The 57,197-nt window shown below is 70.6% G+C and carries 49 protein-coding genes and 3 pseudogenes (2 of these 52 cut by a window edge); 28 read left to right on the forward strand and 24 right to left on the reverse strand.

The features are described 5' to 3' along the window. The 3 genes in view from ACIPC1_RS16470 to ACIPC1_RS16480 are tightly spaced (each overlapping or abutting the next) and all read left to right on the forward strand, a layout consistent with a single transcriptional unit that may run on beyond the window. Positions 1-3,047 carry the 3' portion of an FAD-binding and (Fe-S)-binding domain-containing protein gene (locus ACIPC1_RS16470; RefSeq protein WP_402517409.1) on the forward strand. It extends 31 nt beyond the left edge of the window, so 3,047 of the gene's 3,078 nt are visible here — the last part of the coding sequence; its start codon lies off the left edge, out of view; the stop codon is at positions 3,045-3,047. Beyond that, positions 3,044-4,888 carry a thiamine pyrophosphate-requiring protein gene (locus tag ACIPC1_RS16475; protein ID WP_402517411.1) on the forward strand — a complete coding sequence of 615 codons (1,845 nt, stop codon included), beginning with the start codon at positions 3,044-3,046 and terminating at the stop codon, positions 4,886-4,888. The genes ACIPC1_RS16470 and ACIPC1_RS16475 overlap by 4 nt, the downstream gene beginning before the upstream one ends. Continuing rightward, the gene (locus ACIPC1_RS16480) at positions 4,888-6,015 is read left to right on the forward strand and encodes an enolase C-terminal domain-like protein (RefSeq protein ID WP_402517414.1); all 1,128 of its coding nucleotides are present in this window, start codon (positions 4,888-4,890) and stop codon (positions 6,013-6,015) included. The genes ACIPC1_RS16475 and ACIPC1_RS16480 overlap by 1 nt, the downstream gene beginning before the upstream one ends. Before the next feature lie 79 nt (positions 6,016-6,094). On the opposite strand, the gene ACIPC1_RS16485 is transcribed toward ACIPC1_RS16480, so the two are convergent. The 3 genes and pseudogenes from ACIPC1_RS16485 to ACIPC1_RS16495 form a co-directional block, all read right to left on the reverse strand. Then, positions 6,095-6,640: a hypothetical protein gene (locus tag ACIPC1_RS16485; RefSeq protein ID WP_402517417.1), complete on the reverse strand. Its 546-nt coding sequence runs from the start codon at positions 6,638-6,640 to the stop codon at positions 6,095-6,097. After that, positions 6,573-6,839: pseudogene (locus ACIPC1_RS16490) on the reverse strand (hypothetical protein); the annotation flags it as partial. The pseudogene ACIPC1_RS16490 and the gene ACIPC1_RS16485, both read right to left, overlap by 68 nt. A gap of 86 nt (positions 6,840-6,925) precedes the next feature. Continuing rightward, positions 6,926-7,462 (reverse strand): cysteine hydrolase family protein, encoded by a 537-nt coding sequence (locus tag ACIPC1_RS16495; RefSeq protein WP_402517419.1) that lies wholly within the window; start codon positions 7,460-7,462, stop codon positions 6,926-6,928. A gap of 339 nt (positions 7,463-7,801) precedes the next feature. On the opposite strand from ACIPC1_RS16495, the gene ACIPC1_RS16500 reads away from it, so the two are divergent. Beyond that, entirely contained in the window at positions 7,802-8,629 is an 828-nt protein-coding gene (locus tag ACIPC1_RS16500) for a Rieske 2Fe-2S domain-containing protein (RefSeq protein ID WP_402517421.1), read from the forward strand. A 256-nt stretch (positions 8,630-8,885) separates the two neighbouring features. Here ACIPC1_RS16500 and ACIPC1_RS16505 read toward each other — a convergent pair whose 3' ends face one another. Together ACIPC1_RS16505 and ACIPC1_RS16510 are read right to left on the reverse strand one after the other, a co-directional pair. After that, positions 8,886-10,907, reverse strand: coding sequence for a CocE/NonD family hydrolase (locus ACIPC1_RS16505; protein ID WP_402517422.1), 2,022 nt, complete (start codon positions 10,905-10,907; stop codon positions 8,886-8,888). A gap of 7 nt (positions 10,908-10,914) precedes the next feature. Continuing rightward, a complete protein-coding gene (locus ACIPC1_RS16510; protein WP_402517425.1) occupies positions 10,915-12,213 on the reverse strand; it encodes an acetyl-CoA carboxylase biotin carboxylase subunit family protein in 1,299 nt (432 codons plus the stop codon). A gap of 247 nt (positions 12,214-12,460) precedes the next feature. On the opposite strand from ACIPC1_RS16510, the gene ACIPC1_RS16515 reads away from it, so the two are divergent. Genes ACIPC1_RS16515 through ACIPC1_RS16530 form a run of 4 tightly spaced genes read left to right on the forward strand, consistent with a single transcriptional unit; the run spans position 12,461 to position 15,598 of the window. Further along, a complete protein-coding gene (locus ACIPC1_RS16515) occupies positions 12,461-13,465 on the forward strand; it encodes an acyl-CoA dehydrogenase (RefSeq protein ID WP_402517427.1) in 1,005 nt (334 codons plus the stop codon). Beyond that, positions 13,462-14,241: a PIG-L deacetylase family protein gene (locus ACIPC1_RS16520; protein WP_402517428.1), complete on the forward strand. Its 780-nt coding sequence runs from the start codon at positions 13,462-13,464 to the stop codon at positions 14,239-14,241. The genes ACIPC1_RS16515 and ACIPC1_RS16520 overlap by 4 nt, the downstream gene beginning before the upstream one ends. Beyond that, on the forward strand, positions 14,238-14,852 hold the full coding sequence (locus ACIPC1_RS16525; protein WP_402517430.1) for an SAM-dependent methyltransferase: 615 nt from the start codon (positions 14,238-14,240) through the stop codon (positions 14,850-14,852). Before ACIPC1_RS16520 ends, ACIPC1_RS16525 begins: the two co-directional genes overlap by 4 nt. Then, the gene (locus ACIPC1_RS16530; protein ID WP_402517432.1) at positions 14,849-15,598 is read left to right on the forward strand and encodes a glycosyltransferase; all 750 of its coding nucleotides are present in this window, start codon (positions 14,849-14,851) and stop codon (positions 15,596-15,598) included. The genes ACIPC1_RS16525 and ACIPC1_RS16530 overlap by 4 nt, the downstream gene beginning before the upstream one ends. Before the next feature lie 58 nt (positions 15,599-15,656). On the opposite strand, the gene ACIPC1_RS16535 is transcribed toward ACIPC1_RS16530, so the two are convergent. Together ACIPC1_RS16535 and ACIPC1_RS16540 are read right to left on the reverse strand one after the other, a co-directional pair. Then, a complete protein-coding gene (locus ACIPC1_RS16535) occupies positions 15,657-16,190 on the reverse strand; it encodes a bacterioferritin (RefSeq protein ID WP_402517434.1) in 534 nt (177 codons plus the stop codon). Between the two features lie 287 nt (positions 16,191-16,477). Continuing rightward, positions 16,478-17,392 carry an alpha/beta fold hydrolase gene (locus tag ACIPC1_RS16540; RefSeq protein ID WP_402517435.1) on the reverse strand — a complete coding sequence of 305 codons (915 nt, stop codon included), beginning with the start codon at positions 17,390-17,392 and terminating at the stop codon, positions 16,478-16,480. Positions 17,393-17,478: 86 nt separating this feature from the next. On the opposite strand from ACIPC1_RS16540, the pseudogene ACIPC1_RS16545 reads away from it, so the two are divergent. Continuing rightward, positions 17,479-17,760, forward strand: a pseudogene (locus ACIPC1_RS16545) (LysR family transcriptional regulator); the annotation flags it as partial. 437 nt (positions 17,761-18,197) lie between these two features. On the opposite strand, the gene ACIPC1_RS16550 reads toward ACIPC1_RS16545, so the two are convergent. The 3 genes from ACIPC1_RS16550 to ACIPC1_RS16560 all read right to left on the reverse strand — a co-directional run bounded on the left by ACIPC1_RS16550 (position 18,198) and on the right by ACIPC1_RS16560 (position 23,808). Continuing rightward, on the reverse strand, positions 18,198-20,459 hold the full coding sequence (locus ACIPC1_RS16550; protein WP_402517437.1) for a glycoside hydrolase family 3 N-terminal domain-containing protein: 2,262 nt from the start codon (positions 20,457-20,459) through the stop codon (positions 18,198-18,200). A 635-nt stretch (positions 20,460-21,094) separates the two neighbouring features. After that, positions 21,095-22,054 (reverse strand): hypothetical protein, encoded by a 960-nt coding sequence (locus ACIPC1_RS16555; protein WP_402517439.1) that lies wholly within the window; start codon positions 22,052-22,054, stop codon positions 21,095-21,097. A gap of 530 nt (positions 22,055-22,584) precedes the next feature. After that, entirely contained in the window at positions 22,585-23,808 is a 1,224-nt protein-coding gene (locus ACIPC1_RS16560; protein WP_402517441.1) for a hypothetical protein, read from the reverse strand. 318 nt (positions 23,809-24,126) lie between these two features. Between ACIPC1_RS16560 and ACIPC1_RS16565 the strand changes: the two genes are divergently transcribed. Both ACIPC1_RS16565 and ACIPC1_RS16570 read left to right on the forward strand, forming a co-directional pair. Beyond that, positions 24,127-24,249 carry a hypothetical protein gene (locus tag ACIPC1_RS16565; RefSeq protein WP_402517442.1) on the forward strand — a complete coding sequence of 41 codons (123 nt, stop codon included), beginning with the start codon at positions 24,127-24,129 and terminating at the stop codon, positions 24,247-24,249. Positions 24,250-24,570: 321 nt separating this feature from the next. Beyond that, positions 24,571-28,089: a BTAD domain-containing putative transcriptional regulator gene (locus ACIPC1_RS16570; protein ID WP_402517444.1), complete on the forward strand. Its 3,519-nt coding sequence runs from the start codon at positions 24,571-24,573 to the stop codon at positions 28,087-28,089. A 67-nt stretch (positions 28,090-28,156) separates the two neighbouring features. Here ACIPC1_RS16570 and ACIPC1_RS16575 read toward each other — a convergent pair whose 3' ends face one another. The 4 genes from ACIPC1_RS16575 to ACIPC1_RS16590 form a co-directional block, all read right to left on the reverse strand. Next, a complete protein-coding gene (locus tag ACIPC1_RS16575; protein ID WP_402517446.1) occupies positions 28,157-29,854 on the reverse strand; it encodes a bifunctional 3'-5' exonuclease/DNA polymerase in 1,698 nt (565 codons plus the stop codon). An 86-nt stretch (positions 29,855-29,940) separates the two neighbouring features. Further along, positions 29,941-30,684, reverse strand: a complete 744-nt coding sequence (locus ACIPC1_RS16580; protein ID WP_402517448.1) for a Clp protease N-terminal domain-containing protein — start codon at positions 30,682-30,684, stop codon at positions 29,941-29,943. Between the two features lie 432 nt (positions 30,685-31,116). Continuing rightward, a complete protein-coding gene (locus ACIPC1_RS16585) occupies positions 31,117-33,246 on the reverse strand; it encodes an FtsX-like permease family protein (RefSeq protein WP_402517449.1) in 2,130 nt (709 codons plus the stop codon). Next, positions 33,240-33,518 (reverse strand): hypothetical protein, encoded by a 279-nt coding sequence (locus ACIPC1_RS16590; RefSeq protein WP_402517451.1) that lies wholly within the window; start codon positions 33,516-33,518, stop codon positions 33,240-33,242. Before ACIPC1_RS16590 ends, ACIPC1_RS16585 begins: the two co-directional genes overlap by 7 nt. A gap of 81 nt (positions 33,519-33,599) precedes the next feature. On the opposite strand from ACIPC1_RS16590, the gene ACIPC1_RS16595 reads away from it, so the two are divergent. After that, positions 33,600-34,712 carry a DUF2786 domain-containing protein gene (locus ACIPC1_RS16595; protein ID WP_402517453.1) on the forward strand — a complete coding sequence of 371 codons (1,113 nt, stop codon included), beginning with the start codon at positions 33,600-33,602 and terminating at the stop codon, positions 34,710-34,712. Positions 34,713-34,721: 9 nt separating this feature from the next. On the opposite strand, the gene ACIPC1_RS16600 is transcribed toward ACIPC1_RS16595, so the two are convergent. From ACIPC1_RS16600 to rpmB, 4 genes are all read right to left on the reverse strand, one after another. Beyond that, on the reverse strand, positions 34,722-35,273 hold the full coding sequence (locus ACIPC1_RS16600; protein ID WP_402517455.1) for a DUF4232 domain-containing protein: 552 nt from the start codon (positions 35,271-35,273) through the stop codon (positions 34,722-34,724). Positions 35,274-35,806: 533 nt separating this feature from the next. Next, positions 35,807-36,343 carry a hypothetical protein gene (locus ACIPC1_RS16605; RefSeq protein ID WP_402517457.1) on the reverse strand — a complete coding sequence of 179 codons (537 nt, stop codon included), beginning with the start codon at positions 36,341-36,343 and terminating at the stop codon, positions 35,807-35,809. A gap of 66 nt (positions 36,344-36,409) precedes the next feature. Beyond that, a complete protein-coding gene (rpsN, locus tag ACIPC1_RS16610; protein ID WP_402517459.1) occupies positions 36,410-36,715 on the reverse strand; it encodes a 30S ribosomal protein S14 in 306 nt (101 codons plus the stop codon). After that, complete coding sequence (gene rpmB / locus ACIPC1_RS16615; protein WP_402517460.1) at positions 36,715-36,951, reverse strand: 50S ribosomal protein L28; 237 nt, start codon at positions 36,949-36,951, stop codon at positions 36,715-36,717. The genes rpsN and rpmB overlap by 1 nt, the downstream gene beginning before the upstream one ends. A gap of 62 nt (positions 36,952-37,013) precedes the next feature. On the opposite strand from rpmB, the gene rpmG reads away from it, so the two are divergent. From rpmG to ACIPC1_RS16640, 5 genes are all read left to right on the forward strand, one after another. Further along, the gene (rpmG, locus tag ACIPC1_RS16620; RefSeq protein WP_266457123.1) at positions 37,014-37,178 is read left to right on the forward strand and encodes a 50S ribosomal protein L33; all 165 of its coding nucleotides are present in this window, start codon (positions 37,014-37,016) and stop codon (positions 37,176-37,178) included. A 5-nt stretch (positions 37,179-37,183) separates the two neighbouring features. Further along, a complete protein-coding gene (locus tag ACIPC1_RS16625) occupies positions 37,184-37,447 on the forward strand; it encodes a type B 50S ribosomal protein L31 (RefSeq protein WP_402517462.1) in 264 nt (87 codons plus the stop codon). Further along, positions 37,447-38,796, forward strand: coding sequence for a GTP-binding protein (locus ACIPC1_RS16630; RefSeq protein WP_402517465.1), 1,350 nt, complete (start codon positions 37,447-37,449; stop codon positions 38,794-38,796). Before ACIPC1_RS16625 ends, ACIPC1_RS16630 begins: the two co-directional genes overlap by 1 nt. Positions 38,797-38,806: 10 nt before the next feature. Then, entirely contained in the window at positions 38,807-39,040 is a 234-nt protein-coding gene (gene rpsR / locus ACIPC1_RS16635) for a 30S ribosomal protein S18 (protein WP_384389591.1), read from the forward strand. Between the two features lie 384 nt (positions 39,041-39,424). Further along, the gene (locus ACIPC1_RS16640) at positions 39,425-39,697 is read left to right on the forward strand and encodes a DUF397 domain-containing protein (protein WP_384389588.1); all 273 of its coding nucleotides are present in this window, start codon (positions 39,425-39,427) and stop codon (positions 39,695-39,697) included. A gap of 78 nt (positions 39,698-39,775) precedes the next feature. On the opposite strand, the gene ACIPC1_RS16645 is transcribed toward ACIPC1_RS16640, so the two are convergent. After that, the gene (locus ACIPC1_RS16645) at positions 39,776-40,291 is read right to left on the reverse strand and encodes an ATP-binding protein (RefSeq protein WP_402517468.1); all 516 of its coding nucleotides are present in this window, start codon (positions 40,289-40,291) and stop codon (positions 39,776-39,778) included. Positions 40,292-40,628: 337 nt separating this feature from the next. On the opposite strand from ACIPC1_RS16645, the gene ACIPC1_RS16650 reads away from it, so the two are divergent. The 7 genes from ACIPC1_RS16650 (at position 40,629) to ACIPC1_RS16680 (ending at position 47,763) form a co-directional block, all read left to right on the forward strand. After that, the gene (locus ACIPC1_RS16650; RefSeq protein ID WP_402517661.1) at positions 40,629-41,453 is read left to right on the forward strand and encodes a helix-turn-helix domain-containing protein; all 825 of its coding nucleotides are present in this window, start codon (positions 40,629-40,631) and stop codon (positions 41,451-41,453) included. 168 nt (positions 41,454-41,621) lie between these two features. Next, positions 41,622-43,082, forward strand: a complete 1,461-nt coding sequence (locus ACIPC1_RS16655) for an aldehyde dehydrogenase family protein (protein ID WP_402517471.1) — start codon at positions 41,622-41,624, stop codon at positions 43,080-43,082. Positions 43,083-43,217: 135 nt separating this feature from the next. After that, a complete protein-coding gene (locus ACIPC1_RS16660; protein ID WP_402517473.1) occupies positions 43,218-43,763 on the forward strand; it encodes a DinB family protein in 546 nt (181 codons plus the stop codon). Positions 43,764-43,826: 63 nt separating this feature from the next. Next, complete coding sequence (locus ACIPC1_RS16665) at positions 43,827-44,468, forward strand: PadR family transcriptional regulator (protein WP_384389577.1); 642 nt, start codon at positions 43,827-43,829, stop codon at positions 44,466-44,468. A gap of 116 nt (positions 44,469-44,584) precedes the next feature. After that, on the forward strand, positions 44,585-45,553 hold the full coding sequence (locus ACIPC1_RS16670) for an ATP-binding cassette domain-containing protein (protein ID WP_402517475.1): 969 nt from the start codon (positions 44,585-44,587) through the stop codon (positions 45,551-45,553). Continuing rightward, positions 45,550-46,353 (forward strand): ABC transporter permease, encoded by an 804-nt coding sequence (locus ACIPC1_RS16675; protein ID WP_402517477.1) that lies wholly within the window; start codon positions 45,550-45,552, stop codon positions 46,351-46,353. The genes ACIPC1_RS16670 and ACIPC1_RS16675 overlap by 4 nt, the downstream gene beginning before the upstream one ends. A 327-nt stretch (positions 46,354-46,680) precedes the next feature. Next, positions 46,681-47,763, forward strand: coding sequence for a WD40/YVTN/BNR-like repeat-containing protein (locus tag ACIPC1_RS16680; RefSeq protein WP_402517480.1), 1,083 nt, complete (start codon positions 46,681-46,683; stop codon positions 47,761-47,763). Positions 47,764-47,786: 23 nt separating this feature from the next. Here the strand turns inward: ACIPC1_RS16680 and ACIPC1_RS16685 are convergent, their stop codons facing one another. Next, a complete protein-coding gene (locus ACIPC1_RS16685; RefSeq protein WP_402517482.1) occupies positions 47,787-49,193 on the reverse strand; it encodes a glutamate decarboxylase in 1,407 nt (468 codons plus the stop codon). Between the two features lie 286 nt (positions 49,194-49,479). Then, positions 49,480-49,665, reverse strand: a pseudogene (locus ACIPC1_RS16690) (ion channel protein); the annotation flags it as partial. 195 nt (positions 49,666-49,860) lie between these two features. Here ACIPC1_RS16690 and ACIPC1_RS16695 point away from each other — a divergent pair. After that, positions 49,861-50,628, forward strand: coding sequence for a MerR family transcriptional regulator (locus tag ACIPC1_RS16695; protein WP_402517485.1), 768 nt, complete (start codon positions 49,861-49,863; stop codon positions 50,626-50,628). An 83-nt stretch (positions 50,629-50,711) separates the two neighbouring features. On the opposite strand, the gene ACIPC1_RS16700 is transcribed toward ACIPC1_RS16695, so the two are convergent. After that, positions 50,712-51,080, reverse strand: a complete 369-nt coding sequence (locus ACIPC1_RS16700) for a YbjQ family protein (protein ID WP_402517488.1) — start codon at positions 51,078-51,080, stop codon at positions 50,712-50,714. Between the two features lie 158 nt (positions 51,081-51,238). Between ACIPC1_RS16700 and ACIPC1_RS16705 the strand changes: the two genes are divergently transcribed. After that, positions 51,239-52,039 (forward strand): DedA family protein, encoded by an 801-nt coding sequence (locus ACIPC1_RS16705; RefSeq protein ID WP_402517490.1) that lies wholly within the window; start codon positions 51,239-51,241, stop codon positions 52,037-52,039. A 44-nt stretch (positions 52,040-52,083) separates the two neighbouring features. On the opposite strand, the gene ACIPC1_RS16710 is transcribed toward ACIPC1_RS16705, so the two are convergent. Continuing rightward, on the reverse strand, positions 52,084-53,724 hold the full coding sequence (locus ACIPC1_RS16710; protein WP_402517491.1) for a threonine/serine exporter ThrE family protein: 1,641 nt from the start codon (positions 53,722-53,724) through the stop codon (positions 52,084-52,086). A gap of 193 nt (positions 53,725-53,917) precedes the next feature. Further along, positions 53,918-54,409: an inorganic diphosphatase gene (locus ACIPC1_RS16715; RefSeq protein ID WP_168529311.1), complete on the reverse strand. Its 492-nt coding sequence runs from the start codon at positions 54,407-54,409 to the stop codon at positions 53,918-53,920. A 79-nt stretch (positions 54,410-54,488) separates the two neighbouring features. Here ACIPC1_RS16715 and dacB point away from each other — a divergent pair, with 79 nt between their 5' ends. After that, positions 54,489-56,051, forward strand: a complete 1,563-nt coding sequence (gene dacB, locus ACIPC1_RS16720) for a D-alanyl-D-alanine carboxypeptidase/D-alanyl-D-alanine-endopeptidase (protein ID WP_402517494.1) — start codon at positions 54,489-54,491, stop codon at positions 56,049-56,051. 283 nt (positions 56,052-56,334) lie between these two features. Then, positions 56,335-57,197: the 5' portion of a zinc-dependent metalloprotease gene (locus ACIPC1_RS16725; RefSeq protein ID WP_402517497.1), read on the forward strand. The gene runs 277 nt beyond the window's last position; only the first 863 of its 1,140 coding nucleotides appear in the window; it begins with the start codon at positions 56,335-56,337; its stop codon lies off the right edge, out of view.

Consider the following 57,197-nt stretch of genomic DNA (forward strand, 5'->3'; position numbering starts at 1 on the left):
TGCTGGACACGCGTGCCCTGGAGAAGGCGCTCCGCGCGCGGGCCGACGCCGAGGTGCGGTTCGACGCGGGCAGCCGGGGCGCCTATGCGACGGACGGCTCGAACTACCGGCAGGTGCCGATCGGGGTAGTGGTCCCGCGCACGATCGAGGCCGGCGCCGACGCGGTGGCGGTGTGCGCCGAATTCGGGGCGCCGGTGCTCTCCCGAGGGGGCGGGACGAGCCTGGGCGGCCAGTGCACCAACACCGCCGTGGTCATCGACTGGACGAAATACTGCAACAAGGTGCTGTCGATCGACGCCGCCCAGCGCACGTGCGTGGTGGAACCGGGCATCGTGCTGGACGAACTCAACCGCCAACTGTCCGACCACGGGCTCCAGTTCGGACCCAAACCGTCCACCCACAGCCACTGCTCCCTGGGCGGCATGATCGGCAACAACTCGTGCGGCGGATCAGCCCAGGCGTACGGCAAGACCGTGGACAACGTCCGGCGCCTGGAGATCCTGACCTACGACGGCACCAGGTGCTGGGTCGGTTCCACCTCCGACGACGAGTACGACGAGATCCTCGCCGACGGCGGGCGGCGGGCCGAGATCCATCAGGGGCTGCGGCAGATCATCGACCGCACCATGGCAGACGTACGGCGCGGGTTCCCCCGTATCCCGCGGAGGGTCTCCGGATACAACCTGGACTCGCTGCTGCCCGAGAACGGATTCGACGTCGCCCGGGCGCTCGTGGGCAGCGAGGGCACCCTCGTGACCGTGCTGCGCGCCGAACTGGACGTGGTGCCGCTCCCGCCGCACGAAGCCCTCCTCGTCCTCGGCTACGACGACATCTGCACCGCCGCCGACGACGTGCCACGGCTGCTGAAACACAGCAGCCCGACGCAACTGGAGGCCCTCGACGGGCGGATGGCCCAACTGATGCGCGAGGAAGGCGCCTATCTCGACTCGCTGCACGAGCTCCCGGAAGGCGAGAGCTGGCTCCTGGTCCAGTTCACCGGGGAAAGCCAGGACGAAGTCGACGAGCAGGGCCACCAGTTGATCCGGGCGCTCGGACGCGGCGAAGACGACCCGACGGTGGCGTTCTCCGAGGACCCGGCGCGCGAACGCCAGATGCTCAAGGCCCGCGAGGCCGGCCTCGGGGTCACCGCACGGCCGCCCGACGGCCGGGAGACCTGGGAGGGCTGGGAGGACTCGGCCGTTGCGCCCGAGGTGCTCGGCGACTATCTGCGCGACCTGAAGAGGCTCTTCGCCGCCTTCGGCTACGAACACCCCTCCCTGTACGGGCACTTCGGACAGGGCTGCGTACACACCCGTATCCCCTTCGAACTCACCACCGCCCAAGGCGTCGCGAACTTCCGGGAGTTCCTCTTCCGGGCCGCGGACCTGGTGGCCTCCTACGGAGGTTCGCTCTCCGGTGAGCACGGCGACGGGCAGGCACGCGGCGAGCTGCTGCCCCGGATGTTCGGGGAGGACGTGGTGGCCGCCTTCGGGCAGGTGAAAGCCCTGTTCGACCCGGACAACCGGATGAATCCCGGCAAGGTCGTCGACCCGTACCGCGTGGACGAGAACTTGCGCCTGGGACCCCTGTGGCGCCCGCACAGCCACGACACGCACTTCAGCTATCCGGACGACGACCACTCCTTCGACCGGGCGGTGCTGCGCTGCGTCGGTATCGGCAACTGCCGTACGCACGAGGGTGGCGTGATGTGTCCCTCCTACCGGGCGACCGGCGAGGAGGAACACTCCACCCGCGGGCGGGCCCGCCTGCTGTTCGAGATGCTCGACGGGCACACGGACTCCGCCATCACCGACGGCTGGCGCTCCACCGAGGTCCGCGACGCCCTGGACCTCTGCCTCGCCTGCAAGGGCTGCAAGTCCGACTGCCCCGTCGGCGTGGACATGGCGACTTACAAGGCCGAGTTCCTCTCCCACCACTACGAGGGACGGCTGCGCCCGGCGGCGCACTACTCCATGGGCTGGCTGCCGGTGTGGGCGCGGCTGTCCCGGCCGGTACCACGACTGGTCAACGCCGCGCTCGCCGCTCCAGGCATCGCCGGCCTGGGCAAGCGCCTGGCCGGCGTGGCCGCGGAGCGCGATGCGCCCGTCTTCGCCGAGGAGTCCTTCATTGAGTGGTGGCAGGCGCGGAGCAGCGCGGAACCCGATCCGGCGGACCCGCGCACCGTCCTGCTGTGGCCGGACACCTTCAGTACCTACTTCCACCCCAACGTCGCCAAGTCCGCGGTCCGGGTCCTGGAGTCCGCCGGATTCAATGTCGCCGTGCCGACCCGGGCCGTGTGCTGCGGTCTCACCTGGATCTCTACCGGCCAACTCACCACAGCCGAACGAGTGTTGCGCCGTACGCTCGACGTGCTGCGGCCCTGGCTGGAGGCCGGCACGCCCGTCGTGGGCCTCGAACCGTCCTGTACGGCCGTCTTCCGCGCCGACGCCCCCGAGTTGATGCCCGACGACCAGGACGTCCAACGACTGGCCGGGCAGTTTCGGACTTTCGCCGAGCAACTCCTCCACCACGTCCCGGAAGGCTGGCAGCCCCCGTCGCTCACCAGGTCGGCGACCGTGCAGACCCACTGCCACCAGCACGCGGTGACGAAGGACGACGCCGACCGCGAACTGATGCGGCGCGCCGGGATCGACGCCCGTGTTCTGGACGCCGGCTGCTGCGGCCTGGCCGGCAACTTCGGCTTCGAACGGGGCCATTACGGCCTGTCCATGGCGGTGGCGGAGCAAGGGGTGCTGCCCGCCGTGCGGGAGACCGCCCCCGGTGCGCTGGTCCTCGCGGACGGTTTCAGCTGCCGTACCCAGATCGAACAGGGCGGCGTCGGCCGACGCGCGCTGCACCTGGCCGAGGCCCTGGTACTCGCCATGGACGAACAGCACCTGCCCGCCGACCACCCCGAGAAGCTCGCGGACCGGCCCGAGGGTTCCGCCCGTGACGGTCGCCTGCTGGCCGCCGGCGCAGCAGCCGCTCTCCTCGGAGCGGTGGCGGCCGGGGCCTATCGGCTCCGCAATCGACAATCCGCGCGATGAAAGGAATCCCCGTGTCCATCAAGGTGTCCGACTACGTTCTCCAGCGGCTCCGCGAATGGGACGTCGACCACGTCTTCGCCTACGCCGGCGACGGCATCAACGGCCTCCTCGCCGCCTGGGGACGATCCGACAACAAGCCGAAGTTCGTCCAGTCGCGGCACGAGGAGATGTCCGCGTTCGAGGCCGTCGGATACGCGAAGTTCTCCGGCAAGGTCGGCGTCTGCGCCGCGACTTCGGGCCCCGGAGCGATCCACCTCCTCAACGGTCTCTACGACGCGAAGCTCGACCATGTTCCGGTCGTCGCGATCGTCGGACAGACCAACCGCAGTGCCATGGGCGGCTCCTATCAGCAGGAAGTCGACCTGCTGAGCCTGTACAAGGACGTCGCCTCCGAGTACTGCGAGATGGTGACCGTCCCTGAACAGCTGCCCAACGTCATCGACCGCGCCATGCGCACCGCGTACGCCAAGCGCACGGTGACCGCGGTCATCATCCCCGCCGACGTGCAGGAACTGGACTACTCGGCACCCACCCACGCCTTCAAGATGGTGCCGTCCAGCCTCGGCCTGACACACTCCGCGCCGGTCCCGGCCGAGGTGGACCTCGCGCGCGCCGTCGAGGTGCTGGACGCGGGCGAGAAGGTCGCGATCCTGATCGGGCAGGGCGCGCGCGGTGCACGGGCCGAGGTGGAGGAGATCGCCGACGCGCTCGGCGCCGGGGTGGCCAAGGCCCTGCTGGGCAAGGACGCCCTGTCGGACGATCTGCCGTACGTGACCGGTTCGATCGGCCTGCTCGGCACCCGTCCCTCCTACGAGCTGATGCAGGACTGCGACACCCTGCTCGTCATCGGCTCAAGCTTCCCGTACACGCAGTTTCTGCCGGAGTTCGGCCAGGCCCGCGCCGTGCAGATCGACATCGACCCCTTCATGGTCGGGCTGCGTTACCCCTTCGAGGTCAACCTCGTCGGTGACGCGCAGGAGACGCTCAGGGCCCTGCTGCCGCAGCTGAAGCGGAAGAAGCACGGCAAGTGGCGCGAGAAGATCGAGAAGGACACGGCTCGCTGGTGGGAGGTCATGGAGCGCCGTGCGGCCGTCGACGCGGACCCGATCAACCCGGAGTACGTCGTACACAGCCTGGACGCTCTCCTGCCGGACGACGTGATCCTGGCCGCTGACTCCGGCTCCGCGGCCAACTGGTATGCACGGCACCTGCGTATGCGCGGAAACATGCGCGGCTCGCTCTCCGGCACGCTCGCCACCATGGGTCCCGGCGTGCCGTACGTCATCGGCGCCAAGTTCGCCCACCCCGACCGGCCGGCTCTCGCGATCGTCGGCGACGGAGCCATGCAGATGAACGGCATGGCCGAACTCATCACCGCCGCGAAGTACTGGCCCGAGTGGCAGGACCCGCGGCTGATCATCGCCGTCCTCAACAACCAGGACCTCAACCAGGTCACCTGGGAGATGCGCGCCATGTCCGGCGCGCCGCAGTTCCTGCCCTCCCAGGCGCTCCCGGACGTGCCGTACGCCGACTTCGCCCGCTCGATCGGCCTCGGCGGGGTGCGGGTGGAGAAGCCGGGAGAGGTGGAGGACGCGTGGCAGCGGGCGCTCGGCGCCGACCGGCCGTTCGTCATCGACTTCCGGACCGACCCCGCCGTACCGCCGATCCCGCCGCACGCCAGTCTCGACCAGATCGAGGCCGCGGCCTCCGCCGTCGCCAAGGGCGACAGCGACCGGGTCGGCATGATCCGGCAGGGACTGAAGGCAAAGGTGCAGGAAATGCTCCCCGGGGGCAAGCAGCGCCAGGACAGGCCCGGTACCGAGGAGAGCCGGGAGAACTGATGGCCCCGCGCACCGCACGGGGAAGTGAACCGCTCGTCGAGGGGATCGAGACCGCCGTGTACACGGTTCCCACCGACGCACCTGAGGGCGACGGCACGCTGGCCTGGGACTCGACCGCCATGATCGTGGTCCAGGTCCGCGGGGGCGGCGCCACAGGACTCGGGTACACCTACGGCGCGGCGGCGACCGCCCATGTCGTCGAGCAGCAACTTGCCGATGTCGTGACCGGCCGGTGCGCCTGGGACGTCCCCGCCGCCAACGAGGCGATGAACAGGGCGGTCCGCAACGCCGGCCGGCCCGGACTGGTCGCCGGCGCCGTCTCGGCCGTCGACATCGCCCTGTGGGACCTGAAGGCCCGCCTGCTCGACCTGCCCCTGACACGGCTGTTGGGCGCGAGCCGCACCCAGGTGCCCGTGTACGGCAGCGGCGGCTTCACGACGTACGACGAGCACCAGCTGGATCGTCAACTGCGGTGGTGGGCCGAAGAACAGGACATTCCCCGGGTGAAGATCAAGATCGGGGAGTCCTGGGGCCGGGCCGAGCAGCGAGATCGCGAACGGATCACCCAGGCCCGCCGGAGCATCGGCGACGCGTCGCACCTCTACGTCGACGCCAACGGCGCATACACCCTCAAACAGGCGATCCGGATGGCCCGACACCTCGACACGCACGGTGTGACGTGGTTCGAGGAGCCCGTCTCCTCGGACGACTTGGCGGGGCTGGCACAGATCCGGGCAGCCGTCGCACCAGAGGTGACCGCCGGAGAGTACGGCTACACCCTCGCCTACTTCGGGCACATGCTCGGCGCCCGAGCGGTGGACTGTCTCCAGGCCGACGCCACCCGCTGCGGCGGAATCACCGTCTGGCTGCGCGCGGCAGCCCTCGCGGAAGCCGCCGGACTGGAACTCTCCGGCCACTGCGCCCCGCACGTTCACGCGCACGCGGCGGCCGCGATCCCCAACCTGCGCCATCTGGAGTGGTTCCACGATCACGTGCGCATCGAGGACCTCTTCTTCGATGGAACCCTCGCCCCGCAGGGCGGCAGCATCCGCCCGGGTGCCGACGGCGAACCCGGCCACGGTTTGACCCTCCGCGCCGAACAGGCGGAGAAGTACCGAACCGGATAGGCAGGAACAGCAACGGAACCAGGATGACCACGCCGGAAACCGCCGCCCACGACGCCTGCCCGCCGCAGGCGCCGCACGACTACGCCTTCCTCGCGGACGGCGAGCGCGGGCACTGGCCGGCCCGCGCGGAGAGACCTGCCGGCCGTGCGCACCCCGCCGGCACGGTGACGCGGTCTTTTCCACCCTCATCGCCGGAGTCGGCCTCCGCGCCGTCACACCGAGGGGCCGCCGCGTGCCCGGCGGACACGACGAAGAGGGCTCCCTGATCTGGCGCGGCCGCTGCGTCACAGTGGACGGGATCGTGGAGTGCCGGGAAGCACAGGCCTTTCCGGGAGAACGGGGCCGGCCCGTCCTGCTGCGGCGCGTGCGGGCGACGGAGGGACCGGCCCGGGTCCGGGTGGTCCTCCCCCCGCTTGGCGCGTACGGCACGCAGTCCCCGCGCGAGGCACGACGCGACGATCGCGGTGTGTGGACCGCGCGAGTGGGCGACCTGCACCTGCGCCGGCCTGGCGGCGGCGACGTCTCGCGCTCCGAAGTCGGCTCCACGGGAGCGCAGTTCACCCTCGACCTTGTGCTGGACGCGGGACAGCGGCACGACCTGGTGCGCGAACTCGGTGAGCGTCAAGTGTCGGCCGACGGTCTCTGCGCGCCGTCCGACCGATGGTCCCGCACCGAACGCGCGGCTTGCGGCCGACGGTCAGGGTTGGGGGGCCGTGGTCGCAGACCTGCACCTGCTCGTCGACCCGGGTGCCGCCCGCGTCGCGGATGCCGGTGCGCAGGGCCGGCCACGAGGTGAGCACCCGGCCGGAGCGGACGTTTGCCTCGCACGAGGGCGGGTTCACCGACCGGATCGCACCCGTGCCGGAGCCGACGACCGCCGACGGGTAGGCCCGGGACGAGGCGCCGGTGCTCAGAACCGAACGTCGTCCGCGGTCGAGATACGCGCTCCCATGTTGCGTTCCATCATCCGCAGGGCGGCCTCGGCCAGGTCCGGGTGGATGTGGGCCACCGCGTCGCGGGCCACCGTCACCCTCAGATGGCGGATGTGTGCGTCCAGGGCCGAGTACAGCACACACTGCTCGGTGACCTGCCCGCACAGCACGACGTGTTCGACACCCTGCTGGGCCAGCAGATAGCTGAGCGGAGTCTCGTAGAAGGCGGAGTGCCGTGCCTTGACGACGAAGAGCGAGGCGTCGTCGGGTGCGACGGACCGTACGAGGTCGGCGTGCGGTCCCTGTAGGGCGGTCTCCAGGATCTCGCCGTGATGGGACCGCCACTGCCCGAAGTTGTCGTTGACGTAGATCACCGGAATGTCGAGCCGGCGTGCGCGGTCGAGCAGTCTGGTCACGGCGGGCAGTGATGCCTCAACCGAAGGAATCAGCAGGACGGCGTCGTCATGGTCATAGGTGTTGATCATGTCAATGACGATGAGTGCGGTCTTTGCCATGCCTTCCACCCTGCACTGCCGACGGTTTCCCCGCGTCCTGTGGAGAGGCGGCGCGGAAAGTCGCCCGCGAACGTCCCGGCGGGGCGGGTGTGGTGATCAGCGGCCGACGGCCTTTTGCAGCTGGACAGTTCCGTCCCGATGTTCCCGGACCCCCGCGAAGGTGTGTGGGCCGTTGCGGGGAACCCGCCGGCTCCCGTACCCGAGATGTTCGGGTTTGCCGCGCGCAGACCGGGAGAATCGTCAGCCATGACAACTGGCCCGAGCTCCCCGACGCCGACCACCCGCGCGGCCGCCTTCGTGCCCCGTCTGTTGCGTTCCTGCCTCGGTGCGCTTGAGCGGGTGGAGAACGCCGAGGCCCTCGACCGTGTCGTGACGCCCCTGCAGAAGGCCGTGCGGGCCCTCCCACTCGGCTCGCTTCGCGATGTGCTCCATGGCCGCCAGCTCGGCCATCCGCTCCATCCGGCACTGGTGCAGGTGCCGATGGGCGCCTGGCTGTCGTCTGCCGTCCTGGATTTCGTGCCCGGCGCGGCCCGGCCGGCTCGTGTCCTCGTCGGCCTGGGCACGCTGACGGCGCTTCCCGCCGCGCTGGCCGGCTGGACGGATTGGGCAGAGCAGCATGAACAGCAGCTGCGCACCGGCCTTGTGCACGCCGCCGCCAACGCCGGAGCCGTTTCGCTGTTCGGCGCGTCGTTCGCCGTGCGCGGGCGACGCCCGATGGCCGGCCGGGTGCTTGGGCTCGGCGGTTTGGCCTGTGCGGGCGTCGGCGGGTTCGTCGGTGGCCATCTCGCCTACCGGCAAGCCGCGGGAGCCAACAAGACGGAGCCCGTTCCTCACTTGGTGGAGCCCGGCTGGCACCGGCTGGGCCCGGTGAGCGACCTGAAGCCCGGAAAGCCCGAGCGGCACCTGCTCGGCGAAGTGCCCCTGCTGGTGGTTCGCGATGAGGACGGTACGGTCAACGTGCTCGCCGACCGGTGCAGCCACCTGTCGGGACCGCTGTCCGAGGGCGACATCGCCGACGGCTGTGTGTCGTGCCCCTGGCACGGCAGTGTGTTCCGGCTGTCCGACGGCACCGTGGTGCGCGGTCCCGCGACCGCGCCGCAGCCATGCTTCGAAACCAGGACCGAACCGGACGGCATCCTCGCCGTCCGGCTGCCGGGCGCGGGCTGAGACGGCGGCCCCGGCGGGAGGCCGCCGTCCCTCGGCCGAGAGAGTTCCGCGGGCAGCCTGTCGTCCCTCGGCCGAGGCGGCTCCGCGGGCAGCCTGCCGTGCCTCCGCCGAGGCGGCTCCGCCGGCAGCCCGCCGTCGAAGCCCCCGCGTCGTCGGCTCGCCCTCTGGCGATGTCGGCCGCGTTGCCCGATCAGGCTCGGTGGCGCTGTTCCCTTGAGCGAGCCGCGTCGTGTCCGAGCGGCTGCCCGTGCACGGTCTACAGCGCGTCCCTGGGGATCGACTCGTTCCAGGTGCGGGAGGCGACGCGTTGACCGCCCTCGTAGGCGTCCAGGGTGGCGTTGACGTGGAATTCCTCGGCGTCGCAGGTCAACGTCGTGCTCGTACGGACCTGTACGTCCCAGTCCTTGCGCCGGAAACCCATGGTCCACGTCACCTCACCGGCCGGTGAGGTGAAGTCGTCGGCGACCGAGGTGTACCGCTCGTGGGCGCGGCAGCCGACGTCCAGGTCCATCGCGTCGAAGTGGACCGTGCCGCGGTCCTTGACGATGTTCAACGCCGCGCCGTAGTCGATCAGGTCGCGGGTGACCTCCCAGCGCTGCTCGGGCGGCGTCATTTGTGTCGTGGTGATGGGGGCCGTGCCCTCGGGAGCCTCGAAGGGGGCCGAGGTGTCCGGCTCGGCCGCCGGGCGGACCGGCAGGAGGAGGCGGCACGGCTGTTCGTGCACGGTCAGGAGCGTGGGCCGCGGAGGTGGCCAGGCCAACGGCCAGTACGACGTGGACAGGGAGAGCCTTATGCGGTGGCCCGGCGGGAAGGCCTGCGCCACGCCGTTCAGGTGGAGCGTGGCCCGATGGCGCCGGCCCGGTTCCAAGGGGGCGGGCTCGTCCGTGCTGTCCCGGCGGGTCAGGTTGAGGACGCCGTACGTGACCCGGGTGGCGCTGCCGTCCGGGGCCACGTCCGACAGACGGGCAGCCACCATGGCCACGGGCCGGTCAGCGCTGACCTCCAGTTCCACGCGCGGGGCCCCGAGGATCTCCAGCCGGTCCGTCAGCGGCTCGGTCTCGTAGACCAAGGAGCCGCCGTCCTCCTCACGCTGGTCATAGGGCAGGTCCGGCGGGGCGTTGTAGGAGGCCCACTTTCCGGCGAACTGGCCCACGGACAGCGGCGACCGTACCGTCTGGCTCCCCGCGTCGTAGGGGGCCTCGTTCTCGGCGGTGAGGTGCCGGGAGCGCAGCGCGTACGCGGTGTCGTGAACGTGCCGCGAGGGCCACGTGAGCTCGCCGACCCAGCGGCCGGGGCGATCCTCGTACGAGGTGGAGGGCGGCACGCTCTCCTGCATCCACGCCCGGAGCATCGGACCCTCCATCGCCCCGTTGTCCGCGCCCTTCAGCCAGTGGTCCCACCAGCGCACCACCTCTTGGAGATAGCCGATGGCGGGCCCGGGCTCGCCCAGGTGCGGGTACTTGTGGGACCAGGGGCCGATCAGCCCCTTGCGCGGCACGTCCAGGTGGGCGAGCAGGCGGGTCACCGCGTTGGAGTAGCCGTCGGCCCAGCCGCTGGAGGCAAGGACGGGGCAGCGTACGGCGGTGTAGTCCTCGCACACCGACGCGCGCCGCCAGTAGCTGTCGCGGCGCTGGTGGCGCAGCCAGTTCAGGACCCACGGTTCGACGGCGTCCAGACGCTCGTGCCACATCTCGCGCCAGCGGTCGCCGACGGCGGACGGGTCCGGCGGGCACGTGGCGTAGGCGAACATGGTGCCCGCTTCGGCGAGGTTGTCGGACAGCATCGCGCCACCCATGTAGTGCATGTCGTCGGCGTAGCGGTCGTCGGTGAACGAGGAGATGACGATGGCCCGCAGACTCGCGGGGTGCCGAGCGGCCACCTGCAGCGCCGCGAACGCGCCCCAGGAAATGCCCATCATCCCGGTCGTGCCGTCGCACCAGGGCTGCGCGGCCAGCCAGTCGAGTACCGCCTCGGCGTCGCTCTGCTCGATTTCCAGGTACTCGTCGGTGAGTACGCCCTCGGAGTCACCGGTACCGCGCAGGTCGACGCGGACACACGCGTAGCCGTGCCCGGCGATGTAGGGGTGGTGGACCGAGTCGCGGACCGAACTCAGATCGCCCTTGCGGTAGGGGATGTATTCCAGGATCGCCGGGACGGGGGAGTCGTCGCAGGACACCGGGCGCCAGATGCGTGCCGAGAGGTGGACGCCGTCCGGCATCGGGATCCTGACGTGGTCCTCCTGCTTGACGGTGTGGGGGAGGTTCTCGATGTATCGCATGCGTCTCTCAGGCCGTACGGTCGGTCGTGTGGTCGAAGGCGAGTCGTAGCGCGGCGACGCAGCGGTCGTACTTCTCGCGCAGTTCCTGCTCGTCGGCACCGCCGGTGAAGATGTGCGCCACCTCGTAGCTGTAACTGTCCTGCTGGTCGATCTCCGACAGGCGTTGTCCCTCGTCGGGCACGACGTCGATCCGGACGCCGGGTATCTCCTTCTCGACGCGGGCCAGTTCCTCGGGCGGCGGCACCTTGCGCACGACCCCGTCGGTGAACCAGCGGTAGTACCACTTGGCGGCCAGGGCGTACGGGCCCTGCCGGAACGGCACGGCCGGATCCTGGCCCAGGGCGAGGGCGAGCATGCAGTGGTGGTTGGGCACGCCGTCGACGTAGGCGAAGAGCTCCGCGTGCGCCTGGGAGTGGCGGGGGTTGATCTCCAGGATCGCGATCGCGTCGGTGGCCGGATCGTAGAAGAACTCGATGCTGAAGGTGGCCTGCCGCCAGCCGATGCGTCGCATGACCCGGCTCGACACCTCGCGCAGGCGCTGCTGCACCGGATCCGGCAGGGCCGAGGGGTACTGGTGGCGCAGGAAGCTGGTGGAATCCGGGTAGTTGATCGAGTCGAGAACGCCGTACACGGTGATCTCGCCTTCGTGCTCGTAACCCTCGACCGCGACCTGGACACCGTTGAGCGTCTCTTCGGCGAGGCAGACCTGGCCGCCGACCCCGGCCATCTCCTGCGGCAGGTCGAGCTGGTTCAGGATGAACTCGAAGGGGCGGCCGACGCGCTGGATGCCTTGGCCGATGTGCTCCACGGCCGTGTGGAACTCCTCCATGTCCCCTACCCCGTAGGCGAGTTCGGAGGAGTACGACAGCGCGGGCTTGAGCCACATCGGGAAGCGCACCCCCTCCGGCGGCTGCGGGTCGGCCGCGTCGAGATCCACCCGGCCGAAGCGCGGATGCTCGGTGGCGACCTCCTGCTGCACGAGACGGCTCCAGTACTTGTGTTCGCACTTGACCACCGACTCCAGACTGGTGGCACGCGTCCCGTATTCCTTTCCGAGCAGCGCGACGAGCGTGCTCACCGGGAAGTCCCAGTAGCCGACGATCGCGTCGATCGGTCCGTCGAAGCCGTCCAGTACGCGCCGGGCCCGGTCGATCAGGTCCGGTACGGCCACCTCGCCGTGCTGGAGTTGCTGGATGGTCAGGAGGCGATGGAAACGCAGCTCTTCGGCGCGGGGGACAGCCTGCAGGGTCCGCAGATTGGCCTCGTCGAGACCGACGACGAAAACGTTGCGGGGGCGCGGGCTCACGGGCGGCTCCTGAGGTCGGTGTGTGGAGCCGGGCGTGTACCCACAAGACGATGAGGCACACGACGAGTGGCGCAACGGCGTCACCTGTGCGTGCGGGACGCAGAGCGTGGTGACAGCAGCCCTGGGGACAAAGATGCGCGCGGAGACTGCCCGGGTGACGCTGGATACCGCGTGCGCGGAGTTTGCGGTGGCCGTCACGGGACACACGGGCGCGTGTTTGGATCTGTCGCAGCCGAAGGAGCCAGAGGTGATCACGTCTACCGATGTCGCCGATTCCGGCGTCTCGTCCGACGGTGCGGGGAGAACGTACGAGCTGTTCGCCGGTTTCGTCGAACGGGAGGCCCCCGCCGTACCTCTGCCGGGCCGGTCGACGAGCCGCAGATTTGCCGTTCTCGCAGCTCTGGGACGCCGTGACCTGTCGCTGGCGCGTCTGGCCGAGGGGCATCTGGACGCCGTTGCGATCCTCCACCAAGTCGAGGGCTCGCCGCCTGAGCAGGGGGGACGCTGGGGCGTGTGGGCGGCACGGCCGCCGAGCCCTGTCGTGAACGCAACGCGCACCGGGGAAGGATGGAGGCTGAGCGGCGTCAAGCCGTACTGCTCCGGAGCCCGCAGTTGTACCCACGCTCTCGTGACCGCGGAGGCGGACGACGGGTATCGCCTCTTCGCTGTGGCACTGGGCCACCCCGGCGTGGCGCCGGTGCCCGGGACATGGCCGGCGGTCGGCATGGCCGACAGCGACAGCCTGGACGTGTCCTTCACCGATGTGCCCGCCCGCGCCGTGGGCGAGCCCGGGGCCTATGTGGAGCGGCCCGGCTTTCTGCACGGCGGGGTGGGGGTGGCGGCATGCTGGCTCGGCGGCGCCCACGCGGTCGCCGCACCGCTGTACGAGCGCTCCGACGCGGGGCGCCTGAACGACCACGCGGCCGCCCACCTGGGCGCGGTGGACGTGCTGCTCAGCACCGCGGCCACGGTAGTGCGCCAGGCTGCCGAGGACATCGACGCCGATCCCCTCGACAAGCACACGCAGGCCCGGGTGCGTGGTCTGCGGGTCAGGGCATTGGTCGAGAAGGTGTGTACCGAGGTCCTCGGCCACACCGGGCGGGCCATGGGTGCCGGCCCGCTCTGCCATGACGAACGACATGCTCGCGCGGTAGCGGATCTGACCGTCTACATCCGGCAGCACCATGCCGAGGGCAACCTCGCGGAGCTGGGGCACGCGATCCGTAAGGGTGCCCAGGAGACCGCGCGATGAGGTCGTCGCGCGGTCCCCTCTCCGCGGAGGATCGGGACGCCGCCGCTACGGAGATCGACGCGCCGGGCACCGCGGAGAAACACTGGCTCGCAGCACGGCTGCCCGAACGCCTTCCTCACCTGGATCTTCCCGTGGGACCCGTCGTGGTCGTGGCGGCCCATCCCGACGATGAGGTCCTGGGCTTCGGCGGCACCATGGCAGCCCTCGTGGGCACAGGTGCCGCTGTGCATACGGTCTGCCTGACCGATGGGGAGGCCTCGCACGGCGACAACGACGCGCCGGCGCGCGATGCGTTGGCCGCCCTGCGCCGCGCCGAACTCGCCGCGGCGCTGAGCGAACTCGGTTCGCTCAGCGCACCCGTACACACCGGCCTGCCGGACACGGCGCTGGACCAGCACGAGGACGCGGCGGCCACAGCAATCGCCGACCTCCTGTCCGAGGTGCAGGCGAACGTGTGTTTGGCGCCGTGGGACGGCGACCTGCACAGCGACCACGAGGCCGCCGGACGCGCGGCTCGCCGCGCCTGCCGAACGACGAACACCGCGCTGTGGTCCTTCCCGGTGTGGATGTGGCACTGGGCCCATCCTCAAGACCCTCGGGTGCCCTGGCGGCGGGCCGGCGTCCTGCCGCTCTCCCCAGCGGCACTGGAACGCAAGAAGGCGGCTCTGGCGCGATTCGCCAGCCAGCTCGAAGCGCGCGGCCCCGGAATCGCGCCCGTCCTGCCGCCAGGGGAGATGGCCCACCACACCCGCACATTCGAAACGGTGATCCGTTGAACACACCCGCCACCTACTTCGAGGGCCAGTACGCCGACGCCGCCGACCCCTGGCACCTGGCGGATCGCTGGTACGACCGCCGGAAGTACGACCTGACCGTCGCCGCTCTGCCCCGTCCGCGCTATCAGCAGGCCTTCGAACCGGGCTGCTCGGTGGGCGTGCTGACCAACCTGCTGGCCACACGCTGCGACCAGTTGCTCTCCACCGACCGCGTCGCCTCGGCCGTGGCGACGACCGCCCGGCGCACGCGCGGGATGGACCATGTCACCGTCCGGCAGATGGCCGTTCCCGAGCAGTGGCCCGAGGAGCGGTTCGAGCTCGTTGTCCTCTCGGAACTGCTCTACTACTTCGACGAAAGCACGCGTACGCGGCTGCTGCGCCGGAGCATCGAGACCTTGAGTGCGGGTGGCCATCTGGTCACGGTGCACTGGAACCATCCCGTTGCCGAACACACCTGCACGGGCCGGGACATCGCGGACCACCTCGACGCCCTGGCGGACCTGAACCGACTGGCCCGCTACGACGACCCCGACTTCACTCTCACCGTCCACGAGCACAGTCGGGAAGGCGGCCCTGTTCTCTCCCCGGCCCGGGCGGAGGGCCTGGCGTGATTCCCGCGGCAGTCGCCGTCGTCGTGCCCGCGCACAACGAAGAGCACCGTATCGGCGCCTGCCTGCGGAGCGTGCGGCGCGCGGTGGCCCAAGCAGCGCCACTCCCGGTCGTGACGGTGGTGGCAGCAGACGCCTGCACGGACGCCACAGCGGTCACCGCCGCGCGTGCCGGAGCACACGTGGTGCAGCTCGAGCGCCGCAGCGTCGGGGCCGCGCGCGCCGCCGCGACCGCCTACGCACTGCACCTTCTCGCGGACAGCGGCCCGCATGTCTGGCTGGCGATGACGGACGCCGACACGACCGTGCCCGACACCTGGCTCACCGACCAGATCAGTTGGGCGCGGCAAGGGTACGACGTCGTGCTGGGCACCATCCTGCTGGCCAGGGCATCGCGACGACTGGCCGCCCTGCATGACGCCGACTACTTCCGAACCCGGCCCGCCGAGCCGGGGGAGCCGTGGGACCACCCGCACGTCCACGGGGCGAACCTGGGGCTCTCGGCCGCCGCCTACCTGAGGTCAGGCGGTTTCGCCGCGCTACCCACCGGTGAGGACCGCGACCTCGTAGCCCGGCTGGCTTCGCAGGGCCATCGCATCGCCCGTACCGATCGGCACCCCGTCCGTACCGCGGCGCGACTGCGCGGACGGGCACCCGGCGGGCTCGCGGACCTGCTCGCCGCCCTCCGTTCCTCCGCACGGAACAGGCCCGCCCGGACGCCCGGTTCCGCGCCGGCTCAGCTGCCCTAGCGCCTGCGGGCGGGCCCCTGAGCCGGGTCGGCGTTCACCGAGGGGCCGACGGCCCGGCTCAGAGGCCGAGGAGGTCGCGGAGGTCGTCGGCGTGCTCCTCCTCTTCCTCCAGGATCTTCTCAAGCATGCGCCGGGTGGTGGGGTCGCTCTCGTCGATCCAGCGGATCATTTCCTGGTACGTGGTGATGACGATGCGTTCGGCGATCAGGTTCTCCTGGAGCATGCGCTTCAGGTCCGTTTCGTCAGTGGTGACGTATTCGGTGTGAGAGCGCTCGCGGAGTGTCGCGGGGTCGAAGTCGGGACGGCCGCCGAGCTGACTGACACGCTCCGCGGCCCACAGGCCGTGCTGCAGTTCCTGCTGCGCGTGCTCGGTGAACTCGGCCGCCACCTGAGCCCGGTCGATGCCGGAGGCCGCGATGGCGTGCTGGGAGTAGCGCAGATAGCAGACGATCTCAGTGGCCACCACCTGGTTGAGCACCTCGATCAGGCGCTCACGGTCCGCCTCGTAGCTCTGCGTGACAGGGCCCTTGTCCATCTGGGCCCGCGCGTCGTCGCGGATCTTCTTGACGTCGATCTCGAAGGAGTTGTCCATGAAGCCTCCAGCTCAGTGGGCCTGTGCCGGGCCAACTGTTGTCCACGGCACGACCACGACCGGGCTGACACTCCGCGCTCCCCGGCTCAAGGGCCCGGACGGACTCGCGAAGGACCTGAGAATCACCGAGACCAGGCCGGCCGGCTGGGTATTCCGGGCTCACAGGGCCGACGGGGCCGGGCCGGGGTGGTGGGGGAGAGAGCGAGCAACTCGCGCGGCCGCGGCGGGAGAACATCCGGTTGAAGAAGGCGGGAACGCGGTGGCGGCAGCTGCTGTAGTCCGTCGCGTCATGGAGATGTCCGGCTTGAGGACCAGACCTCGCGCAGGAACGCGGCGAGGTGCTCGGCGGTGGCCTCCGGCGCCTCCTCGGGCAGGTAGTGGTCGCAGGGCAGCGCCTGCCCGCGGACGTCCGCCGCGTACTCCCGCCACACTGCCGGCACGTCGTAGCTGCGGCCCACGAAGCTGTGCTCGCCCCAGAGCGCCAGCAGGGGGGCGGTGACCCGACGGCCGGCGGCCGCGTCCGCGTCGTCGTGGACGAGGTCGATCCCGGCGGCGGCGCGGTAGTCCTCGCAGGACGCGTGGATGGCGGCCGGGTCGGAGAAGCAGCGTACGTACTCGTCCTGGGCGGCCGGGTCGAAGGCCGTACCGCCGTGGTGCCTGGCGCCCATCCGGGCCCGGATCCAGAACTCGGGGTCGCCCTCGATGAGCCGCTCGGGGATGCCGTTCCCCGCGGCGAGGAAGAACCAGTGGTAGTAGCCGAGGCCGAGGGCGGCGTCGGCGTGCGCGAAGACGTGGCGGGTCGGCACGATGTCCAGCACGGCCAGCGCGCTCACCGCCCGCGGATGGTCGAGCGCCAGCCGGTGCCCCACCCGCCCGCCGCGGTCGTGCCCGGCCACCGCGAACCGCTCGAAGCCGAGCTCTCGCATTACCAGTAGCTGGTCCCCGGCCATCGCCCGCTTTCCGTACGGGGTGTGGTCGGCGTCGGACGGCGGCTTGTCGCTGTCCCCGTAGCCGCGCAGGTCGGTGAGGACGACGGTGTGGTCGCGGGCGAGCAGCGGCGCGACCTTGTGCCAGATGGCGTGGGTCTGCGGATAGCCGTGCAGCAGCAGGACGGGCGGGCCGTCCCCGGCGGTGCGGACGTGGATGCGGACACCGTCGGCGTCCACGGTGCGCCGGGAGAACGAGGGCAGCAGATCGGGCATGTACCGATCCCAGCACCGGCCGGCCGCGTCGTCCAGGACGGGTTGGCGACCACGCTGATAGGAGCCGCCTATGTGAGGGCGGCGAGGTGGACGTCAGACAGCTGGAGTACTTCCTCGCCGTGGTGGACCACGGCGGCTTCAACCGGGCCGCCGCCGCCCTCTATCTCGCCCAGCCGTCGCTCTCGCAGGCCATCCGGTCCCTGGAGCGCGACCTGGGCAGCGAGCTGTTCCACCGGATCGGCCGCCGCGCGGTGCTCACCGAGGCCGGCAGCGAGCTGATCGAACCCGCCAGGACGGCCGTACGGAGTCTGCGGCTGGCCCGCACCGGCGTGGAGTCCGTCCAGGGGCTGCGCGGCGGCGGGCTCGATGCCGACATCGCCGACCCGGCTACCCGGCTGTCCAGTGGTGAGCGCCAACTGCTGGTGCTGGTAAGGGTGTTCGTCTCTCCCGCGAGCGTGATCATCCTCGACGAGGCCACCTGTCACCTCGATCCCCCGGCCGAGGCCCGCGCCGAGCGGGCCTTCGCCACCCGCTCGGGCACACTGATCGTGATTGCCCACCGGATCGCCTCGGCACGTCGAGCCCGGCGCATCCTGCTGCTCGACGGCGACCGCGCCGAACTGGGCACCCATGACGAACTCCTCACCCACAGCGCCGGATACGCCTCTCTCGCCAGACTCTGGACGCCGGAGGCCGTCCGGTAGGCATCGTCACGCGTCGGTGATTGCGTGGCGTGCGGCTCGTCGCCCCCGCCCTTCGCGGAGGTGACGAGCCGGCGGTCGGTCGGCCGGTCGGTCGGATGCGTCTACCGGGCGAACTGGAACCAGTTGAGGTTGACCAGGTCTCCCGAGCCGCCGGTGGTGACGGTGGCGTAGACGGTGTGCACGCCGGTAGCGGCGGCGGACAGGTTGACCTTGGGGCTCGTCCAGGTCTGCCAGCCGCCGGTGCCGGTGACCGGGACGGTGGCGATGACCGGCCCGGTCGTGCTGTCCAGGCGGTACTGCACCGAACCGGTGGTCGCGGAGGCCGAGGCCAGCCGTGTCGTCACCGAGATCGCGGTCGTCGCCCCGAAGTCCACCGCGCCGTAGGCGAGCCAGTCGCCCGCGGTGAGGTACCCGACGTCCTGGCCGCCGCCGGTGTCCGTCGTCGTCTCCGTCTGCGTACCCGACTGCGACGTGTAACTCTCCGCCTGCGTCACGTCGTACGCGCTGTGGCTGGTCGGTGTTCCGTAGGTGAGGCCGAACCCGTAGGGGAACAGCGGCGTCTTTCCGTCGCCGTCGTTGATGGGCTGCTGGCTCGCCGACTGCATCCAGGTGCTGGGGAGCTTGCCGGTCGGGGCGTAGTCGCCGAAGAGGACGTCGGAGACGCCGTTGCCCTCGGTTCCCGGCAGCCAGGCCGCGAGCAGGGCGTTCCAGTTTGGCAGTTGGGCGGCGATGTCCAGCGGGCGGCCGGAGACGAGCACGACGATCACCGGCACCCCGGACGCCCTGAGCGTGGCGATGGTGTTGAGGTCGGTGCTGTCCAGGCCCATCGCGCCGGGCCGGTCTCCGGAACCCTCGGCGTAGGGCGTCTCGCCGACGACGGCGACGGCCGCCTTGTAGGAGCTGTCGATACCCGTGCCGTTGGCGTTGTACGTGACGGTGGTACCCGTGCCGGCGGCGGACCGGATCCCCTGAAGCACGGTGGTGCCGGGCGTGGTGGCGCCGCTGCCGCCCTGCCAGGACATGGTCCAACCGCCCGACTGATAGCCGATGTTGTCGGCGCTCTTGCCGGCCACGAAGATCTTGTTGTTGGTCTTCGCCAGCGGAAGGATGTTCCCGGAGTTCTTCAGCAGGACCTGCGACTCGCGCACGGCCTGGCGGGCGAGCGCACGGTTGGCGGCGGATCCGACCGTCGGGGTGTAGCTGCGGTCGGTCAACGGCTTCTCGAACAGACCGAGTTGGAACTTCTTGGTGAGGATCCGCCGGTTGGCGTCGTCGATGCGCGACATCGGCACATGGCCGTTCTGAACCTCGGCGCGCAGCGTGGAGATGAACCGCTGCCAGTCCGTCGGCACCATGACCATGTCGATGCCGGCGTTGATCGCCTGGCTCACCTCGGCCGCGGTGAAGCCGGCCTGGCCGTCGATCTCGTCGATGCCGTTCCAGTCGGAGACGACGAAGCCGGAGAAGCCGAGTTCGCCCTTGAGCAGGGTGGTGATGAGGTACTGGTTGCCGTGGTCCTTCACGCCGTTCCAGCTGTTGTACGAGATCATCACGGAGCCGACGCCGCGCCGCAGGGCCTCCTGGAAGGGCGGCAGGTGGGTGGCGCGCAGTTGGGCCTCGGTCAGGGTCGCGTTGCCCGCGTTGACGCCGTTGTCGGTTCCGCCGTCGCCGATGAAGTGCTTGGCGGTGGCGAGCACGGACCCGGGTGCGTTGAGGGCGCTGCCCTGCATACCGTTGATGTAGCTGGTCATCATCGTGGCCACTTCGGGCTTCTCGCCGAAGGATTCGTAGGTGCGGCCCCATCGGTCGTTGCGCGCGACGCACAGGCAGGGCGCGAAGTCCCAGTCGATACCGGTGCCCGAGACCTCCTGTGCCGTGGCCTGGCCGATCTGCTGCACGAGGGCGGGGTCACGGGTGGCGCCCAGACCGATGTTGTGCGGGAAGATCGTGGCGCCGTAGACGTTGTTGTGGCCGTGCACGGCGTCGACGCCGTAGATGACCGGGATGCCGAGGCGGCTGGTGAGCGCGGCGTTCTGGAAGCCGTCGTACATGTTCGCCCAGGACGTCGCGTTGTTGGGCGAGGGCGCGGAGCCGCCGCCGGAGAGCAGTGAACCGAGCCCGTAGGCGGGGACGTTGGCGGTGGTGACGGATGCCCGTTCGGCCTGGGTCATCTGGCCGATCTTCTCGTCCAGGGTCATTCGGGAGAGCAGGTCCTCCACGCGGGTCGGCACGGGAAGTGTCGGATCGCGGTACGGCTCGCCGTCGGCGTGGGCCTGCCCGATCTGTAAGCCCGTCGCGACCAAGGACGCGGCGAAGACCAGCGTCGCCGCCGATCTGGGGATTTTGAGGACGCCTGTTCGCACAGTGTGTCTCCGTCTCATGAGGGAATGGCCCGTCGGGTCGGCACCTCGGGTCGGTATGTCGAGTCGGCGCCTGGGGTCGGCCCGTCGGGTCGGTATGTCGAGTCGGCATCTGGAGTCGGCCCGTCGGGTCGGTACGGCGCGGGAACCGCCCGGGTCTCTGCCTCGCGTACGGCTGCGGGTCCGCTGCTGCCGCCGCCACCGCTGTCGGTCCGTCATCGGACCGTGGGACGCCAGGTCATGGAGGTCCCTTCGTGGGGGATTCTCTTCAGCCCGTGAACGGTGCAGGCGCTCCCGTTGGGGCGGACGAGGCGTCGGATATCCCCGGGAAGCAGTGGTGTGGGGGCATTCGAAAGGTTTTCAGAGGCATTGAACAAGCCCCTCGATACGGGGTCAAGGTCCGTACCAATACTGGGGTGTCATGGCCCGGGGAGCGGGTGGCGGCCGGTGCCGCTTTCAAGACCTGAAGGGGCCGAAGAGCCACGATCCGCGGGTGCCGACAGAGAGTGAACCAAGTCCGCCACGGCACCGGTCGTTCCGGTGGCGGCGTGGAGACGGCGTGTGTCCCCTCGTGTTTGCACGAGGGGACACACGCCGTTGGTCATTGCGCCGGACGGTTGTGCGCGGCGCAGGCCCGGCTACCCGGGCAGGCTCATCCGGCGTTCACCGGCGGTCTGCCGTCGCGTGAGGGTCACGGCCAGGACGATCAGCGAGGCGAGTGCGGCGACACCGGCCGACAGCGCCGGGAGCGGATGGACAACCCCGCCGGGGTCGAGCACGTAGGACAGCGTCGGGGAACCGATCCTGCCGTCCAGCAGGGGGGCGATGGCCAGCGCACCGGTCACGGCGGCGCACGCGGCGGCCACCACCGGTTTTCCGCTGAAGACCAGTACGACCCCCAGGACCAGGCAGCAGGCTGCAACGCCGAGCGCCGCGACGAGTCCGCGGGACGGCGCGTCGGCCCAGTGCAGCGGAAGGTGGGCCGCTGCGCAGAGCAGGACGAGAACGCCGGCCAGACGGCGCATCCACCTGACGGGGTCGGAGCCGCCGGCTGTTCTCGAGGCCAGGGAGCGCCCGGACCGGCTTCCCTCCGTGGCCGCCCCGGGTCCGGTCGCGAATCCTGCCGCCATGCGGCCGGTGGCTGTCGTGTCCGTGTCCGGTACTTCGGCGCCACCCGTGCCGGGGCCGGTGGCCCGGTCTTCTCCCAGGTGGCCGAGGAGCTGCACCAGGTCTTCGAGGGGGCGGCCGGTGGCGGCCGCGCGTACCGCCTCGGTCCCGGTGTGCGGGTCGTGCGGGGGCCGGTGCAGGAGGAACAGCAGGCGGCCGACCTCGGCGACCGGACGCTGCTCGGCGGCAACCCGGATCGCCTCGTCCATCCGGTCGGCGCGGTGGGGCGGGCTGCCGAGCAGTTCCACGAGCCGTGTGACGTCGTCCACGGAACGCGCCACCGCGGCCAGCCGCAGCACCTTCGCCGCGACCGCTACGCCGTCCGGTGTCTGCTCCAGCAGAGTGACCAGGTGAACGACATCGTCCAGAGGCCGTGAGACGACCGCCGTACGCACCAACTCGTCCATCGCGGCGTCGGCCGCCTGAAGCACCTGGCCCTGGGCGCCTTCCGCGGATATCAGCCGTCGTGTCGCGGCCGGAGCCGGAGCCGGAGCCGGAGCCGGAGCCGGAGCCGCGGCCGGAGCCGGAGGCGGGGCCGGGGCCGGGGCAGGCGCTGGGGCGGCGGCTGGGGCGCCGAATCCGGTGACTCCCCAGTGGAGCGAGGTCGCATCGAGGTGTCGGCGTGTCCCGGGTTGTTCTGGACCGGGAGAGAAAGGCTCGGTAGCCATGTGTTTTCTCCACTTCGGGGCGCTGGACATGATGGGGACCTTTATGTCATGTCATGTGAACTTTGAACCTTTGTAATCGCCCCTCCCGTGTCCCGCCACCCGAAAATCCGCGGAGGGAGGGTCGGGCGGTCAGCGGCAGCCGTCGGATCCGCGAGCGAAAGGCCGGGCAAGCCGTGGTCGCCGCCCGGTTGGCGGGTGAAGGGTCGGGCAGTCAGTGGTTGCCGCCCGGTTGGCGAGCGAAAGGCCGGGCAGTCAGTGGTTGCCGCCCGGTTGGCGGGTGAAGAGCCAGGTAGTCAGCGGTCGCTGCCCGATTCGCGGGATTCGCCCTCGGAGCCGGGCGCGTCCGGGGCGTTCGCCTCGTCGCCCGACATGCGCCGGGATCGCAGGGGACCGGTGAGCCGCTGAATCGCGGTCGTCAGCGGGTTGGCCGTGACCGGGCGCTCGTGCTGTCCGTACGACGTCTCGCGCCCCGCGGGTGCGATCCGCCGGAGCTCCTTCAGCTCGGCCAGCGCCTCATGGGCGAGTTCGGTCGCCTCGCGGTACCGGTCGCGCGACCTGGTCATGGCGTCGAGTGCTTCGGCGTAGGAATCCACCAGCGCGCGGGCGTGCGCCAGTTCCTCCTCGATGGTCACCAGGTGCCAGTCCCGCCGGAGAGCGGTGAGGGCCTTCTCCGCGTCCTCCGGCAGCGGCCAGGGCAGCGCGGCGAACGTGACGACCTTGTCCAGGAGCTCCGTCGGCTCCGAGCCGTCGAGGAACACGCTGCGCACGGCGAAGTCCTGAGCCTCGTACCCGATCCGGGCAGGTGTGCCGGGCAGGATCACGGCGCCGCCCCGCGGCACCCGTACACCCAGGTCGTACAGGGCCCAGTTGACGGCCTGGAACTGTTCGGGTGCGGCGCGGTGTTCCACGACGCGGTGCCGCAGCCCGGGCGGAAGCAGGCGGGCCAGCGGGAGGAGCCCGCGCTCGTCGGGTGTCATGGCCTCATGGACGACGACGTTGATGCTCCAACTGCGGCGTGCCGCGTCCCTGAGTAGGCGGCGCAGGGCCGCGTCGTCCTGCGGGAGCGGGTTGATGTGCTGCGGGCGGAGTCCGGCCACGACGTCGTGGTCCCAGGACTCGGAACTCGTCTCCGGCCAGAACATCGTCGCGGGGGAGGGCCATGCGGGGTCCCAGGGCCGCTCCGCCTCGGCCGCCAGCGTCCATCGCGGTTCCTGGTCCGGGCGCTCGCGCACACCGGTGGTGAGCCGCGCCCGCACCGTGACGGCTTCGTCGACGTGCCAGCGGGCCTCGAATACACGCTCGCCAGTTTCTGCTTCCGCTTCCGCTTCCGCTTCTGCGTCTGGTTCGGGTTCCGGGGGCGATCCGGGCTCCAGGAAGTCCTGGATCGTCCCGCTGGTCTTCAGCTTTCGCAGGTTGTTCCGAAGGATGTCCTCCGGAGTGGGCCAGGTGTGGTGTCCGCTTGCCAGCCAGACTGTTTCCGGGGCGGTGGGACGGGTGGTGGTGGGGCGCTTGGGCATGGGTCACTTCGCGGCTGGGGAGCGGTGTGCCTTCCCAGTATGGGCAATGCAGCTATGGGCAATGCCGGTCGCGGGCCGAGGGGTGGTGAACCTCCGCTGCTGCCCGGCCCCGCCTTTCCGAGCCCGCGTCACCGGCGGCCACGACGGCGCCGTACGACTTCATGCAGGAACCCGGCACCCCCGGTGCCCAAGCCGCACCGGTGGGGGTCGCCCGACGCCTGTCGAGGCCGGGCTCGGTCACGTAGTGCGCATGGCGATGGACAGGTCTCGGCCTGGCCCTTCCCGGGGGTGCGGCCGAGACCTGTCCATGAGGTGTCCATGGAACAGGGTGTGCTCGCCGCACTGGCCTGTGCCGCCGGTGACGAGTTGTCCGCCGAGGTGTTTCCGGCCCTGGCCAACGCGGTGCGGTTCGACCGAACGGCCTTACGGCGAGGAGCGTGACGTTGGAGTTTGAGAGCGCGGACGGCCTATGACTGCCGTGACAGACGGAGGTCCCGGTCGCTCACCTCGGGCGACCGGGACCTCTCGCGTCCCCGGATCCGGCCACGGCGGCGACACTCCCCCGAGTTACGCGTTCTACGCGCGCGCCGTCGGGCCAGATCCGATGTTGTGATCACATCAGGTCGCGCCAACAGATCGCTAACATGACGGCCAACGGTTCCAGGGGGAGCCGAGTGCCGGTCGGCGGGAAGCCGCCGCGGGCGTGGGCGGGTTGGTTGTGCGGCGTGGAGTGGCCGCGCGGGAAGGCAGTGGGGCGGCGTTATGCGGGACGGGCTGCGCCGTGGACTGCGGTTCGGGTTGCTGGGGCCACCGGTGCTGTACGGCGCCGACGGCGAGAGTCGGTCGGTCGGCGGTGGCAAGATGCGCGCCCTGCTGGCCGCGTTGCTGCTGGAGCCGGGCCGGGTCGTTTCGGTCGACGCGCTCAAGGACGCGCTGTGGGGCGAGGCGCCGCCGGCCTCCGCGCAGGCCTCCCTACAGAACCATGTGACACGGCTGCGGCGCCTCCTCGACGATCCGGAACGGCTGCGTGCTGTAACGCCGGGCTACGTTCTGCGCGTCGGCGAGGACGAGTTGGACGTCTCCGTCTTCCACAGCCACGTCACCGCGGCACGCACCGCGCACGCCGGACGCGAGTGGCAGCGCGCACTGCGGGAGTCCATGGACGCGCTCGCACTGTGGCGCGGCGCGCCCCTGAGCGGCCTTCCGCCCGAGGGCGGCGCCCACGCGCTCGTCCAGCGGCTCACGGAGGCACGGCTGCTTGTCCTGGAGTGGCGGTACGAGGCCGAGCTGTGCCTTGTCGGAGCGGGGGCCGGAGACGCCGGGGCGGTCCGACTGGTCCCTCTCGCACCGGAGTTGGCCGCCCACGTCGCCGAGCATCCCCTCCGCGAGGCCTTCCACCGGCTGCTGATGCTCGTACTGCACCGCACCGGACGCCGCGCCGAAGCCCTGGCCGTCCACCGTGACCTGCGGGCCCGCCTGGTCGAGGAACTCGGCGTCGAGCCGGGCGCCGCGGTGCGGGAGGCGCACCTGGAGATTCTTCGGGAGGGGCCGCCGAGGTCTGTCCGTCACCCGGGCTGGGTGGAGGCGGAGGTGGAGGCGGCGGAGTCGGGCCGTGAGGCTGCCGAGCGGGAGGCGTCCGATCGCGCAGAGGCGGGCGACTCGGGGTCCGGTTCCTGGGGGTCCGGCTCCGGATCCCTAGAGTTCGGCCGCCCAGGCTCCCGTTTCGCAGGGTCCCGCTCCGTGGAGCCCGTAGGCCCGGAGCCCGTAGGCCCGGAGCCCCTAGGCCCGGAGCCGGTCAACCCGGAGCCCGTCAACTCCGTGCCCGTCTCCCCGGAGTCAGGCCTCCCGGAGGCGGGCTCCCAGAGGTCCGGTTCCGCGGAGCCCACCCCACCTGGTCCCACCCCACCTGGTCCGATCCCTCCTGGTCCGACCCTTCCTGGTCCCACCCCTCCCGGCCCCGCCACCCCCCGCCCCGCCCAACTCCCGCCCCCGCCCGCACACTTCACCGGCCGAAGCGAGGTAGGAGAGGCGCTGCGCCTGGTTCTGGACGCGGATCACCCGGCCGCTACCGGACCTGGATCCGGCGTCGCCGTGATCAGCGGAATGGCCGGCGTCGGCAAGAGCGCGCTCGCGCTGCACGTGGCGCATCGGACGAGGGAGCGTTTCCCGGACGGGCAGTTGTACGTCAACCTGCACGGGGCCACGCCCGGAATGGCCCCGCTCACGCCTGGCCAGGCACTGGCCGCGCTGCTGCGGGACCTCGGTACGGATCCGCGTCGTATCCCCGAACACCCGGACGCGGCAGCCGCGTTGCTCCGGTCGATGCTCGCGCCGACCCGCACGCTGATGGTGCTCGACGACGCGGCGCACGCGGGGCAGGTACGGCCGTTGCTGCCCGCGGGACCGGGGTGCGCGGTGATCGTGACGAGCCGTTCGCCGCTCACGGCACTGGACGGCGCGCACCGTTTCCCGCTGGCACCGCTGTCGGACGAGGACAGCGCGGCGCTGCTCCGCGCGATCTCCGGACGGGAGGAGGGGCTCGACGGCGGACACCCGCTCGTCGAACTCACCGGCCGGCTGCCCCTCGCCCTCCGTATCGTCGCGGCCCGTCTCGCCGCCCGCCGCGCTCTCACACCGGACGCACTCGCGGGTCAACTGGCCGCCACAGAGGGACGGTTGCACCATCTTGAGTACGACGATCTGAGCGTACGCAGGTCACTGGCCGTCGCCCATGACGCGCTGCACGCCTCGGAGCGGCAGGCCGACCGGGACGCGGCGCTCGCCCTGCGCCGTATCGGCGCGGTCGACCTCCCCGCGTACGGGATCCACCTCCTCGCCCGGCTCACCGGCACCGACGAACGCCGTGCCGAGGCCGCCCTCGACCGCCTCGTCGACGTCGCCCTCCTTGAGGAGACGGCGTACGGCCGCTACGCACCCCACGACCTCGTCCGCGACTTCGCCCGCGAGATCGCGGGGACGCCGCTGGAGCAGGAGGCGGTCGACGAGACGCCTACCCAGGCAGTCGGCAAGACGGCTACCGAGGCAGTCGGCAAGACGGCTACCGAGGCAGTCGGCAAGACGGCTACCGAGGAGATCGGTGGGACGGCTACCGAGGGGATCGGCGGCCGCACGGTCCCCGAGGCAGAGGTCCCCGTCCCCGCGGAGCGCGCCCTCCGCTGGTACGCCGCCGTCGCCGCGCGCACCCTCGCGGCGATCGTCGAACCGGGCCTGGACCGCGACGACCGCGGCACGCCGACCGCGTCGCAGCCGCACGCTCACGCGGCGGACGTCGCGACGACTCTGCCGTTCGCCTCCGCCAAGGAGGCCTTTACCTGGGGCGATCTGGAACTGGAGAACGTGGTGGCGCTGGTGGAGCGCTACGCGCGGGTGAGCGCGTACATCCCCGTCCTGGTGCGGCTGCTCCACCCGTACGCCCAACGCAGCGGACGAGTCGCCGAGGCGGAGGTGCTCCAGCGGGCCGCGCTCGGCGCCGCGCGGCGGCTCGGGGACGAGGCCGCCGAGGCGTACGCGCTCGGGGACCTCGCCGGGCTGCACTTCATGACCGGGCGCGCGGGCGAGGCACTCGCGCTGAACGACGAGGCGTTGGCGATCTGGCGGCGGCTCGGCGTCCTGTCGTGGGTGCGGCGAGGCCTGAACAACCGCGGCATGCTCCTCCAAGGGCTCGGCCGGCACGACGAGTCCAGCGAGGCGCTGCTGCAAAGCCTCGGCCTCTCAAGGAGGTTGGGAGACCAGCACACCGAGGCCATCACCTACAGCAACCTCGGCAACCTGTACGAGCACACGGACCCCCGGGCCGCCATCGACCATCACCAGCGGAGCCTCGCGCTCGGTGACGCCCTGGACGACGTGATCATCCGGCACTCCGCGCACTGCAACATCGGTTACGCCCATCTCACCCTCGGTGAACCGGCCGCCGCCCTGCCGCACTTCGAGGAGAGCCTGCGCATTCTCGGCAGTCACGGCGACTGGCACGGCGAGGCCCAGACCCGGCTCGGACTGGTACGCGCCCTGCGTGGAGTGGGGCTCCGCGCCAGGGCCGCCCGCGAGTGCGACCGGCTGCTGCGCCTCGCCGGCAGCCGCGCCGACCGGTACACCGAAGGACTCGCACGCCACCAGCGCGGACTGCTGCTGCGCTTGGAGGGGGACGCCGAAGGGGCGTATGAGCTGTGGCGGTCGGCCCTCGAAGCGCTGGACGGGACGGACACCTCGGTGCTGGGGGAGTTGAGGGAACTCCTGGCTCGGCCGGCCGCTGTGACGTGACACCAACGTCACATTCCCCGAGCGAGGTCCAGACGTCTACTCGCTATTCGCCTCGGCTTCTCTCGCCTCACTTCGCGTCCGCGTAGCACTCCACCACCGCCGTCGTGAACGGAAAACGGACCGGTGTCTCGCCGAACGTGAGGCGCCCCGCGAGGTCGGCCGCCGCGCGGATCGCGGTCACCACGGTCTCCGCCTCCTCGGCGGGGCAGTGCACGATCACCTCGTCGTGCTGGAAGAAGACCAGCTCGGCGGCGAGGTCGGCGCAGCTGCGCCGGAGGGCGGCGAGCACCAGCAGGGTCCATTCGGCGGCGCTGCCCTGGACGACGAAGTTGCGGGCGAAGCGGCCGCGGGCGCGGGAGTCGGAGGATGCGTAGCCCGGGACCCAGGCCGTCCGGTCGCCGGTGGTCTCGGCGGGGTCGTCCTGCGGCAGACCCGCCTCCTCCGAAGCGCCGGACTCGGACGCGCCGGCCGCCGGAGGGCACGTACGCCCGAGCCAGGTCCGGACGAGCCGCCCCTCCTCGCCCGCGCGGGCCGCGTCGTCCACGTAGGCGACGGCCTTGGGAAAGCGTCGGCGCAGCAGGGCGAGGTTCTTCAGCCCGTCACCGGACGTCTGCCCGTACACCGCGCCCAGCACGGCGAGCTTCGCCTGCGCCCGGTCACCGGAGAAGGCCCGGTCCGACACCGACTGGTACAGGTCGCTCTCGCGGCCCGCGACCTCCATCAGCCCCGGATCGCGGGAGATCGCCGCGAGTACCCGGGGTTCCATCTGGTCGGCGTCGGCCACGACGAGCCGCCAGCCGGGGTCGGCGACCACGGCGCGGCGGATCACCTTGGGGATCTGCAGCGCCCCGCCGCCATTGGTCACCCAGCGGCCGGTGACCGTCCCGCCCGGCAGGTACTCCGGTCTGAACCGCCCGTCCCGCACCCAGTCCTGGAGCCAGGACCAGCCGTGCGCCACCCAGATCCGGTACAGCTTCTTGTGCTCGATCAGCGGCTTCACGGCCGGATGGTCGATGGACTCGATCTCCCAGCGCCGGGTCGACCTGACTTTGATGCCGGCCTGCGCGAAGGCCTTTATGACGTCGGCGGGCAGGTCGGGTCTGACCCGTCTCCCGAAGGCCGCCGAGACCTCTTCCGCGAGCTCGGCGAGGCGCCGGGGTTCGCCCCCGCCCGCATACCGTTCGCCGAGCAGTTCGTGCAGCACCTCCCGGTGGACGTCCGCGCTCCACGGCAGCCCCGACTCGTTCATCTCGGCGGCCACCAGCATCCCCGCCGACTCGGCCGTGGTCAGCAGGTGCATCCGCTCGGGGAGCGCGGTCGCGTCATGGCGGCGGCGCTGATCCGCGTACACCTCCAGGAGGTCTGCCAGGGGTACGTGGACCGGGCGCGGTTCGAAGAGGGACGACTGCGAGCCCGGTTCCGCCGAGCGCTGGGGCGGGTCCGGCGGTACGGGGCCGCCGCGCAGTCTCGCGAGCGCGGCGGCTGCCGACCGGGGTTCGCCGAGCCGTCCCTCGTGGCCGAGGAGCAGCGTCTCGGCGGCCTCGATGTCGTAACACCGCTCCACTCGCACCCCCGTGGCGAGCAGTCGCGGATATACGTCGGCCGTGGACCGCCAGACCCACCGGGTCACGTCCGGCCGTGTCCGCACGGCGTCGACGAGATCCGGCTCCCTGCACACCGGGCCCGCGGGCAGCCCGTCCGGGCCGAGGGGGGCGACCTCGGCGCCACCGTCCTCGGCCGGTGCGAGAGCCCACCGGTCGGTCATGATTCCGAGTCTCGCAGGAGGGTCTGACAATGAGGACGCAGGCGGTGTCGCGCGGGGTCCGACTCCGGCTCCGACTCCAGGTCCGATCAGTCGGTGCTCTCCTTTCGCGCCTTCACGATCTCCGCGATCACGTGGGCGATGTACTCCTCGGCTGCCGCCTTGTCCACGCCGACTCCGCTGAGGACTCCCTCGCCGTTCTCCAACTCCAGGAGGGCCAGGAGGATGTGTTCGGTGCCGATGTAGTTGTGGCCGAGGCGGAGTGCCTCACGGAAGGTGAGTTCGAGGGCCTTCTTGGACGGGGGTGCGAACGGGATGAGTGCCGGCACCTCGCCGACGGACGGGGGGAGCGCCGCCGTCGCCGCCTCGCGTACGGCGTCCAGGGTCACGCCCTGTGCGGTGATCGCCTTCGCGCCGATCCCCTCGGGTTCGACGAGGAGGCCGAGGACGAGGTGTGCGGGGAGGATCTCGGCGTTGCCCGCGGACTTCGTCTCGTTCTGCGAGGCGATGATCACGTTCCGGGCGCGGGGGGTGTAACGGCTGAAGCCCTGGCTGGGGTCCAGGTCTGCCTCGGCCTTCGGGACGAAGCGCTTCTGGGCGGCCTGGCGGGTGACGCCCATGCTCTTGCCGATGTCCGTCCAGGAGGCGCCCGAACGGCGGGCCTGGTCCACGAAGTGGCCGATCAGGTGGTCGGCGACGTCGCCCAGGTGGTCGGCGGCGATCACCGCGTCCTGGAGTTGGTCCAGTGCGTCGGTGTGGACCTTCTTGATGGCGTCGATGAGGTCGTCGAGACGGATGGATGTCGATGTCGGGGCGGGTTGATTCGTCGTCATGCGTCAACCGTAGGTTGGCAGCCGGGGGGTGTCAACCCCGGGTTGACACCCTTGTGTGGGTGTCCGCCGGAAGGGGGCGAGCCCGGTGCCGGCAGGGCTGTTTTCGCCCCCTCCGCCCCTGCCCGTCCCTTGTTCCTGGGGGCTGCCGCCCTCAGGCCCCCGCGTCGGCCTGAACGGCCTCGTCCTCAAACGCCGGACAGGCTGAAAACCTCCAGCCTCGGCCGGGCTGAAGATCTCTAACCCCGGCCGGGCTGAAGACCTCCAGCCTCGGCCGGGCTGGAAGATCTCTAACCCCGGCCGGGCTGAAAACCTCTAACCCCGGCCGGGCTGAAAGATCTCTCGCCCGGAGCTGAAGAGCACCGCCTTCACGGGCGGGTGGGCAATCGCGATGGTGCTGTGTCGTCCTCCGGCGCCGGACGGGCCGGATGGTGATCACCTCCGCCTCCAGGCTGCTGCCACCGCAGCTCCCACCCCCACCGCCAGACACACCCCCACGCACCCCGCAAGCACCCCCCACGGCGCCTCCACCCCCACCGGCGCCGACAATCGCCCCAGCGCCGCCGCCAGCCCCGCGAGGTTCAGCCCGGCGACGGCGCCCCCGAGCAGGGCCCCCACGCCGATCCCCAGCGCGGCCTCGCCCGCGACCACGCGCAGTACCTGTCCGTGGGTGGCTCCCGCGAGCCGTAGTGACCGCAGTTCGGCGTGCCGGACGGACGTGGCCATCAGCAGGGTTCCGGCGAGTGAGATCGCGGCATAGACGAGGGTGATGCCGAGGACGACCAGGAGCCCCAGCCGGGTCTGCGGGCCGGCGCCCGGAAGGGTGGCGGCGAGCCACGCCGAGGTGGACCGCACCGTCCCGCCGGTGGACCGCAGCGCCGCCGCGACCGTCGCCGGGTCCGCACCGCGCGCCACCCGCACGTCGAGCCGGTCGACCGTGGCGCCCGGCGCGTTCGCCGAGGTCACGTACGCGCCGCTGTCACCCGTCCCGCGCGCCAGCACCGCGGCGACACGCAGCCGGGCGGGGGTTCCGTCCCCGAGCCAGACCCGGACCCAGGAGCCCACCTCGTGCCGCTCCCACTCCTCGTTCACGACGATCGAACGGTCGTCGAGATCGCCTACGTCGCCCGCCACCACCGGAAGCCGGGTCAGCGACGCGAACGCCGCCACATCGCTCACCGCCCGGGCATCGGACCGTACGAGGGCGGTTCCTTCCTCCCGTACGAAGACCGCGGTGGAGGCCGTCCCGGACACGGTCGCCCCGGCCACCCGCGCCACCTCCAACCTCTCCCCGGTCACGACGAACTGACCCTGCGTCTGCTCCCGAACCTCCGCCGCCTTCGCTTCCGTCACCGTCGCCGCCGACCCCAGCAGCGAGCCCGCCAGCGCGACCGTCACCAGAACGGGGGCCGCCACGGCGGCAGTTCGCCGCACGGACGAGGACGCGTTCGCGCGGATCAGCAGCCCGACGGCCCCGGGGAGCCGGTCCAGCCGCACCAGTCGTACGACCGGACGCACCAGGACCGGTGCCAGCGCCGCCACCGCGGTGATCAGAACCATCGGCTGTGTCACGTACGTCTTGCGCTTCAGCAGTGCGGCCGGATCCGTTCCCAACGTCCAGGCCAGCAGCCCGAGTCCGGCCGTGAGCAGCGTGAAACCGATCACCCGCCGGGACCACGGCATCACGCCCGTGTCCACGGACGCCTCGCGCAGGGCTTCGAGTGGGGCGACACGGCCCGCCCGCCGCGAGGCCGACCACGTTCCGGTGACCGCAACCAACACACCGACCGTGAAGGCGACTTGATACGGCCCACTCCCCGACCCGCGCAGCGCGAACCACGCAGGCGCCACCCCGCCCTCCACCAGCGCCCGCACGAGCCGCGGCGCCGCCCAGGACCCGAGTACGCATCCCACCGCCGAGGCCATGAGCCCCACCGCGAGCGCCTCCCCGAGCAGGAGCCGCCGCACCTGTCCGGGCAGTGCCCCGACCAGTCGCAGCAGCCCGAACTCCCGCCTCCGCAGGGCCACCACGAAGGCGAACGTCGACGCCGTCACGAACGCCGACACGAAGGCCGCGACCCCGGCCGCGGTGCCCAGCAGGGAGTCGATCCCGACCAGCGCCTCGGCGTCGCGCGCGGCGGACGGGTCGGCCTGGTGGCGGTCCGCGCCGGTCAGGACACGGCCACGGGTCCCGACCAGTTCCCGTACGGCCGCGACGGGAGCATCGACACCGACCGCGTCCCGTGCCGTTCCGTCCAGCCGCACCTGCCCCAATTCCCTCAGCTCGCCGATCAGTTCACTGTCCACAGGGTGTGGATGCGCGAGCTTCTTCGACACGAGGGCGGTGCCCGGCCCGCGTTGCACCTCCACGGTCAGCGTGTCCCGGCCCATCACCACCACCGGCGAGGACGCGAACCGCTCCGGCGCACGGGCGGGCGAGCCGAGGGAGGCGGCGAGACCCAGCCCCATCGCCGTCATCACGGCGACCCCGAGCGCGACGGCGACAAAGGAACCGAGGAAGGAGGCCCAGCGGATACGCAAGGAGGACAAGGCCAGGGTCAGCACGTCGCACCCGCCGGCCTCGCTCGGTGCGCGGCGATCTCCGCCGCCGAAGGGGCCACAGGATCGTGCGTGACCACGGCCGCCGTCCGGCCTTCCCCCTCCACCAGCTCCCTCGGCGGGGCCAGGACGTCCAGGGCGTTGACGGCGCCGTGGTCACGGCGCAGAGATCGGATACGTACGGCTGTGGTGGTGTCCATGCCCTCCAGCGAACCGTCCGGAGGCCGCCAGGACACGACCACCAGCGGGTCTCCCGGGGGTGGGGCCAGTACGACCACCAGCGGGTCTCCGGGGGTAGGGCCAGTACGACCACCAGGGCCTTCGGGAGGGCAGGGCCCCGCCCGTGGCACGATCGAGGGATGAGCAGCAGTACGTCCACCACCGTGGAGCGCGCCTTCGAGGCAGCCCTCTATGCCGACTCCGACGCGGCCCTCGACACCGGCGCCTCGATGCTCGCCGCCGACCCCGCCTCCGATGCCGAACTCGCCCGGCGTGGCGAGGAGTTCGTCGCGGGGGCGTGGCGGCGCGGCTGGCAGCCCGCGGATCTCGTACGGTTCGTCCGCCGCGAGCTGGAGGACGTACACGTACGTCTGATGTCCGCGCTGATCGTGAGCGGCAACCACGAGCCCCGCGGCCCCCGTTGGACGGCCCAGCTCGAAGACCTGGACGCACAGCCGCCCCGCACCGACCGCTTCTCCTACGCCACGGCCGCCCTGGAGCTGTACCGACTCCTCCTCCGGCTCCCCACCATCGAGCCACTGGACGTATCGGAGGGGACCGCCACCGCCCCACAGGACTCCCGCATGCTCACCCGAATCCGCGCGCTGCTGGCGAAGGCGGAGGCGACCGGATTCCCGGAGGAGGCGGAGGCGTTGAGCGCCAAGGCGCAGGAGTTGATGGCGCGGCACAGTATCGACGAGGCACTGCTGGCGGCCCGTACGCATGCCAAGGACGCGCCCGGAGCCTGCCGGATCGGGGTCGAGCCGCCGTACGAGACGGCCAAGGCGGTACTCCTGGACGCGGTGGCCGGGGCGAACCGCTGTCGCGCCGTGTGGAACGACTTCCTCGGCTTCTCGACCGTCGTCGGCTTCGAACCCGACCTGGAGGCGGTCGAACTCCTCTACACCTCCCTGCTGGTGCAGGCCACGGCCGCGATGACGAAGGCGGAGGCGGCGCAGCGGGCGGGGGGACGGAAGCGTACGAAGACCTTCCGGCAGTCGTTCCTGGCCGCGTACGCGCACCGGATCGGCGACCGGCTCGCGTCCGCCGCGGAGAGCCAAGTGGCTTCCGCGGTGGGCGAGTTGCTGCCGGTTCTGGTGGCCCGCGAGGTGGCGGTCACGGACCACATGGAGCGGATGTTCCCCGAGACGGTGACCACTCGGCTGCGCGGGGTGACCGACGAGACCGGCTGGCAGGAAGGCGCCGCGGCGGCGGACCGGGCGCAGGTCAGGGGGCGTCGCCCGATCCCCTGACCCCGCGACTCAGTCGCCCGCGTGCTGGAAGGGGCTCACCGAGGCGTCCGGGGCATCCGCCGCGGTCTTCCCCGCCTTCCCGGCGAGGGGGCCGTACGACCACGGGAAGTCCTGGGTCGCGGCGTCGCCGGGCAGGCTGATCTGCACCGTCTTGGCGTCGAGACTGCCGGCGCCGGCCGCCTCGCCCCGTACGTAGGTGATGGTGAAGGTCGCGGTGTCGTCCTTCGCCAGGGTCAGCTTCTCCGGCTGCGCGGCCTCGTCACCGGCAACGGTCGCGGAGACCTCGCCGGAGGTCAGGCCGACGCCGGGGAAGCCCTCCAGCGTGCACTGGGCGCCGGTGTTGGTGATCGTGACGGGCACGATGCCGGTGTCGCCGGCGGCCGGGGCGGCACTGGCGGGGTCGACCTCAATGCCGACCTGGCCGACCTTGCAGGCGGCGGAAGCGTCGGAGGCGGGCGAGGCCGTGGCCTTCGTACCGCCGTCGTCATCGCCGCCACCCCCGCAGGCGGTCAGAGTGAGGGCCGCGACGAGTGCGGTGACGGCGATCGGTATGGCGCGCATGTTTTGGTTCCCCTGAGATCGTGACGTTGCTCCGAGGATCATCACGCACAACGCGGTACTCCCGCTCCACCACCCCCGGCCGTCTCGTCTCCCGGCCCCCGTCCCGACCCCGTCCCGCTCCCGGTCCCGGCTCCCCGTCCCGGTGGGCGCCCGCTTCGCCGAGGCGCTGCGCACGGCCACCGAACAGGGCACCGAGGCCGTACGCGAGGGGCACGTCCTGCGCTGGGACGTCGTACGCGAGAGGTACGTCCTGCGTGGGGATGCCGTACGCGAGAGCCGTGTCCCGCGTTCGGAGGCCGTACGCGAGGCCCGGGAGGCCGGGACAGCGCGGGTGTCCCCGAGGGTGGGCCCGAAGCGGCGGTCCGCCGGAGCGCCGCCCTTCTCCCGAACTCCGTCGCCGAACTCTCCGAGACCCTCGACACCGCCGCCCCCCACGAGACGGCCGACGTGTCCACGAACACGGACGGGCTGCGGCACCCGAAGGATTCCGCGGTCCGTCCATCAGCCACCCGAGCCACAAGCCTCCGGCAGGGTCAGCCCAAGCTCGCCGTAGGCAACCCCGTAGGCAACCCCGTAGGCAACCCCGAAGGCAGCTGCCCGCCCTCGGACTTCGTGTACGACTCCGCCCCGAGGTCGCCCTGCCACGTGACCTTCATGGTCGTACCGCTGACCGAGTCGACCATCCCGACCGCGCGGTCCTTGTTGCCGTTCGTGCAGGTGAGACGGATCATCTGCATGCCCGACTCCTTGCCCGCACTGCCGCTGCACACCGTGCCGCCGGTCTCGAAGAGCCCCGCCTGCGTGCCGGTGATCACCAACGCCACGGCCTTGCCGTCCGTCGTGGCCAGCCAACTGCCCTCCAGCTTGCCGCCGGAGGGAGTGGCGGCTCCGGAGCCACCGCCCGTGTCGGCCGAGGCCGATCCGCTCCCGGACGCGCTGGGGCTCGCGGAGTCGTCCGTGGAACCGTCGCCGCTGCCGCAACCGGTCAGCACGAGCGCGGCCGTCAGGCCCGTGACCGCGGACGCTGCCGCGATACGTGCCCGACGCCGCGGGAAGGTCGCCGAAGTCACTGAAGCCCCCAAGGGTGGAGATAAGGGTGGAGAAGATGCCGGGGTCGCCGGAACGACCGCAGCAAGTTACCAGGAGGACTTACGGACCCCGGGAAGAAATCCCGCGTGCGCCTGCGCACGCAGATTCACCCGGGAGAGCCCGAAGGTACGGAGATAGCCGCGGGGCCGGCCGTCCACACTGTCCCGGTTGCGTACGCGGGTGGCGCTGGCGTCGCGCGGCTGCCTGCGCAACTCCTCCTGGGCGGCGAGCCGTTCGGCCTCGCTGGAGGACGCCCTGCGGATGACCTCCTTCAGCCCGGCCCGCCGGGCGGCGTACCGCGCGACGATCTGCCGCCGCTCGTCGTTCTTCGCGATCTTGCTCTTCTTCGCCATCAGACCTTCACCCCTCGGGCGCGGATCCGCGCCACGGCCGCCTCGACGCCGATCGTGTCGATCGTCTTGATCCCGCGTGCGCTCAGCTGTAGCCGTACGTGGCGGCCCTCGCTCGGCAGCCAGTAGCGCTTGCGCTGGATGTTGGGGTCGAAACGGCGTGCGGTGCGCCGGTGGGAGTGGGAGATCCGATTGCCGAAGCCCGGCTGGGCACCGGTCAGCATGCAGTGGGCGGACAAGGGTGACGCACCTCTCCAGGTCGCTGGTTGGTAATGGGATTCATGTTCAGTAAGATATCAGCATGGCACGCAACGAACTCCGTCCGGTCGTCAAACTCCGGTCCACGGCCGGGACCGGCTACACGTACGTCACCCGCAAGAACCGCCGGAACGACCCGGACCGGATGGTCCTGCGCAAGTTCGACCCGGTCGTCCGCCGGCACGTCGATTTCCGAGAGGAGCGCTGACCGTCATGCGCGAAGGAATCCACCCGTCCTACGGCGCCGTCGTCTTCCGCGACCGCGCCGCGAACCACGCCTTCCTCACCCGCTCCACGCTCGCCGCCACGGCGGGCGGGAAGACCATCGAGTGGGAGGACGGCAACACCTACCCGGTCTTCGACGTCGAGATCTCGAACGTGAGCCACCCCTTCTACACGGGCAACGCGCGCGTGCTGGACACCGCCGGCCGGGTGGAGCGCTTCGAGCGACGGTTCGGCAAGCGCGGGGGCCGTTGATGGCAGGCGGGGGGCTGTCCGTCGCGATCGTCGGCGGACTGCACGCCGATGCCCGCAGGGCCGCCGTCGAGAGGCTGCTGACGGACGTACCGGGGAGTGTCGCGCTCCACCACGACCTGGCGACGGCCGCGGCGGGCACGGTCGTCCGTACGATCCGCGACGCCACCGGCGTGCTGTCCGTGGGTGAGGCACCCCTCGTCAACGACTGCGCGTGCTGCGCCCTGCGCGAGGACCTGGTGCCGGAGCTGGAGCGACTCGCGGAGGCGGGGCTCACCCAGCTCGCGATCGTGGAGCTGTGGGACTCGGTGGAGCCGAGGGCGATGGCCGAGGTCGTGGCGGCCGGCGGTCTCACGCTGACCGGCGTGATCACCGCCGTCGACCCGGCCCTCCTGCTGCCCTACCTCGGCAACGGCGACGACCTCGCCGACGGCGGCCTCGCCGCGGCCGCCTCCGACCAGCGCACGGTCGCCGACACCTTCGCCCGCCAGCTGGAGTACGCGCCCGTCCTCGCCATCGCCCCCTCCGAGGAGGCCGACGACGAGGACCGTGCGCTGCTGGCGCAGTTGCATCCGACGGCGCGACAGGTGCCGATCGGCGAGCATCCGTCGGCGCGGCAGGTGCCGATCGGCGAGTATCCGTCGGCGCGGCAGGTGCCGATCGGGGAGCATCCGTCGGCGCGGCAGGTGCCGACCGGGGAGCATCCGACGGCCCGGCAAGTGCCGATCGGAGAGGGGGACTTCGACTCGCCGACGCCGACGCCGACGCCGACGCCGACGCCGACGCCGATCCCGAACCTGACGCCGGCTCCCCGCTCTCCCCTCGCCGAAGCCGCCCTCGCCGGTTTCGACGTCGACGCGGCTGCCGCCGCCCAGCATCCCGCCTGTGCACGACTCCCGGCCGAGGCCGACGAGTGCGGGGTCGCCACCCTCGTATGGCACCGTCGGCGTCCGTTCCACCCGGAGCGGCTGTATGAGGCGCTGGAGGATCTGTGCTGTGCGGCGGCGCGCAGCAGGGGGCGGTTCTGGCTCGCCGACCGGCCCGACACGTTGCTGCACTGGGACGCGGCCGGGGGTGCGCTCTGTGTGGAGAGCGCGGGCCCGTGGCTCGCCTCGCTGCCGGACGCGGCGTGGGACCTGGTCCCGCCGGTGCGCCGGGCCGCCGCAGCCCTCGACTGGCACCCGGAGCACGGCGACTGCTGCCAGCACCTGGTCTTCACGTCCCCGGGTCTGGACCGCGACGGCCTCGAACTGCTCCTGGAGTCCTGCCTGTTGACCGACGCCGAGTACGCCGGGGGGCGCGCCGCCTGGAAGCAGCTCCCGCCCGCCTTCGACACCCTCCTGGAGGTCTGACCCCATGGCCATGGCCCGCAAGCCCGAGCGCAAGCCCGCGAAGCCCCGCCCCAATCCGCTGGACCGCGAAAAGATCACGTACATCGACTACAAGGACACGGACCTGCTGCGCCGGTTCATCTCGGACCGGGGCAAGATCCGCAGTCGCCGCGTCACGCGCGTGACGGCGCAGCAGCAGCGGATGCTGACCCGCGCGATCAAGAACGCCCGGGAGATGGCGCTGCTGCCGTATTCAAGCCGCTGACCAGTGGGCCGGCCGGCCGAGGGGCACATGTTGCTGGGGGTTCCCTGTGCGTCACACGTAGGGAGCCCTCAGCTTTGTCCGGTACCTATTTGTCGAGGTTTCAAGGAGGTTGGAACACAGTGGCTGCCTCGTGCGTCTCTTACATACAGACACGGGGGCCGGAGATCGTGTGCGATGCGATCTTCCGGGAATGCGCTGGGGACCAGCTGTAGTCGTCTGGACAACCGCCGGTAGTCAAAAGGCCGGTAAAAGCTGTAACCGCAGGACCACCCCGCGTGCACGTGCATCTGCCCATGCATCTGCACATGAACAGAGCTATGATCCGGGTCAGTTGACCACTGCATCAATGGCCACATCAGCCACTGCACGACCGGGGAGCGACCTGTGGACCACGACGTGTACGACGTGGATTTCGTGGATGACGTGTACAACGGCATGGCTGCGACCGCGCTGAACGGAGTGGCCTGGCAGAAGAGCCGGCACAGCAACTCGCAGGGTTCCTGCGTGGAGTTCGCGCGGCTGCCGGGCGGCGACGTCGCCGTGCGGAACTCGCGGTTCCCCACCGGGCCCGCGCTCGTCTACACACGCGCCGAGATCGAGGCCATGCTCCTGGGCGTCAAGGACGGCGAGTTCGACCACCTGGTCGCGGGCGCCTGACCACCCAACCGAGCGTGATCGCCGCAGATCAGTGAGTAACGCGCGTAGAACCGCGGCGCCGAAAGGCGCCGCGGTTCCTTAGTCGCAAGGGGCCGCGGGCGGAGCCGACGGCAGCTGGAAAAGTGCCCAGACGACCTTGCCGTTGAGGGTCCCCGCGAGCGGGTGCCAGCCCCAGCTGTCGGAGAACGAGTCGACCAGGAAGAGGCCGCGGCCCGACTCCGCCGAGAAGTCCTCCGAGTCGCCCGCGACCGGGCTGTCGTGACTGGGGTCGCGCACCGCACACACCAGACGCTCGGTCCACCGCATCAAGTGCAGCCGCACGGGCGGCCCTTGGTCCTCCGGGCGAGGCGTGTCCGAGGGCAGTGCGTGCCGCAGCGCGTTGGTGACGAGCTCGGAGACCACCAGACAGGCATCGTCGAAGCGGTCGCCGACCTCCCACTGGTCGAGCGTGCTGCGGGTGAACTGCCGCGCCTCGCGCACCGCTTCGTAGCGGGCGGGCAGGGCGCAGGAAGCGGCGTTGGACACGGCCGCAGGATCGAGCGGCGGAAGTCCCTGCCGTAAGGGCTCGAGCATGGTCGATCCATTCGTCCCCATGCGAGGCACTCCCGGGTGTTCGCGGTCGTTGCGATGCAGCGGTGGCGCGAGGACCATGGTTCCGAATGCGCAGAGCAGATGCAAGGGCAGATGCACGTGCACGCGCCCGAATTGGACCTTCCTCTACCAGTTCTTGCTCATTTCTTCTGTCACCTTCTTCACTCTTGTTGTCCGTCATGTGGTCTGTTCCTGTGGCAGTCCTTTGAATCCTTTCCATTTCTGTAACCGAACGAGTACAGCTCGAAGTGTTTTAGTGGCAGACTGCGGCCCCTGGAGACGGTTGGGGAGGCGGACGAACGTGAGCGCTGGTGAGTCGAGCGGCTCGGTGGTGCGGCGCATGCTGCTCGGATCACATCTCAGGCGCCTGCGAGAGGCGCGTGGAATCACCCGTGAAGCGGCCGGTTATTCGATCCGCGCCTCCGAATCGAAGATCAGCCGCATGGAGTTGGGACGGGTGAGCTTCAAGACGCGCGACGTCGAGGACCTGCTGACGCTCTACGGCATCATGGACGAGGCCGAGCGCACGTCCCTGGTGTCCCTCGCGAAGGAAGCCAACGTCGCGGGCTGGTGGCACAGTTACTCGGACGTCCTGCCCAGCTGGTTCCCGACCTATGTCGGCCTGGAGGGCGCGGCCCACCTGATCCGGGTGTACGAAGTGCAGTTCGTACATGGCCTGTTGCAGACCGAGGCGTACGCGCACGCGGTCGTCACGCGCGGCATGAAGGGTGCGAGCGCCGCCGACATCGACCGGCGCGTGGCACTGCGCCTGGAGCGCCAGAAGTACCTCGTCGCCGAGAGCTCCCCCGAGTTCCACATCGTCCTCGACGAGGCCGCACTGCGCCGCCCGTACGGCGACCGCGAGGTGATGCGCGGACAACTCCAGCATCTGATCGAGGTGTCGGAGCGTCCGAACGTACGACTTCAGGTCATGCCGTTCAGCTTCGGCGGCCACTCGGGAGAGAGCGGCTCCTTCACCATCCTCAGCTTCCCCGAGTCCGACCTGTCCGACGTCGTCTACCTGGAGCAGCTCACCAGCGCGCTCTACCTGGACAAGCGCGAGGACGTCACCCAGTACGAGAGCGCGCTCAAGCAGTTGCAGCAGGACAGCCCGGGTCCGTCGGAGAGCCGTGACCTGCTCAGGGGACTGCTCCAGCTCTCCTGAGAACCCCGTGAGGACCCTGTGGGAACTTTCCAGGATTTCCTGGGATTCTTCACAGGATCTCCCGAGGTGTTCTCCAAGTCCCTTGAGACACAAGTACGATGACGTCCGATCAGGCGTTGGTCGGATGTCTGCTTCGGCAGCGCAGGGATTGAGGGATAGAGGGAGTACATGTCGTCCTACTTCACCGACCTGGCCCAGCAGTACATCGACGGTGAGTGGCGCCCGGGGACCGGCTCCTGGGACATCATCGACTTCAACCCGTACGACGGCGAGAAGCTGGCGTCGATCACGATAGCCACGGTCGAAGAGGTCGACGACGCCTACCGCGCAGCCGAGCGTGCCCAGAAGGCATGGGCCGCCACCAACCCGTACGCGCGCCGTACCGTCTTCGAGCGCGCCCTGCGGATCATCGAGGAGCGCGAGGCGGAGATCATCGAGTTGATCATCGCCGAACTCGGCGGCACCCACACCAAGGCGGGCTTCGAACTCCACCTCGCCAAGGAGTTCCTGCGCGAGTCGGTCCAGTGGGCGCTGCGCCCCGAGGGCAAGATCATCCCCTCGCCGGCCGACGGCAAGGAGAACCGCGTCTACAACGTGCCCGTCGGCGTCGTAGGCGTCATCAGCCCCTTCAACTTCCCCTTCCTGCTGTCGATCAAGTCCGTCGCCCCGGCGCTCGCCCTCGGCAACGCCGTGGTCCTCAAGCCGCACCAGAACACCCCGATCGTCGGCGGTTCCCTGGTCGCCAAGGTCTTCGAGGACGCGGGCCTGCCCGCCGGCCTGCTGAACGTCGTGATCACCGACATCGCCGAGATCGGTGACGCCTTCATCGAGCACCCGGTCCCGAAGGTCATCTCCTTCACCGGCTCCGACAAGGTCGGCCGCCACGTGGCCACCGTCTGCGCCGCGCACTTCAAGCGTTCGATCCTCGAACTCGGGGGCAACAGCGCCCTGGTGGTCCTGGAGGACGCGGACATCGACTACGCGGTCGACGCGGCGGTCTTCAGCCGGTACGTCCATCAGGGCCAGGTCTGCATGGCCGCCAACCGCATCCTGGTGGACCGCTCGATCGAGGCCGAGTTCACCGAGAAGTTCGTCGCCAAGGTCAGGACGCTCAAGGTCGGCGACCCGAGCGACCCGCAGACGGTCATCGGCCCGGTCATCAACTCCTCGCAGGCGGACGCTCTCACGAGCGTGGTCGACCAGGCGATCGCCGAGGGAGCCACTGCCCTGGTGCACGGCACCGCGACCGACAACCTCGTCTCGCCGAGCGTCCTGACCGGCCTGCCCGCCGAATCGTCCCTCTTGCAGCAGGAGATCTTCGGCCCGGTGGCCATCCTCGTGCCCTTCGACGGCGAGGAGGAGGCGGTCCGCATCGCCAACGACACCCCGTACGGGCTCAGCGGCGCCGTCCACACCGCCGACGTCGAGCGCGGAGTCGCCTTCGCCAAGCAGATCGACACCGGCATGTTCCACGTGAACGACGGCACCGTCCACGACGAGCCGATCGTCGCCTTCGGCGGCGAGAAGAACTCGGGCATCGGCCGCCTGAACGGCGACGCTGTGGTCGACGCGTTCACCACACAGAAGTGGATCTCGGTACAGCACGGGCGGAGCTTCTTCCCGTTCTGAAGTCTTCTCCGAGTGCTGAGACTTCGCGCTTTTCGCCGGGCCCTTGCGGACAGAACCTGACCGCAAGGGCCCGTAGCTTCATCGGTGTCGGGCAGCAGGTGCCCGGCAGGAAGAAGCGATGAAAGGCGGCCGGTCATGGTCACTCATGTTCCCGCAGAGGCACCCGGAGACGAGCGCGGGGCCCTGCTGGCCTTCGTCGAGGCCCAGCGCGGCGGCCTGCGGCGCGCGGTGCTCGGACTGAGCGACGAGCAGGCGGCGGGCACGCCCAGTGCCAGCGAGTTGTCGCTGTCCGGTCTCGTCAAGCACGTCGCCGAGTGCGAGCTGAACTGGCTGCGGATGGCCCAGCAGAAGCCCAACGAGCGGGCGCGTACCCAGGAGACCTGGGGAGACAGCTTCCGGCTCGTCGAGGGCGAGACGGTGGCCGAGACCCTCGCCTTCTGGGACGGAGTGGCCCGCGAGACCGAGGAGTTCATCCGCTCCGTCGGCTCCATGGACGACACCTTCCCGCTGCCCGAGGCCCCCTGGTTCCCCAAGGGCGACGTCTCCATGCGCTGGCTCCTGCTCCACCTCGTCGAGGAGATCGCCCGGCACGCCGGCCACGCCGACATCGTCCGCGAGTCCCTGGACGGCGCGACCGCCTTCGAACTGGTCGCCAAGGAGCAGGGCACGTCCTGGGGGTGAGACGGGCCGTCGAGGAGCAGGGCGCGTCGTAGGAGGCAGGCGGCGGGTCCTAATGTGGACCGCATGTCAGCGATCCGTCTCCTGGTGCTCGGCGCCGTCCGCCAGCACGGGCGGGCCCACGGCTACCAGGTGCGCAACGACCTGGAGTACTGGGGCGCGCACGAGTGGTCCAACGCCAAGCCCGGCTCGATCTACCACGCGCTCAAGCAGATGGCGAAGCAGGGACTGCTGCACGCGCACGAGATCGCGCCGTCCACGGCGGGTGGCCCGCCGCGCACCGAGTACGAGATCACGGACAAGGGCACCGAGGAGTTCCTGTCGCTCCTGCGTGAGTCCCTGACGTCGTACGACCAGAAGATGGACGTCCAGTCGGCGGCCATCGGCTCCATCGTCGACCTGCCGAGGGCCGAGGTGGTGGCCCTCCTGAAGGAGCGGATCCGCAGGATCGAGGAATGGCGGGGGGCCGTCACCGAGCACTACGTGCCCGAGGACGGCCCCGAACAGCTCGGCCACATCGGCGAGATCATGAACCTGTGGGTCCACACCGCCGACTCCGACGCCCAGTGGACGCGCGGCCTGATCGCACGGATCGAGCGCGGGGCGTACGTCTTCGCGGGCGAGGGCGAGCCGTTCGTCGGCGTCCTGGCCGAGGGCGAGGAGAACCCGTACGCGACGGGGACGCCACATCCCGGGGACCTCGGCTAGTCAGGTCTCGCCACTGATCGACTTTGGTATCGCGGCTAGTCAAGTTTGACGAATGGCTCTTCCGGGGATTACTTTCGATGTGTAGTCAAGTTTGACTAATTGGCGAAGGGGATGGGATGACCGACGCGATCGTCGCTGAGGGCGTACGGAAGCGGTACCGCGACAAGGCGGCCCTGGACGGCCTCGACCTGGCGGTGCGCCGCGGCACCGTGCACGGCCTGCTCGGTCCGAACGGAGCAGGCAAGACCACGATGGTGCGCGTACTGACCACCCTCCTGCGGCCCGACGAGGGCCGGGTGGAGGTCGCCGGGTACGACGTGGTGCGCGAGGCCGGCCGGGTACGGCACCGCATCGGCCTGCTCGGCCAGCACGCCGCGCTCGACGAGGAACTGGGCGGACACCAGAACCTGGAGATGTTCGGCCGGCTCCACCACCTGGGCGCCCGCCACGCGCGCGTGCGGGCCGACGAGCTCCTGGAGCGCTTCGGGCTCGCGGACACCGGACGCAAGGCGGTCAAGCAGTACAGCGGCGGCATGCGCCGCCGCCTGGACCTCGCCGCGTCCCTCATCACCGAGCCGGAGGTGCTGTTCCTCGACGAACCGACGACCGGGCTCGACCCGCGCGGCCGGGCGGAGGTGTGGGCCGCCGTCCGCTCCCTGGTCGGCGGCGGCACCACGGTCCTGCTCACCACGCAGTACCTGGAGGAGGCCGACCAACTCGCCCACCGCATCTCCGTCGTCGACCACGGCCGGGTCATCGCGGACGGCACGGCCGACGAACTGAAGGCGCGCACCGGCGGCGACCGGATCGACGTGGTACTCCGGGACGGCGGCCAACTGGGCGCCGCCGTCGCCCTGTTGCCGTTCCCCGCCGACGGTGTCTCCGTCGACACCGACCGCCGTCTCCTCAGCGCCCCGGTCACCGACCGCATGGCGGCACTCGCCGGGGCCGTCCGCGCCCTGGAGGAGGCCGGCATAGAGGCCGAGGACATCGCGCTGCGGCGGCCGACGCTGGACGAGGTGTTCCTGGACCTGACCGGGAACAAACAGCGTGCGTACGAGCACCGTATGGAGGAGACCGTATGAGTACGTACGAGGCGATCCGCCCCGGGGCTTCGCGGGCTTCGGGGGCGTACGTCCTGACCGACTGCTGGACCATGACCCGCCGCGAACTCGCCCACTGGGCACGCCAACCCGTCCAGGTGCTCGTCGGCCTGGTCTTCCCCGTGATGCTCCTCCTGATGTTCGGCTATCTGATCGGCGGCGGCCGGGGCGTCCAGGGCGACTACGTCGACTTCCTGGTGCCCGGCATGCTCGCGCTGACCATGGCCTTCGGCCTGGAGGGCACGATGCTGGCCGTCACCCAGGACCTCAACAAGGGGGTGATCGACCGCTTCCGGTCGATGCCGATGGCCAACGGGGCCGTCCTGGTGGGCCGTTCGGCCGCCGACATGCTCCAGTCGGCGGTGGCCCTGGTGGTGATGGTCGGCGTCGGGTACGCGATCGGCTGGCGCGCGCACGGCACGTTCGCGGCGTTCCTGGCAGCCGTCGCACTGCTGCTGCTCTTCCGGTTCGCCATGCTGTGGATCGGCATCCACCTCGCGATGGTGGCCGGGAAGCCGGAGATGGTCCAGGCCGTGCAGATCCTGGTCTGGCCGGTCGGCTTCCTGTCCAACGCGTTCGCGACCCCGGACTCCATGCCGGGCTGGCTCGGCACAGCGGTCGAGTGGAACCCGATGTCCCAGACGGCGACGGCGGTACGGGACCTGTTCGGCGGGCCGGGCGGGGAGCCGGGGCACGTCTGGGCGGCGGTGGCCTGGCCGCTGGCGCTGCTGGCGGTGTTCCTTCCGCTGGCGGTACGGAGGTTCGGGGCGCTGAGCAAGTAGGCGCCCGGAGCTCCCGACCCCCAACCCGGCGGGACGTGAAAAGTCGTCGCGAGGAAGTGGGAACCCGATCGCGCCGAGCGGTGTACCAGAAATGACGGCACATCACGGGATCGGGGGACTGTCATGAGGTGGGGATGGGGCAGGAGCAGAAACAGGAGCAGGGGCGGGGGCAGGGGCGCGGGCAAGGCGGTTGTGGGCGCTGCGGCCGCTGTGCTTGGCGTGCTGGCGATGTTGGCCGGATGCGTCGACGCGGGTGTGGGTGCGAGTGCGAGTGCGGGTGCGGGTGCGGACAGGGGCGCGGACGCAGGCCAGGGCGAGGGAGGGGGAGTGGGCAGAAGCGCCCCCGCTGCGACAGGGTCGGCGCCACCCCGGATCCCCTCCTCACCGGACCTGCCCGGCGTTCCGCACGCCGTCGGCTTCGCATCGGACGCCACCGGATTCGCCCTGCTCGCGGAGTGCGGGAAAGCGCCTTGCAGGCAGCACGTCGCCGTGCTCGACAAGGGTGCCGACTCCTGGCGCCTCGGGCGCTCCCCGCTGGCGGACGTGACCGGGAGCTTCGGCATCACGGCGGGGCTCGTGGTGCTGGGTCCCGGCCGCGCGCTGATCACCGAGGGGTGGTTGCCAGCGCCCGACCGGACCTGGTTCACGGACGACGGCGGTCGCACCTGGCTGCGCGGCTCCGTCGCTCCCTCGGGCACGACTCCCGAGGTGCCCGAGGGCGGCGCCCTGGTCCACGACTGCTCCCGGCTGGACAAGGAGGGGAGTAACTGCGAGGCGTCCCGGCTGCTCGTGGTGCTCCCGGACACGGGCCGGTTCGCGATCCTGGCCAACCAGCCCCCGCTGGCGGGCCGGCTGAGTCCGGCGGGGCAGACCGCAGGCGGTCTGCTCTTCGCCTCCGGCACCGACCCGTCCTCAGGCTTCCCGGCACTCGCCGTCAGCGAGGACCGCGGGCGCACCTGGCGTACGGCCCCGCTCACCAGCTCCGACAAGCAGGGCTGGGGAATCCGGGTGGTCTCGTCCGGAGACGTCCTGTACGCGGTCCAGTCAGGCGGGTTGCCTGCCGAGGAGGGCGTGAAGAACGGCCTGCGCGCACTGCACCGCAGCACCGACGGAGGCCACACCTGGGAGCGGGTCTGGCGGTACCGCAAGGGCGTGCAACCGCTCTCCACGCTCAGCGATCCGGTAGCCGCCGCCGATGGCAGCCTCACCATCCACGGAGAGGACGGCGTCTGGCGCAGCACCGACGGAGGCCGTTCCTTCGAGGGGGCCAGGGGCTCACAGGGCCTGGGAGGATCGGTGACCGTGACACCGCTCGGCTACCTGGCGGGCGACAGCTTCGGCGTCGGCAGCTACCGCATATCCGCCGACGGCATCCACTGGCACAGTTTCGTGCTGGGCGACGGCGACTGACCAGGGCCGGCCGCGGTGGCGGTTCAGTGGTGGAAGCCGGTGGCCGCGGCCTTGTCGCGCGTCAACGGATGCGGCTGCATGCGCAGTTCCGGCAGCAGTCGCCCGAGGTCCTCCACGAACAGCTCGGCGAGGTCCTCCGAGAAGCCGTTGCGGCACACCACCCGCAGCACGGACAGGTCCTCCCGGTTGGCCGGGAAGGTGTACGCGGGCACCAGCCAGCCCCGTTCGCGCATCCGCCGGGACACGTCGAAGACGTCGTACGCGGTCACGTCGGGCTTCGTCGTGAAGGCGAAGACCGGCAACTCGTCGCCTCGGGTGAGGAGTTGGAAGTCGCCCAGCGCCTCGATGCGTTCGGAGAGCCCGAGCGCCACGTCCCGGGTCGTCTGCTGCACGGCTCGGTAGCCCTCGCGGCCCAGCCGCAGGAACGTGTAGTACTGCGCCACGACCTGGGCGCCCGGCCGGGAGAAGTTGAGAGCAAAGGTCGGCATGTCGCCGCCCAGGTAGTTGACCCGGAAGACGAGTTCCTCCGGCAGTTCGACGGCCGACCGCCACAGCGCCCAGCCGACACCCGGGTAGACGAGGCCGTACTTGTGACCCGAGGTGTTGATGGACGACACCCTCGGCAGCCGGAAGTCCCAGACCAGGTCCTCGTCGAGGAAGGGGGCGACCATTGCGCCGGACGCGCCGTCCACGTGCACCGGGATGTCCAGTCCGGTCCGCTCCTGAAGGGCGTCCAGGGCCGCGCACAGATCGGCGATCGGCTCGTAGGACCCGTCGAAGGTGGACCCGAGGATGCCGACGACCCCGATGGTGTTCTCGTCGCACAGCTCGGCGGCCGCCTGGGGGTCGAGGTGGTACCGGTCACCCTCCATGGGGACCTGGCGGGCCTCGACCTCCCAGAAGTTGCAGAACTTGTCCCAGCAGACCTGGACGTTGACCCCCATGACGAGGTTCGGGCGCGCCCCGGGATAGCGGTCCGCGTTGCGCTGGGCCCAGCGGCGCTTGAGGGCCATCCCGGCGAGCATGCAGGCCTCGCTGGAGCCGGTCGTCGAACAGCCCACGGCGGCGGCCGGGTCGGGCGCGTTCCACAGGTCGGCGAGCATGGCCACACAGCGCCGCTCCAACTCGGCGGTGCGTGGGTACTCGTCCTTGTCGATCATGTTCTTGTCCCGGCACTCGGTCATCAGCAACCCGGCCTGCGGCTCCATCCAGGTGGTGACGAAGGTGGCGAGGTTCAGCCGCGCGTTGCCGTCCAGCATCAGCTCGTCATGGACGAGTTGATAAGCGGTCGTGGGCGGCAGCGGCCCGTCCGGGAGCCGGTGCTTGGGCGGGGCCTCGGTCATACCGCCGACGGGATTGGCCTCCCCGAAGAACGGGTTGACGGACAACGGGCGCTCGTCGCGCTTCTCGGGGCCTTGGTGCAGCGGCATGACATCTCTCCTAGCGGATCGGGGTTCCGTCGTCGTGAAGCTTCATCCGGTCGCCGGGCCCGGACCCGCGTGCCTCGGCACTTTCCACACCACCAGGCCCACCGCGAGACCGGTGGCGGTGGGCATCACGACCATCCAGAGCACGGATGGAGCACGGATGGAGCACGCATGTGACTTGCTCCTCGGGCTGAAGCCGGAGAATTCTGGCCTTCTCGTCGGGGCTCTGTGCCGCTATGCGGTACGGGGTTCGGGCCCGTCCTTGACGCCACAGCTTGAGCACACCCCGGTGGCGGCCCACGCGCGGCGCGTCCGGCAGGGTCTCCCACAGGACGTCCTGGAGCCGCTCGGCCACCAGGCTGATGCCCAGCAGGACCCCCGCCACACCGACCACCGCGGAGGGCACGATCAACGGAAGCAGACGCGGCGCGGGGACCTGTGCCGGATCCGGTTCCGCCGGGGCTTCTGTGGTCACGCGCACACCCTAAGCGGGTGAAACCGACATAACACCCCAGGGGGGCCTGCTCCAGGACCCCAGGCGGCCCGCTCCGGTCCCTGGTCCCCCGCTCCTGGTCCCTGGTCCCCGGTCCCCGGGATTTTCGGACTTGCACCTCACGTCACGTGAGGACCCAGCCTGGGAGGCGTACGGACAACGGAGAAGGGAGCGGAAGTGAGCTATCCAGTGGGCCAGGTCGCCGGTTTCGCCGGAATCACGGTGCGCACGCTGCACCACTACGACGAGATCGGCCTGCTCGCACCGAGCGAGCGCAGCCACGCGGGCCACCGGCGTTACAGCGACGCCGACCTCGACCGCCTGCAGCAGATCCTGTTCTACCGGGAACTCGGCTTCCCCCTCGACGAGGTCGCCGCCCTGCTCGACGACCCGGCCGCGGACCCGCGCGCACATCTGCGCCGGCAGCACGAGCTGCTGACCGCCCGGATCGAGAAGCTGCAGAAGATGGCGGCGGCCGTGGAACACGCCATGGAGGCACGCACGATGGGCATCAACCTCACGCCCGAGGAGAAGTTCGAGGTCTTCGGGGACAAGGATCCGGAAAAGCACGCGGAAGAGGCCGAGCGGCGCTGGGGCGGCACGGAGGCCTACGCCGAGTCGCAGCGCCGCGCCGCCCGCTACACCAAGGACGACTGGCAGCGCATGCAGGCCGAAGTGGCCTCCTGGGGCGAGCGTTACGACGCCCTGATGGCGGCCGGTGAGCCGCCGACCGGTGAGCGAGCCATGGACATGGCCGAGGAACACCGGCAGCACATCACCACGTGGTTCTACGCGTGCTCGTACGAGACCCACCAGGGGCTCGCCGGGATGTACGTAGCCGACGAGCGCTTCAAGGAGTTCTACGACTCCATGCGCCCGGGGCTCGCCGAACACCTGAGGGACGCGATCGGGGCGAACGCGGCCCGGCACTCCGAGGGAGCCTGAAGGTAAGGGGCGTCGCCAATTGGCGACGCCCCTTACCGACGTGCACTTCTTCGCCCAGCTCTGTTTCCTCGGACCGGCCCTGTTCACTGCTCCTTGACCAGCACAACAGCTGTCCCGTACGCGCACACCTCCGTGCCCACCTCCGCCGCCTCCGTCACGTCGAAGCGGAACATCAGCACCCCGTTGGCGCCGCGCGCGCGTGCCTGTTCGATGAGCCGCTCCATGGCCTGGTTGCGGGTCTCCACGAGCGTCTTGGTGAGCCCCTTGAGCTCACCGCCGATCATCGATTTCAGGCCGGCGCCGATCTGGCTGCCCAGGTGCCGGGAGCGCACGGTGAGGCCGAAGACCTCGCCGATGACTTCCTGGACTCGGTAGCCGGGTGCGTCGTTCGTCGTCACGACGAGAACGTCGGACTGGGGTCCCTGACCGCCGCCGTACTCTTCAATGCCCATGACGCCCAGCTTTGTACGGCTCACAGCTTTGTACCAGTCGGCGCACAGTGCATCCTGTAGGAGTCGGTGGAACCTGGGCGGGACGCATTGCGTTGATAGCTTTGGTCGGCCGCATCTGGACCGCCGTCCCTTCCTTCACCCCTCAGGAGCCCGGAACCGTGACGACGCTTGCCCTCGGACCAAGCTGGCTGGATCCGAACACGCTCCTGGACAACTTCGGTATCTGGGGCCTGCTGCTCATCGTCTTCGCCGAGTCCGGCCTGCTCATCGGCTTCTTCCTGCCGGGCGACTCGCTGCTGTTCACCGCCGGCCTGCTGATCACCGCGGGCACGCTGGACTTCCCGCTGTGGGCGGCGATCGCGCTGATCTGCCTCGCGGCGGTCCTCGGTGACCAGGCGGGCTATCTCTTCGGCAAGAAGGTCGGACCCTCGCTCTTCACCCGCCCGGACTCCCGCCTCTTCAAGCAGGAGAACGTGGCCAAGGCCCACGAGTTCTTCGAGAAGCACGGGCCCAAGTCCCTGGTTCTGGCCCGCTTCGTGCCCATCGTGCGCACGTTCACACCGATCATCGCCGGCGTCAGCGGCATGAAGTACCGCTCGTTCATCACGTACAACGTCATCGGTGGTGTCCTGTGGGGCGCCGGCGTGACGGCGCTCGGCGCCTGGCTCGGCAACATCGAGTTCGTGCACAAGAACATCGAGGCGATCCTGATCCTGATCGTCCTGATCTCGGTGATCCCGATCGTCATCGAGTACCTCCGGGCGCGCAGCAAGTCCAAGAAGGAGGCCGCCCAGGCCCCCGAGCCGGCTCCCACCGGACCGGCCGACGACGAGACCGCACAGCTCCGGGTACCCCCGCTCCAGCAGTACCAGAACCAGAGCCAGAGTCAGAACCAGAGCCAGGACCCGTACCAGGACCCGAACCAGCCTCCGCGCGGCGGCCGCCACGCCAAGCGGTAACGCCGACAGGACCGGAACCCCGTACGACCGAGAACCCCGTACGCCTAGAAGCCGCGCGTCCGCTTGGCCGCGCGGCGGCCGCCCGCGCTCCCGCCCGGCACCCGCAGGAACAGCCGGGAGATCTCGGACCCCAGGTTCACGCCGATGGCGATGGCCATCGCGAGGGCGGCGGCCTTGGTGAGGGACACGAGCCCCTTGTCGAGCTCGTTCTGGGCGATGGACAGCAGGCCGAAGTAGGTGGCCGAACCCGGTAGCAGGGGGCCGATCGCGGCCGTCGTGTACGGGAGCGCGGACGCGAACCGGTAACGGGACAGTAGCTGCCCGAACAGGCCGACCAGACCCGCCGCCACGGCCGTGGAGGCAACCGGTGAGATGCCGCCCGCGAAGTGCATCGCCCCGTACACCGACCAGGCCACGCCTCCGTTGAGGGTCACCGCGAGGACGGTGGACCGTTCCTGCTGGAGCAGGATCGCGAAGGTGAGCGACAGCAGCATGGACGCGGCGATCTGCAGCAGAGGCCGCTCGGAGATGCTCAGGGCCTGGTCCGGATTGAGTTCCGCGCCCAGTTTCACGCCGAAATAGAGCACAAGAAGTACGCCGACGACGATGCCCACAAAGAAGTACATGACTTCCAGCAGGCGCGCGGACGCCGTGATGTAGAAGCCCGTCAGACCGTCCTGGACGCCCGCGACGAGCGCCCGCCCGGGCAGCAGCGCGAACAGCCCACCGGTGATCACCGCGGACGCCTTCACGTCCATGTGCGCGAGCTGGATCGCGACACCGATCGCGGCGGGGGGCGTCGCCGCCACCGTGAACTGGTAGAACTCCGGCAGCCCGCGCCCCGCGCACAGCCACGCGAGCCGGTCGCCCAGCATGGCGCCGAGCGCGGCGGCGACGAACACGAGGGCGTCACCGCCGACGAGTACCGAGGCCGCGCCGGCCAGCAGTCCGGTCGCCGAGGTCAGCACCCAGCCCGGATACGGGTGCCGGTTGCGCCGCATCTCGGCGAGCCGCCCGTAAGCCTCCTCCAGGGAGATCGCGGTCTCCGGGTCGCTCAGGTCGTCCACGAGCCGGAAGACGGCCGCCAGGCGCGTGTAGTCGGTGCCCCGGCGGCGTACGGTCCGGGACGCCGTCACCGGATCCTCCACCAGGGACGGCTGGTAGGAGATGGACAACAGCGTGAAGGTGACCGTCGGCTCGCAGCGGTCCAGGCCGTAGCTGCGGCACACGGCGAACATCGCCGCCTCCACGTCCTCGGCGCCCTCACCGCCCGCGAGCAGCAGCTCGCCGATCCGCAGGGTCAGGTCGAGCACGCGCGGGACGGCGGGCCCCGACTCGTCCTCCTTGTGGACCGGTTCGGGCGCGGGCCGCTCGGTCACCGGCATGCGCAGCATCTCGCGCATCCGGTCCTGCCAGGGCACGTCCTTGGTCAGCTTGACCATGGGGATGCCCGTCGGAGGCGTGAACGCGGGCCAGGCGGTCTGCGCGCTGTACGAAGCGGGGGTACTGAACGCCGAACCCTCGGCGTCGGCCGCGGACGGTTGTGGTGCGCCCAACCCCTTGGGGAGTGCGAACTCCGATGTCGTCGACGACTCGCTCTCGACCTCCGGCGCCGTTCCGGCCGGTACGACGAAGGCACTGCGGGCCTCGTCCGACTGCGGTTTGCGGTCCTCCGCCTCCGTCACCAACAACTCCCGGCTCGCCTTTGCCCGTACCGCCTCAGTATGCGCACAGACACACAAGCAGGCCGCGCGCCCCCGACGGGACCGCGCGGCCTGCTCTAGTCATGACGCACGCACCGCAGCCATCAATTGAGCAACCACGATGGCGAGCAACCAGCTCCGCGAGAGCGGCGCCGGATTAGGCGCAAAGGGGGGCTCAGTGGCCGCCCTGCTCCTTGAGCCGCTTGTACGAGCGCTCGATCTCGGCCTCGGCCTCCGTGCGGCCCACCCAGTTGGCGCCCTCGACGGACTTGCCGGGCTCCAGGTCCTTGTAGACCTCGAAGAAGTGCTGGATCTCCAGGCGGTCGAACTCCGACACGTGGTGGATGTCGCGCAGGTGCTCCACCCGGGGGTCGTGCGCCGGGACGCACAGCAGCTTGTCGTCGCCGCCGGCCTCGTCCGTCATACGGAACATGCCGATCGTGCGGCACTGGATGAGGCAGCCCGGGAAGGTCGGCTCGTCCAGGATGACCAGCGCGTCCAGCGGGTCGCCGTCCTCGCCGAGGGTGTTCTCGACGAATCCGTAGTCGGCCGGGTAACTGGTCGAGGTGAAGAGTCGACGGTCCAAGCGGATCCGACCGGTCTCGTGGTCCACCTCGTACTTGTTCCGCGAACCCTTCGGAATCTCGATCGTGACGTCGAACTCCACCGGTGGCTCCTCCATGATCAGCACATAGTTCTGGTGGTTAAGTGTCCCTCACGCAGGTGTGTGATCGCGAAAGGGGCTGGTGGTCGTGCCAGAGGTGAGGGCTTGGCGGGCCGTGAGACCGCATGTGGTGCGGCTCGCGAGCTCGGTGAAACCGCACGTGGCGCGGATCACCCAAGCCGTGCGGCCGCGTTCCGTCAAGTTCACGACCCCGCGGCTCACCGTCGTCGCCGCCACCGTGGGCCTGGCGCTCGCGGCCGGGGCGGTGGCCGCGGCCGGTCCCTGGGACTCCTCCGGTCAGCGTACGGCCGAGCGCGACTGGGCGGCATCGCGGGAGGGCGAGGGTGGCACAGATCACGGCCTTGCGTCCGGTACGTCCGCGAAGGCGCCCCGCCCCGCGCCCAGTGCCGCCTCCGTACTGACCGGACTCGGCGGCTCCACCGCCGCGGGTTCGGTGCCCGCACCCGCCGGGAAGGCACTCGCCGAAGTCCTCGACCCGCTCCTGAAGGACCCCGCCCTGGGCGCGGACCGGACCGCCGTGGTCGTCGACGTGGCGACCGGCAAGCGGCTGTACGGCGTGGGTGCGGGCGAGGCCCAGACCCCGGCCTCCACCACGAAGATCGCCACCGCTGTCGCCGCGCTCTCGGCGGCGGGCCCCGATCACCGCATCACCACGCGCGCGGTCCTGGAGCCCGACACCAAGGAGGTCGTCCTCGTCGGCGCCGGCGACCCGACCCTGACCGCCCGCGAGGACGCGAAGGGCTCTGCGAGCCTGCGCACCCTGGCGGACGAGACGGCGACCGCCCTGAAGGCGCGTCGGCTGTCCCAGGTGACGCTCTCGTACGACACCTCGCTGTACTCCGGTGCCACCGTGCACCCCATCGGCGCCAACCCCAACCTCGCACCGGTCACCGCCCTGATGGTCGACGAGGGTCGCACCGACGACTCGGACAGCGGCACCGCCACGCGTAGCGAGGACCCGGCGGGGGACGCGGCCAGGGAGTTCGCGAAGCTGCTCCAGGCCAAGGGCATCAAGACGACATCGCCCGGTCTCTCGAAGGCGACGGGCCGTTCGCAGGCCCTCGCCTCGGTCTCCTCGCCGCCGCTTTCCGCCCTGGTCGAGCGGATGCTGACGAACAGTGACAACGACATCGCGGAGGCACTGGCCCGCCAGGTCGCCCTCGCGACGGGTCAGCGGGCCAGTTTCGAGGGCGGCGGGAGGGCGATCGGCCTGCAGCTGAAGAAGCTCGGATTCCCCCTGTCCGGCGTGGAGTTCGCCGACGGAAGCGGTCTGAACCGCGCCGACAAGCTGACGGCCGACCTGCTCACCGCGCTGCTGGCGAAGGCCGGCGACCCCGCCCACCCCGAACTCCGTCCCGTCCTGACCGGCCTCCCCATCGCCGGCTTCACCGGCACCCTCACCGACCGCTACGCCACCGACGCCTCCGCCACCGGCGTCGTACGCGCCAAGACCGGCACCCTGACAGGCGTCAACACCCTGGCAGGCACCGTGGTCGACACCGACGGCCGCCTCCTCGCCTTCGCCTTCCTGACCTCCGACGAGGCCCAGCCACCCCAGAAGGAAGCGGCCCAGGCGGCCCTGGACCGCACGGCTACGGCGTTGGCGGCGTGCGGCTGCAGGTAGTTGCCCTCCCTGCGGGCGGCGGCCCGCAGGGCTACCGCTGCGGACCGCCGCCCGCAGTCGCTGCCGCTGTGGGCAGTCGTCCCGCAGGCGATGGGGTCCTCCCGCTCGAACGAAGCCGAGAGTGAGGGAGGGCGGGCACAGCCGACAGCGCCGGGCAACGAGAAATCACGCCCGGCCCCTGCCGACCCGGACGGCACCAAGCGCACCGCCCGCCCCAAGGCGGAGGGCGACCAGGACCTCGTACCTCTCACCGCAGCCGGACACGCTCACGTACGGTTGACGCATGACGAGCATCGGTGGTGCCGAGATGGTCGACTGGAATCTCGCGGTGGCAACCGCGACACGGCTCGTACGTCCGGGCCCCGAGGTGAGCCGCGACGAGGCCAGAGAGGTCGTCGCGGAGCTGAGGCGGCACGCGAAAGCCTCGGAGCTGCACGTCCGGGCCTTCACTCGGATGGGTACGGAGGACACCCACGACACCCCCATCCTCGTCGTGGACCGCCCCGGCTGGGTGCGGGCGAACGTCGCAGGGTTCCGGGAGGTGCTCAAGCCCCTGCTGGACAAGATGCAGGAGCGGCGGGGGAGTACCCCGGGCGGAGCCGTCCTCGGCGCCGTCGGCGGCAAGGTCACCGGCGTGGAGCTGGGCATGCTGCTGTCGTTCCTGTCGTCGAGGGTCCTGGGCCAGTACGAGACGTTCGCCCCGGCGACGCGTGAGCTGCCCGCGGGCAGCTCCTCCGATTCACCGAGTGGCGGCGGCAGGCTCCTCCTGGTCGCGCCGAACATCGTGCATGTGGAGCGCGAACTCGACGTACAGCCCCACGACTTCCGACTCTGGGTCTGCCTGCACGAGGAGACGCACCGCACCCAGTTCACGGCCGTGCCCTGGCTGCAGGCCCACCTGGAGGGCGAAATCCAGTCGTTCCTGGGGGAGACCGAGGTCGACCCCATGACCGTCCTCGAACGTATCCGCGAAGCTGCCCAGTCGCTGGCGGGCGGACGGCCCGAGGGCGAGGAGGAAGACGGCGGCCGCTCGCTCGTCGAGATCGTGCAGACGCCCGCCCAGCGGGAGATCCTCGGCCGGCTGACCGCCGTGATGTCGCTCCTGGAAGGCCATGCCGACTTCGTGATGGACGGCGTCGGTCCCGA

The organism is Streptomyces sp. NPDC087263 (assembly GCF_044744645.1).
GTDB lineage: Bacteria > Actinomycetota > Actinomycetes > Streptomycetales > Streptomycetaceae > Streptomyces.

Coding starts and splice junctions, on each gene's coding strand:
- ACIPC1_RS16520 (WP_402517428.1), top strand. CDS start 13,462: ATGAGGTCGTCGCGCGGTCCCCTCTCCGCGGAGGATCGGGACGCCGCC.
- ACIPC1_RS16475 (WP_402517411.1), top strand. CDS start 3,044: ATGAAAGGAATCCCCGTGTCCATCAAGGTGTCCGACTACGTTCTCCAG.
- rpsR (WP_384389591.1), top strand. CDS start 38,807: ATGGCCCGCAAGCCCGAGCGCAAGCCCGCGAAGCCCCGCCCCAATCCG.
- ACIPC1_RS16675 (WP_402517477.1), top strand. CDS start 45,550: ATGAGTACGTACGAGGCGATCCGCCCCGGGGCTTCGCGGGCTTCGGGG.
- ACIPC1_RS16495 (WP_402517419.1), bottom strand. CDS start 7,462: ATGGCAAAGACCGCACTCATCGTCATTGACATGATCAACACCTATGAC.
- ACIPC1_RS16665 (WP_384389577.1), top strand. CDS start 43,827: ATGTCAGCGATCCGTCTCCTGGTGCTCGGCGCCGTCCGCCAGCACGGG.
- ACIPC1_RS16660 (WP_402517473.1), top strand. CDS start 43,218: ATGGTCACTCATGTTCCCGCAGAGGCACCCGGAGACGAGCGCGGGGCC.
- ACIPC1_RS16670 (WP_402517475.1), top strand. CDS start 44,585: ATGACCGACGCGATCGTCGCTGAGGGCGTACGGAAGCGGTACCGCGAC.
- ACIPC1_RS16575 (WP_402517446.1), bottom strand. CDS start 29,854: ATGACCGACCGGTGGGCTCTCGCACCGGCCGAGGACGGTGGCGCCGAG.
- ACIPC1_RS16600 (WP_402517455.1), bottom strand. CDS start 35,273: ATGCGCGCCATACCGATCGCCGTCACCGCACTCGTCGCGGCCCTCACT.
- ACIPC1_RS16535 (WP_402517434.1), bottom strand. CDS start 16,190: ATGGACAACTCCTTCGAGATCGACGTCAAGAAGATCCGCGACGACGCG.
- ACIPC1_RS16480 (WP_402517414.1), top strand. CDS start 4,888: ATGGCCCCGCGCACCGCACGGGGAAGTGAACCGCTCGTCGAGGGGATC.
- ACIPC1_RS16505 (WP_402517422.1), bottom strand. CDS start 10,907: ATGCGATACATCGAGAACCTCCCCCACACCGTCAAGCAGGAGGACCAC.
- ACIPC1_RS16700 (WP_402517488.1), bottom strand. CDS start 51,080: ATGGGCATTGAAGAGTACGGCGGCGGTCAGGGACCCCAGTCCGACGTT.
- rpmG (WP_266457123.1), top strand. CDS start 37,014: ATGGCACGCAACGAACTCCGTCCGGTCGTCAAACTCCGGTCCACGGCC.
- ACIPC1_RS16650 (WP_402517661.1), top strand. CDS start 40,629: ATGCTGCTCGGATCACATCTCAGGCGCCTGCGAGAGGCGCGTGGAATC.
- ACIPC1_RS16645 (WP_402517468.1), bottom strand. CDS start 40,291: ATGGGGACGAATGGATCGACCATGCTCGAGCCCTTACGGCAGGGACTT.
- ACIPC1_RS16570 (WP_402517444.1), top strand. CDS start 24,571: ATGCGGGACGGGCTGCGCCGTGGACTGCGGTTCGGGTTGCTGGGGCCA.
- ACIPC1_RS16625 (WP_402517462.1), top strand. CDS start 37,184: ATGCGCGAAGGAATCCACCCGTCCTACGGCGCCGTCGTCTTCCGCGAC.
- ACIPC1_RS16540 (WP_402517435.1), bottom strand. CDS start 17,392: ATGCCCGATCTGCTGCCCTCGTTCTCCCGGCGCACCGTGGACGCCGAC.
- ACIPC1_RS16565 (WP_402517442.1), top strand. CDS start 24,127: ATGGAACAGGGTGTGCTCGCCGCACTGGCCTGTGCCGCCGGTGACGAG.
- ACIPC1_RS16630 (WP_402517465.1), top strand. CDS start 37,447: ATGGCAGGCGGGGGGCTGTCCGTCGCGATCGTCGGCGGACTGCACGCC.
- ACIPC1_RS16685 (WP_402517482.1), bottom strand. CDS start 49,193: ATGCCGCTGCACCAAGGCCCCGAGAAGCGCGACGAGCGCCCGTTGTCC.
- ACIPC1_RS16595 (WP_402517453.1), top strand. CDS start 33,600: ATGAGCAGCAGTACGTCCACCACCGTGGAGCGCGCCTTCGAGGCAGCC.
- ACIPC1_RS16560 (WP_402517441.1), bottom strand. CDS start 23,808: ATGCCCAAGCGCCCCACCACCACCCGTCCCACCGCCCCGGAAACAGTC.
- ACIPC1_RS16655 (WP_402517471.1), top strand. CDS start 41,622: ATGTCGTCCTACTTCACCGACCTGGCCCAGCAGTACATCGACGGTGAG.
- ACIPC1_RS16580 (WP_402517448.1), bottom strand. CDS start 30,684: ATGACGACGAATCAACCCGCCCCGACATCGACATCCATCCGTCTCGAC.
- rpsN (WP_402517459.1), bottom strand. CDS start 36,715: ATGGCGAAGAAGAGCAAGATCGCGAAGAACGACGAGCGGCGGCAGATC.